The following is a 55,732-nucleotide window of genomic DNA, read 5'->3' as shown; positions in this document are numbered from 1 at the left end:
AAAAGTTAGCGCTGTGACAAAAGCCACCCATTTTTTCAACATGCTGTTCCCCTCTTCACTGTAAGTTCATAGATTTGTCCCCACTAAAGCTATCATTCTATCCAATCTAATAGTAGGTTCTCTTGAACTTATTATATGAACTAAATTTTGAAAAAGCAAGAAAAATGTTGCCGGCATACAACGGCGCATTGACTTTCTCCGAAGAGCAACATATGATAGGTTCATTAGAACTCAAATGGATGGTGAAGGCATGCAAACCTTTCAATTAACTCGAAAAGAGATGGCAGACCTGCTGCTCTCACTGAAGGGCTGGAGCGATAAAAAGCCGTTGGCCGTTTTACAGGGAGCATGGATGAAGCAGCATCATGCGGATGTTGCGAGCGGAGAAACAGCAGCCGCTTTAACGGCAACTGCTCTTCCGCCGATTTTTGAAAAGATTATGAAATCCACGCATACAGATATGGGCTTCTCTTTAAATGAGATTGTGGCGCTCGGCAACCAGGTTGAGAACACCGCATTTTCCGTCACAGCCGTGCAAAATTGGGTCAAACGCGATATTAAAGATATCATCGGCTCCCCGCAGCGCGGCAAGAAATACTCCATTGAGCAAACCGCTCTCTTATTTATGGTGGAGGATTTGAAAACAGCGCTGGATTTTGAATCCATCCGCAAGCTGCTGCAGCTGATCGTCAATGACCCATCGACAACCCACGATGATTTGATCAGCCCGGTCCGGCTGTACGCTTGTTATTCCTTCCTGTTTGAGGAAGTAAATCAAAACGGCCCGGCTTATATTACACAGGCAGATACAGTCCAGTCCATTGAAACGGTTGTAAAAGCAAAAGCGGCAGAGCTTGCGGCAACCTTCACGGAAGCCAACGACGACCAACGGGAAGCCATCCGCAACGCGATCATCATTGCCGCGCTTTCCGTCCATACCTCCTACTTCCAGATGCTGGCGCGCCGCTACGTTTCTGCAACCTTGTTCCTGCAAAATCTGCATGTGTAATAAGGAGGCATATATGACAAAAGTCGCCATTGTCACGGGTGCCAACAGCGGATTTGGCCTGCTGACTGCCGTAGAGCTTGCAAAGCGCGGCTTTCATGTAGTCGCCGCCATGCGCGCGCCTGCCAAGCAGGATCATTTGATGGCGGCGGCAGCTGCCGCCGGTGTGCAGCTGCTGCTTCAGGTAGAACAGCTGGATGTTACCGAAGAAGAATCTGTTGCCCGCTTTTCCTCTATTCTGCCGGAGTTGGGCCGGGTGGATGTGCTGGTGAATAACGCCGGCTACGCCGTTGGCGGATTTGCAGAAGAAGTTATGCTCGCCGAATACCGCCAGCAATTTGAGACGAATGTATTTGGTGTGATTGCAATGACGCAAGCTGTTCTCCCCTTCATGCGGCGGCAGCGGAGCGGCACCATTGTGAATGTCAGCAGCATCAGCGGATTAACCGGCTTTCCCGGTCTTTCCCCTTATGTTGCCTCCAAGCATGCATTGGAGGGCTGGAGCGAGTGCCTGCGGCTGGAGGTCAAGCCGTTTGGTGTTCAGGTTGCTCTTGTGGAGCCTGGATCCTACCAAACGAACATTTGGACATCCGGCAAACAGGTGGCTGCCGCTTCCCTGCAGCCTGCTTCTCCCTACTATGAATCTATGAACAAGATCGAGGCCCATCTTGACCGCGGCCGCTCTTCCTTCGGCAACCCGCTCGAGGTCGCACTGAAGATTGCCGATTTGGCAACAGCAAAGCGCACATCCTTACGCAACCCGATTGGAAGCGGACTGCAATTGTTCCTGTTCGCGAAAGCGCTGCTCCCTTGGTCCTGGTGGGAGCGGCTTGTGCTGAGTCGTCTGAAGTAGAGGAAATAATAGGGGCCACATCACGAAACGGAAAAAATCGTACGTTAACAAAAAATGACCATTGTACCAGGAATTCTGGTCGTCATAATGTTGGTGTATTCTTCAACTTCAACTAACGCACTATTTAGTTGAAGTGAGTCTATTCACAAGCCTTTTATAAAACAAGCCATTTCCATAAGGAAACGGCTTGTTTATTGTTAAATCTTTAATTTTTCGGTTTTTGTTTTCTCTTTTCGAGGTCCTGACGCATGCCCATCAAGTTAACAATTTGGAACCACCCCAAAACGAAGATTTAGGACAATTTACTCGATTTTATCGTTTTGGAGCATTGTATTTCTGTTAAGTTGATAGCTATGTGGCGGAACCCCATACAGAACAAAATAAGCAAAACCTTGGTAAGCCACGCCGTGGAGTTTCGCCTCTCTGAGTTCATCTCCCCGGATCTTCTCATTTTATAATCCCAAATTTAATCATGCTATTTAACGAATCAAGAATAGCTTCTTCGTTATTTGCAATTGGTTCCCCACCCAAAACTTTTTTTGCTTTTGTATTACTCACATTGCGGTTCATCCTTAACAATAGAGATGCCTCTTTTGCTTGTTTATTAAATAAGGCTGCTAAATAAATGACCCAACTAGGCAAAGTTTTTGTAGATACTTTTTTCGCTATGTCAGGTTGTTTATTTTTTAGCAATGCTGCTATTTCAGGCATTGATATTTGACCATCTGCCGATGCTATGAAGCGTTGTCCATTTGCATTAGGATTTGTCATTGCACGAATGTGTAGATCAGCCACGTCCCGAACATCAACAATATTTAAAGAAACATTGGGAACAGCTTTCATAGTGCCGTCTAATAAATGTTGTAAAATCCCAAAACTCCCTGAGATGTGAGCACTTAAAGAAGATCCCAAAATAGCAACAGGGTTGATGGTTGTAAATTCCAGATTGCCGCCTTCTCTCTGAATGAAATCCCAAGCGGCGCGTTCCGCCAATAGTTTTGATTTTTCATAAACCGATAACCCTTTTTCATTTGGGTCTGTCCAATCTGCCTCCGTTGTTACATGATTCGAATCTTTTTTGCTAAATCCAACCGCACCGAAATTGGAAGTCATGACAACACGTTTCACATTTGCATTTCGGGCAGCTTTTAGCACACGAATGATTCCCTCCACTGCGGGGAGCATCGCTTCATTTTCATTTTTTGGTATTTCAAAAAAGACAGGCGATGCCACGCTTAATACGTAATTACAATCTTTCATGGCCGATTGTTAAAAGAAAATAATGACGATTGTTCAGCTAAACTGCCTGTTTTTGACACAACGAACTGAATGATTTGTCAGAATAAAATATACCCTAAAATGTGTTAGACGGCTTATTGTATCATGAGTCTGAGTTGCAAATTAAGGAGCATTACACTGATACGGCAGGCTTTACTGACCATGTATTCCTATGTGGAACGTGGCGCATTCAGACCGCTTCGTTCAGATAAATAACCATTCATAAAAAATACAGCCAGCCCACATAATACACGATTTTTTCGTTACGGTACGTGAAACATAAATTCGTCTGAAGCAATACGGAAAAGCCACACCCTAAGGGATGTGGCTTTCAGCAATTTATTTGACAAATTTCTTTTCCAAATGATTTTCCTTCGTCAGCTGCCCGCGTGTCACGCCGAGCTGGTTCGTCGCCTTCAGGGCGCGCCATACGCTCGTGCCTGTCCGCTTGCCTTCCAGCGCCTCGCGATACAGCTTTAATACCTCCTGCACCTTCGCACCGCTTTCCTCAAGGAACTCCACACGATAATGGCGGACGCCATGGTTCAGGAAATGCGGCAGGTATTCCGCGCCGGACTGGTCAATCGCATTGTATACGGTATTGCGGCAGCCAACGTCCACGCGCACAGGGTGTGACATGCCGATCCGGTCCTGCAGGGAAATGCGGTGCTCTTCGCAAGGGCGGCCGCAGTTTGTAAAATCAGTGCCTTCGCTGAGGAACGTGCAATAGACGCAGTGTTCTGTATGGAACATCGGCAGGTGCTGGTGGATGACAAGTTCCATATTCTCTGTGTCCGCCATTCCCAGCATATCCATCATCTGTTGAATGTTCAAATCGTAGGACGGCGTCACCCGGTCCAGCCCGCGCTGCAGGAACAAATCCACCGCCTTGTGATTGGCAATGTTCAAGGAGAAGTCTCCAATCAGCGGAATGTCCAACTGCTGTGCTGTATAGTACTGCACGGCCCCTAAACTTCTTACCAAAATAGCATCCGGGTTGGCACGTACAATCCCATTCAGGATACCGTTCTCACCCGGCATGTGAATGCGTGGCGTTGCCAGCGCAATGCGCTTGCCGAGCTCATGTGCGAGCTTCACGGCCTTTGGATAATCTGTTGTAAATTCAAAATCAGCATAGATATAATCCACGTCTGTTTTTCCGGCTGCTTCAATCTGCTCCAGCGTGCGGCAAAGCGCAATGAGATTTGGTTCATCTGTCTTTGCATGCTGCTTTCGGACACCTGCTTTTGGTGCATGCTTCGTATATTGCCGCGGCGCCTGACGCAGTGCGAGCAGCTGTTCTGCCGCGTCCCGGCGCATCCGGTTCAATTCCTTGACAGGTACAATGACATCGCCGGCAAAGTCAGTCTGCACATTGGCCAGTTCAAATACCGTGCCGCCCAAACGGCCCCACTGCTCAAACAGATATTCTGCAGTCAACGGGCGCTTCTGCGCTTCCTGCAGCAGCTCTTCCGACTCGATTGTCACCATGTTGCCTGTTGCTTCATCGCGCCATACGGATACAAGCGGCTTGCCTGCCTTGCCATATGCCTGGATCGTCACCGGGAACAGCTTGTAGGCTTGCTCAGCTTCAAAGGTTTTGCGCAGGCGGCTTGCCAGCTCCTGGTCGCTTGTTTTCCAAATCTTATCGCCGACGTGCACCTTTGTCAGATTCACATCATGGCGGCCCGGCACGATTTCAACGATGCCCTGCTGCACTTCGCCTTCCACCTTTTGTCCGCGCTTGCGCAGGTCATATACGCGTCCGCCCTCTTCCTTTGTCTCCGGGCGTCCCGCATCAAACACAATTCCGTCGCCGCGCTTGAGCGGTGCTTCCAGTTCGCACACGACCGCATCCTTCATCACCTGTTTCACAGTACCGAGATATACGCCCCGGCTTTTCGGGAAGGTGCCGTCAAGCAGTTCTTTATTGTTTGTTCCCCGCAAAAAACCGTAGGTGAAGCCACGGCTGAAGCTTTGCTGCAATTCGCGTATCTCTTCCTTCGACGGGGTGTATTCTCTCCCAGCCAAATACTCATCAATGGCTTTGCGATACTTGCTCACCACGTTCGCCACATACTCAGGAGACTTCAAACGGCCTTCAATCTTAAAGGTGGAAACACCCGCTTCAATCAGCTCCGGCACGAGTTCGATGGCCGCCAGGTCCTTTGGCGATAACACATATGCGATATTGCCCATTTCCTTTCTTTCACCGTCGACCATCAGGTCATACGGCAGACGGCAGGCTTGCGCACATTCCCCTCGGTTTGCCGATCTTCCGCCGAATACTTCCGACGTCAGACACTGGCCCGAATAGGACACGCAAAGCGCGCCGTGCACGAATACCTCAAGCGGAGTGTCTGTTTTATCAGCAATGGTTTGGATCTGCTTCAAGTTGTTCTCACGCCCCAGCACTACAACCTCCAGGTCATATGGGTCCAAGAATGCCACCGCTTCCGGAGACGTGACGGTCATCTGTGTAGAGCCATGAATCGGGAAGTCCGGGGAAATCTCGCGGATCAGCTGCACAAGTCCCATATCCTGCACGATCAGGGCATCCACGCCTGCATCCATGCATGCTTCCACCAGGGAACGCGCATCTTCCATTTCATCTTCAAACACTAAAATATTAAACGTGACATAGCCCTTCACGTTATACTTGTGCAAATATTTCATCACTTCCGGCAACTCTTGCATCGTGAAGTTTTTTGCTCTGACGCGGGCATTAAATTTTTCCACTCCAAAGAACACGGAGTCCGCCCCGTTAGCCACCGCAGCGCGCAAGCACTCCCAGTTGCCGACAGGCGCCAATAATTCCACTGTATGTTTGCCCTTCAACTCTCTCAATCCTTCCAAAATAAACTCATGCACTTAATATTACTTCATAACCACTTCGTTTACAAATGCCTTTGCATAGCAATTGCAGGAATTGCATAAACTAACGGTTCTTTTATTACGGTAAGTGAAATCATAAAGCGTAAAAAAGAAAAAACCGGCTCTTCGCCGGCATCCCCAGCTATATTTGAATGAAATCCCTGGCATTCTCTGCTTGAATCCGCTTCGTCAGTACGTTCACCTCTTCCCGCAGCATGTCCCGCACCTCCCGCTCCGCTTCCCGCAAGTCCCGGCGGCATTGCTCCAAAAGCCGTTCTATTTCCTTCAGCATTTCCGTCCGATTCATTTCCATTCCCCCTCTTTTTCTATCAAACATATGAGAGAGTGCTAGAAGATATACCGGATCAGCAAAAAAGATGAAAAGGATGCTGCAGCCGCTGAAAACTGGTGCAGTACAGCAAAAGCGGAGCCGGCCGGCTCCGCTGACATTATTTGCGTTCGTTTAAAAAGAACAACGCCAATGTGCCAGGTCCGGCATGGGCGCCGACCGCGGCACCAATCGTATGGATGACAAACGTTTGGCAGCCAAACCGTTCCGCAAGCATATGCCGAAGCTCCTCCGCGCTCTCCAAGTCATCCCCGTGGCTGATGCCTATTGTTTGCGCAGCAATGTTTGTGCCCCGCTCCTCCACCAGCTCCAAGATGCGCTGCAGCACCTTCTTTCTGCCGCGCAGCTTTTCAAGCGGAACAAGCTTGCCGTCCTCCACGTGCAGAACAGGCTTAATGTTCAGCAGCCCGCCGACAAAGCCGGCCACCTTGCTGATACGTCCGCCCCTTACAAGGTACTGCAAATCCGCCACTGTGAAAATGTGCTCCATTTGTCTTGCTGTCACAGCTGCCCGTTCCGCAATTTCCCCGGCAGAGGCACCGTTTGCCGCCAGCTTGGCCGCTTCCAGCACAACAAGCCCCTGTCCCAGGGAAGCGCACTTTGTATCCACGATATGCAATTCAAAGTCCGGATACTGCTCCAGTACATCCTCCTTGACCAACAGGGAAGACTGATAGGTCCCCGAAAGCTCAGAAGAGAATGCCAAATAGACGCACGGCGCCCCTTTTTCCGCACACGAGGCAAATGCAGCATATGTCGCTTCATAAGCTGGCAGCGACGTCTTATACACCGCTCCCTCCCGCATGCGCTGCAGCAGCTGCTCCGGCTGCAGGGTGCCACCGTCCGTGTATTCTGTTTCCTCTTCGTATACCCGCAACGGAATGACTTCAATTCCGTATGTATGTGTCATATCTTTTGCCAAATCCGCGGCACTATCTGTTATGATGGCAACCGTCATACGTATCCCGCCCTTACTATATTTGTGTATGCTTCTTCAATAAGCGCTTTTCCATTATAGCGTCAACCCCGCTGTTTGTGAATGCTCCAGCCAGCCCCGCTCCCGCAGCAATTCCCCCAGCTCTGCAAACTTCTCCAGCCGCTCCTCCCTGGAAAACCCGGCATTGGCCCCGCTTGTGGATGGAATGAGAAACACCTCGGCCCCTTCCCATGCCTCCGTTTCAAAATACCGCTTTTCCTGCAATCCCAATGGAACGCTCCCTTTTAGCAAACCTGTCGCGTAACGAAAGGCCGTTACGCCGTTAAAGCAGACAAATCGCGGCTGATAGGTCTGCACCAGCCCGACAAACTGTTCTCTGCCCGCTTCAAAGTCTTTGGCGGTTAAGTCGCCGGATGAACGTGTCGGCCGGGCCACCAGATCTGTGATGCCATAGCCGTATTCGAGAAGTTCTGCCGTCTCCTCGGGAAGCAGCTGCCGCGGCGTCAAGCCCCCTTCATATAAACCGCGCCAAAATAAATTAGCCGGATTTGCATAATGATAGCCCTTTATGGCGGAAATGCGCCCAGGATTGATCCCGCAAAATAATACCTTCAATCCGCGCCGGATATAGGTCGGCAGTCCCCGTTGCTCAAATTCTTCCACGCCTTGTCCCCCTCATGCTCCGCACATCGTATACAAAAAGTGTTGCCATCCTGGACAATCCCATTCAGAAATCCTCCTGTACAATACACCTCCGTTCCGCACGCATGGCACGTCCCAACCAGTTCCCTCATCGGCTCACTCCCTTCTGTATATATATTTCGGCTTGTCTGCCATATTTCCTATTTCCCAGGCAAGCGCAAAATGTGACAGCTTTACCAACAGAAAAGCCGCTGCTTCCGACGAAAGAGCGGCTTTTCCGATAAAAACCTACAACGATTCCGGTTGTTATACACGCAGGAAATCCGCACGCCATTTCTGTACGGCACGCTTCACTTCGTCCGGCTTCAAGCCCTCAGCCGCCGCACGCTCACACAGGGCGGGAAATTCCTCGTCACCCGCAAAGCGCAGGGCTATGATTTGCTCCATTGTCAAACGCGCATCCAGCTGCTTGCCTGTCAACATGTAATGCCGGAAATTTTCCTCCGCGCGGACAACACGGTCCTGCACCTTCATGGCGTACAGACGGACGAGCGCAAAGGTGACAAATAAGCCGAGCATGCCAGTAAGCATACATACCGCCAGCACAATATTTTCCCCGTGCAGAATGGCCAAGATTAGATTTACCATTGCCGCAATCGTTGTTCCCAACACCAGCAGCGAGCCGACAAAATGGTATGGCGGGTGCACACGCACGTGGTTGCTGTAGTTTTGTTCCTTCATTATTTTCCCTCTCTTTCCGTAACCGCCTTATTATACCGGCATGCAAGCAGACTGCCCACTCATTTGCCTACAGGCCAATCTTCACCCACAGCTTCCCGTTTTGAATCCGAAATTCCTGAATGGTTCCGATCGGCACACGCTCCACCTGCTCCCAAGCATTCAAATCCACAATGACCAATCCGTCCTCATAGGACACCTCCGGCTGCTTCGTAAACAGCTTCTTCTTCAGCCAGCTGTAATTCAGCGGCTTCATCTGCTGGATTTGAAAATACAGCAATCGCTGCTCCGCCCGGACCGGCCGGATTTCCACCTCAAAATACACCTGCAGCCCAAGCTTCGTTGTCAGCCCGCTTACGGTCACCGTCTCTTCTCCGATGGCTATATCGACATGATGAATCCCGCTCTCCCGCTGGCGGCGGAAGGCCCAGAGAAGCATATCAGCAGTGATGGGAATGGAAATTCCGGCTTTGCCGAGCCTGCTGCGTGCCTTCGCCAGCAACTGTCCCTGGTGCAGGGCGGCGGCCTGCTCCTTCAGCTTCCGGAGAAACCTCTTCATGTTGCATCCCTCCCATAGCCTCTGCCTCAATGTATGCCGCTGTAAGGGGATGTATACTGAAGCTTGCATCCCGGCGGCAGATTCGCTAAAGTGAAGAGAGGCTAATTGAGGAGGAATACATACATGCACGTACGCGTTTACCAGCCAAAAGAAGAAGCACTGCAAGAGGTGCACCGCATTATTGAGGAAGAAGGACAGAACCCGACAGACGAGTTGCTCGGGGCACAGTACACTCTCGTGTTTGAAACAGATGAAATGAATGTGCCAAACGCCTTTGCAGACGAGGATGTGCTGCTGGATTCTGTAGAAGCGATGGTCAATCTGTCCCAGCAGAAGCTGCGTCCCCTGGGCCGCTATGATGTCATCGACTTGTCTCATAAAGGACAGCGCAGGCAAATCCTGATGTTTGAGGACGGCGAATACGAAGTTATTGAGGTGTAACTAAAAAAAGAAGGCGAGTGCCTTCTTTTTTTATGTCTTCTGCCTCCGCCTGCGCCAAATCAGCAAGGCGGACAACAAGATGGCCGCGCCCGCCAGCGTCATGCCGATACATACAGTGCCGTAATCGGCACCATGGCCAAAAATGTACATATACTAAACACCCAAACATTCATCCAGTCAACTAATCATGCAAGCGATGCCCAGCTGTCTTTAGGCCTCGCTCATGACCTTCACCCGGATGCTTTTCACGCCCCAGTCCATCATTCTGCCTTTATCCGAAATAAATACATCAATCCGGTTTCCTTTGATGGCACTGCCCGTATCCAAAGCCTTGGCGTAGCCGTACCCTTCCACCCATACCGTACTGCCCAATGGAATGATAGAGGGGTCAACAGCGATGACCTTCGCATGTGGATTGTCCGTCAAGCTGAATCCTGTTCTCGTTACCACCTTGCCATTATAGGTCCCGCCATTTTCAGCCGGATCAGCTGAATACGCGGTTGCTTTCATTTGAATAGTTTTTGCTGCGGTTGCCAGCCCTGCCTCATCAGGAGCCACAATCCCGCTTGTAACAAGCTTTTGGTTGGCAGCTTCCAGACTTTGCTTTGTCTGCTCGAGCTCCTGCTCCTTCTGCTGCACAAGCTGCTTGCGCTGCTCCAGCGCCGCCTCAAGACTCTCCCTTTGCTCCTTCAGCAGCTGTGTCTGCGCGTACAGCTTCTTCTTCTCCTGCAGCAGCTTTGTATGCGCCGTCTGCTTGTCTTCGTATCTATGCTTTATGTCTGCTGCCATGGCCCACATGCCACATACAGCAAGCAATGCAGTAATTGTACTTGCAATCAACCATTTTTTTATATTCATCACAGTCACCATCCTGTTTTGGTTTTTGTAATGCCAATGTATACAAGGATAGTGACTGTAATGATTGCCATCAAGAAAAGTAACGGAACCGTTGTCCAACTGTAAATGAAGATACAATTCTGTAATATAAAACCACTCCATTCACCAAAAATGCAGCGCACCTTCCTGCTGTCCCTTTTACATGGAGGGCTTATGCTGTACGTTCCCATCCACAAAACGTATAATATATGTATAACCTTTGTAGAATAGGAGAATGTGATATGGCTTTGCCTTATGGTCTCGCTTTAACTGATGATAAATATCAATCTATTCTGCTTCTTCCTTTGGGCCGAAAAAACAAATCCGTTCGCTCCTTTGGCCATAAGCAGATGCGGGGAATGCTGGCGCGGCTGGACAGTGCAGTCGGAGAGGTGCTGCTGCAGATGCCGGAGGCTGAATTGGCCGCTTACTCCGCTTTTACCGGCGGCCGCCTTCCTGTGCCGGTAACCAGGGAAGAAGAGCTGGCGTCCTTTCTTTGGAAACCCGATGCTTTTTTGTGGAAATCCTTCAGCCTCCAACGCGGGGTTCCGCAAAAGCAAGAACAATTTTACACGAAGGAGCTGCTCCATCTTTCTAAGCAGGAGCTGCTGCTGCATGTCCAAACCGTAATTCAAGATTACGTACTATGCGCCCATATTTCCAAGCGCTCACCAGAGAAGTTTCTAAGTCATATCCGGGAGCTCCACAGCCGGCACCCATTAATCCAGCTGTATCGGGCACATGAGAGCGAGCTGGTTGCCTTGTCCTCTCTGCAAAAGGCATCCTTCCTCTTTGCCATGAAGCCGCAGGAGCGTGTGGCCTTTTGGCGGGAGCGCCGGGACGTCATGATGCGTCCGTTTCATGACGTGCCGCTGGACCTGCAGCAGCTGCAGCTGGAAGATATGAAAATAGAATTCCAGTACCCTTACGTGAAATTACAATTTTCAAAGCCGCAAATTACCCTGCTGTACCAGCCGTTTCAGGAGTATCTCACCTTTGTACAAGAGATTAATGTGCCGCTTGCCGAAAAGCGGGTGCGCTCTGTCATTGCCCTGTTTCGGGAGCTGCTGCAGGAAAACGATTGGCTGAAAAAAAGGTTGGGGCATATCCGGAGCCGGCAGCAGTACTTGCAGGAGCATACGGCTGCCGTCCAAGAGCTGCGTGCTTTGGGAAGAGAGGCCTGCGAGAGGGGCAGGGAAATGCCACTGCCTTTGCTGCACATGGTTGAACAGTTGGAGCAAGCTGTTGTCCCCTCTTTGGACAACGGAAACCAGCTCGTACAGCTGTCACAGGTCCATTTGCCTGATATTACGCTGCTGACACGCTGGGACAGCTTTGCGGTCTCCTTTGAAGCAGAATGGGAGAAGCTTCCGCAGACAAGGGACGCTCTCCGGCGCTTGGCATCACAGCCCATGCAGATTCCTTTATCCTGTGATTCTCGCACAGCGGCTGCCATTCTTGCTTTTCTTGCAGCGGCCTCCCCTGCTCTGACTTCTCTGCTGTCTGTCCTGCAAGGAAGGGCTTCCCGGATGAACCGGCTGCATGGATATACAGACCAGCAGGCTTTCGGCTGCCTGCAGGACTGGAATGAAAAACAACAGCTTGATTTGGTGAAGGAGCTGGGGCAGCAAAACCTTGCCATCAAGCGGGGCGGCCGTGTAGAACTGACAGAGAAAGGAATACAGTATCTCGGACAACTGCAAGACAGCGTGTGAAAGCATGCTGTCTTCTTTGCTGCTGTTACATACATAACGAACACAAATTTCATTTTTCATTCACAATGGCAGTATGATACACTATGAAAGACTGAAAATAAGAAACATATTGAATAGTAGAAAGAACGTATGGAGGTTGTAATGACATGCAAATTCAGCTTTCAAAGCGCATGGAGGCCTTTCAGCCATCCATTTTCAGCGAGTTGGCGGCCTACAAGCAACAAAAAATCACTTCCGGACATCATATGATCGATTTAAGCATTGGAAGCCCGGATCTGCCGCCGCCTCCATTTGTCATGGCCGCTTTAGCACAGTCTGCATCTGAAGAGCGGAGCTACGGCTATACCTTATCGGGAACGGCGGAGTTCCATGAGGCTGTCGCCTTTTACTATGAACAGCAGCAGGGCGTGGCATTGGATACAAAGCATGAAATTCTTATGCTGATGGGATCACAGGACGGACTGGTCCATCTCCCCATGGCATTCGCGGATCCGGGTGATCTCATCCTGGTGCCGGATCCGGGCTATACGGCTTATGCGACGGGGATTGCCATGGCTGGCGCGGAGCCTTATTTCATGCCGCTCCGGAAGGAAAACGGCTTCCTGCCGGACTTGGACGCCATTCCGGCAGATATTGCCGACAAGGCGAAGCTCATGATTCTCAGCTTCCCGGGCAACCCGGTGCCGGCCATGGCAACGGAAGCCTTTTTTGCCGAGGTGGTCGCTTTTGCCAAAAAGCATCATATCATCGTGCTGCACGATTTTGCTTACTCTGAGCTGTATTATGACGGCAACAAGCCGCTGAGCTTCCTGTCAGTGCCCGGCGCAAAAGAAGTGGGTGCCGAAATGAACTCCCTCTCCAAAAGCTTCAACCTGGCAGGATGCCGCATCGGTTATTTGGTCGGCAATCCGGCAATCGTGAAGGCCGTAGGACAAATGAAATCTAATTTGGATTACGGTGTTTTCCTGCCCATTCAAAAGGCAGCGGCGCTGGCTCTCCGGGAGGGTGCCCAGTTCAGCGAGGAAAGCAGACGCACCTACCAAAGCAGACGCGATTTGTTTGTTGATGGACTGGCCGCTCTTGGCTGGCAGGTCGACAAGCCGGCCGGCAGCATGTTCGTCTGGGCCGAGGTGCCGCAGGGCTGGACCTCCACCGCGTTCGCCTACGCGCTCATGGACCGTGCCCATGTCGTAGTCACACCAGGTGTTGCGTTTGGCCCGGCTGGAGAAGGCTATGTACGCATGGCGCTTGTGCAGGACGAGACCGGCATCTCCCGTGTGCTGGAGAACCTGAAAAACAGCGGCATTTTCGCCACAGAAACACAAGAATGCCTGTAACAGGAGGGTGCCTTCGCGCACCCTCCTGTTTGTTATTCCCGTTCAATCGTCAGCCCTTCCACATGCCGGCGCTCCATCGCCCGGTCCTTCTTGCGGTTCTCCTTTGTCTCAAAGATCACGTCAAAATCATAATCTGCTGGATACAGATCCGCTGCTGCGATATACAGCTTCATGCGCTTATGGTTATACGTGCGTTTTTCCCCTTTGACCTGTACCACATAATCGCCCCGCTCATCCGGGCCGGTATACACAATGCCAAACTCCCCTGTCTGGATGATTTGGACATTATCCCCTTGCGAAAAGAGCGCCGCCGGCTTCTCTGCCCGCACCGCTTGTTTTTCACGCTTGGCATACCGGTTGACGGCCAACTGCTTCTCCAGTTCGCGGCGTTCTGCCGCATCTCCTGCAAACGGATATGATTTTTCCTCCCGGTATGTGATACTGTGGGCGCGCTCAATAATTTTTGGATGCATGCCGAGCCGCAGCGCAATCGCAAATGCCTGGCTTTCTCCGCCGCTTCCAATGATGAGCCGGTGCGTCGGCTGCAGCGTAGCCACATCAAATTCCATAGAGCCGTTAATAAAGCCTTCATGCGCCTCCGCAAAGTCTTTAATTTCGCTGTAATGCGTGGTTGCCAGCAGCGTGGCGCCTTTGTCATACAGCTCTGTCAAAATGGCCGTCGCCAAGCCCATTCCTTCCTTCGGATCGGTGCCGGAGCCCAGTTCATCGAGCAGCACAAGACTGCGGTCATTGGTTGTTTTTAAAATTTCGACGATATTGGTGATTCGTGAGCTGAAGGTACTCAAATTCTGATCCATGCTCTGTCCGTCGCCGATGTCAAGCAGCACGTGCTGGAATATACTGAGATGGCTGTCCGGAGCCGCTGGCACATGCAGGCCGGATTGCATCATCAGCGTCAGAAGCCCGACTGTTTTGATTGCAACTGTTTTTCCGCCGGTGTTCGGTCCGGTGATGACAAGCGCATGACGGCCGTGCCCCAGCTCGAGATGGAGCGGAACGGCTTTGCTCCCGAGCAGCGGATGCCGCGCCTCCTTGAGCAAGATATGATGGGATTCGTTCACCTCTACACTGCAGCCGCCAATTGCCAGGCTGTGCTTCGCTTTGGCAAACAAAGCATCATAGTGCACCATCGTTTCCACCGCCAGACGAAGCTGATCCTCATGTGCTTCTACAAGCCCGGTCAGATAGCCGAGGATACGCTGCACCTCTATTTCTTCCTCCACCTGCAGCAAAACCAGCTGCTCCTGGGCGCGGGCGATTTCCTCCGGCTCCACATACACCGTGGAGCCGGATGCGGAAACATCCAGCACCGCTCCTTTAATCTTGCCTTTATAATCCTTTTTGACCGGGATCACATAGCGCCCATCGCGCTGGCTGACGATTCCCTCCTGCAAATACGGCTTATACTTGCTTGATTTCAGTATTTGGTTCAGCTTCTCCTTCAGCCGTTCCTCCTGAATGCGCACCTGCTTGCGGATTTTCTCAAGCTCCCTGCTGGCGTAGTCATCCACTGCTCCGTTACGGATGCAGCGGAAAATTTCAGCAGCAAGCTCCGGCAGATCTTCCAAGGCGTATACATAGGCAGACACACGGGACGCCGCATATTCCTTCTCCTTCATAAACCGCTTCAGCCGGCGGCAGCAATCCAAAAAGTCATGTAAGCCCGCCAGTTGGCCAGCCCGCAGCGCCATGCCTTTGTTCAAGAGACCGAGCAGCCCCTGCATGCCGGCCAGCCCATGAATGGGGACACTGCTGCTGATGGCAAGAATTCGTTTGGCTTCTGTCACTTCCTCCAGCCAGGCACGAATTTGCTTGACATGCACGGACGGCTGCAGCTGCCGTACCGCTTGCTTTCCTTCCTCCGTCACCGCATAGTGGGCGACATCTTCCTTGATTCGTTCCAATTCCAGCACATGAAGTGTTTGCTGATGCAATGCTTCTTCCTCCCTTATTTTCACATACAAAAAGCCGCCATGAACACATCGTTCATGGCGGCTATAAGCAATACGCAGACAGATTGCTGCGCATTTGTCCATATACAAAAAAAAAGCGTGCACTATGCACAGCCCCTATAGACAAGAATGCTCTATATGCTATGATCGTTTGTTCTTAACAACGCATCCTTCAGGCATAGTGAAATAAACCTTCTTGAAACCTACATTTTCAAGAGGCGCTTGAAGTGATACATCCGTATGAAATTACGGTTAGTCAAGAACAACACCTAACATCTACATTCTCCTCTACATCGGGTTACCTTTACTATACGCAACGAGCAGGATTTTTGTCAAACAGAATTTGGAAGGATAGGAAAATTTGCCTTTGCCCCGACAGGGAAATACGCTATGCTAGAAGAAAAAAAGGAGAGAGATCCATGGAGGAACGAACAAAAGAGGAATGGCTGAAGAAACAGCCGATGCTGCAGGAGGTCAGCCAGGCCCGCGAGGTGTTTTGGGAGAACCCGCGTTACGGGGAGCCCCATTTTGCATTGGACGAAAGTGACATACAGGACGCGGCCGGGCGCCTCGAGCGCTTTGCCCCCTATATTGCCCGTGTATTCCCCGGCACAAATGGGCTGATTGAGTCCCCCATCCGCGAAATCCCGGCTATGCAGCAGGCACTAAGTGAGCCGTACGCCACCATCCCCGGCAGGCTGTTGCTGAAGCTGGACAGCCATCTGCCCATCTCCGGGTCTATTAAAGCGCGGGGCGGAATTTATGAGGTGCTGAAATACGCAGAGCAGCTGGCTTTGCAGCACGGACTGCTGAAGCAGGGCGATTCCTACGCCAAACTCGCCGAACCGGAGGCGACGGCCTTCTTTTCCCGGTACCGGATTGCAGTCGGCTCAACCGGCAATCTTGGCCTCAGCATCGGCATCATGGGCGCGCAGCTAGGGTTTGGGGTCACCGTACATATGTCGGCTGATGCCGCTTCCTGGAAAAAGAATTTACTCCGGCAAAAAGGCGTCACAGTAAAGGAGTACGCGGATGATTACAGCAAGGCCGTGGAAACCGGGCGACTGGAAGCAGCGGCGGACCCTCACTGCCATTTTGTCGATGACGAAAATTCGAAGGATTTGTTCCTTGGATATGCAGTGGCGGCTTACCGGCTGCAAAAGCAATTGGCCGGGGCCGGCATTCCGGTCGATGCCGAGCACCCGTTGTTCGTCTATTTGCCATGCGGTGTCGGAGGCGGCCCTGGCGGGGTGACATTCGGCCTGAAAACGGTATACGGGTCTCATGCCCATTGCTTTTTTGCAGAGCCGGTGCAATCTCCCTGCATGCTGATTGGGATGATGACGGGGCTGCATGACGAAGTATCTGTACGCGATTTCGGCTTGCGGAATGAGACTGCTGCCGACGGACTGGCCGTCGGTCGTCCCTCCCGTTTTGTCGGCAGGGAAATGGAATCGTCCTTAAGCGGTATCTATACAGTTGAGGACACCCAGCTGTTCAGGCTGCTCCGTATGCTCGCGGAGCGGGAAGGGCTTTTTCTGGAGCCGTCCGCCCTGGCCGGCATGTACGGTCCGGTGCAGCTGCTACGCACAGCATCAGGGCAAGCGTACACCTCCCGTCTGCCGTTGGAGCAGGCCACTCATCTTGTGTGGGCAACCGGAGGGAGCATGGTGCCGGATGATGTGATGCAGACATATTATCAACGCCTGTGGTGAAATTTCGCTTCTAGACTTTTCCCCGTCCGCTGCGCTATGATAAATAAGATTAAGTTTCCAGTAAAGAAGGAATGTCTGTGCTTCGCTCATATGCTTTGTTAGTTGCATGTGTCACTCTATGGGGCAGCAATTTTGTATTTGGTTCCATGTTGATTCAAGAATTTTCTCCTATCCCGCTGGCAGCGGTCCGGCTGATCTGCACCTCGCTCTTTTTGCTCGCGTATGCATGGTTTGCCAAGAAGTTTACGAGAATAAGAGCCAGAGAGGGCATGCTGCTGCTGGCGCTTGGCATGGTCGGTACGCTGATGAATCAGACGGCCTTCTTTAGCGGGCTCCGGACAACGGATGCAACCACGGCGGCTCTCATTCTTTCCCTGTCGCCGCTGGTGACCGGCTTGCTCGCAGCTGTGTTTTTGAAGGAGACCTTTACCTTGAAAATGCTGGCCGGCTCTATCGTCGCATTAATCGGTGTGTTTTTTGTCGTCGGCAAAGGGACTGTCGCTCTCTCCGGCGGAGTTGGCTTCATGTTCCTGGCCATGCTTACCTTCTCTTCGTCCATGATTTTCATGCGCAAGCTGACGGAAAAGCTGGATTCCTTTATTACCACAGTGTATGCCACAACGGTCGGCACCATCATGCTGGCGCCCGTGTCGCTGCTTCAGGGCCCGATCCACTTAAGCCATCACATGTGGGCTTGGCTGCTGCTTGTCGGCAGCGCGATTGTCATGCAGGGCATTTGCGGTTTAATTTGGAACCGCCAGCTGCAGGTGGTGGGGGCCGGCAACGCCGCCATGTTTTTGAATCTGCAGCCGTTTGTCACGATGCTGGTGGGCTTCGCCTTGCTGGGCACAAAGGTGACCTTGCCGCAAACAGCCGGTGCCGCCCTCATTATCGGCGGCGTGCTCGTCTCGCAATGGAAAACAAGAAGAAAGCCGCTGGAAGCAAAGCTGCCGGCGCAAATTTCGTGAAGCTGCGTACCACTTGTGCGCAGTTTTTTGACATTCGGGCATACTGAGAATATCTTCCACTTATAACAAGGAGGGATTGTTTGATGGAACCAATGCTTTGCCCCGGCTGTAAAACAAACCGGACACGCTTTAATCTCATTGAGCAGCAGCCCCGTTCGGTCAAACTGCATCCGCAAACCGGACAAATTGAAGAGGAATATGCAACCGAAAACCTGAGTCCCTTCCATATGCCCTACCGCGGCCCGGCTTATAAAGTGCAATGCGCAGTCTGCGGACTTGTTGAGGATGCGGATATGTTCGTACAGTTTGCCAAGCACCGTATGTAACGCAAAAAGGCTCCCGATACGGAGCCTTTTTGCTTATGCTTCGAGATCCTTGCCGTCCTCCACGATATGAAACAGCAGGTGCGCCAGATGATGAACCGGGCCATACTCTTCATCATCCTGCTCGTCATCCTCCACCTCATCGGCAAACTCCAAATCGTTTAAGTACAGGGCCGTGAACTCGTAAAATGTTTTTAAATCAAAGCCGTAACAGGCAGTCGGGTCTTCATTTTCTTCTTCATAATGCAAGGCCATGTAGGACTCGTTCCCTTCCTCATCCTCAGCATCAAAAAACACAAAAAAGCCCATGCTGGTATCGAGTTCAAAGAGATGGCGCGTCCCGCCGGCCGTAGTCCGATTATAGTCTTCTTCATTCAGCTTTTGCACGGTAATACCCTGCAGCGCGTCACCTTCATGGAACGTCACTGTAAAGGATTTCATCTGCCTCACCTCCAAATTTGTCCCCATTAGTATGGACAAAAACAGAAGGCACAAGTCGGAACACGGAAGAGAGCGTTCTTCACCCCTTCCCCAAAAACCCCTCCAGCAGCGCACGCTTTGCTCGCACCTGCGGATTGTCGTCACTTAGCGACTGAATGTAGAGCTCCAGTGCATCCCGCGATGATTTCCTCGTTTTGGCATCGATGGCAAGGTTTTTCAAGTCCTTCGGCAGAAAGGACAGCTGCTCCTTCACCTTCCCTTCCAGTTCGTCTCCCCGAAAGCCCTGCCTTTGCAAATCGCCTCGCAGCCATTCCACGAACAAATCTTGTTCCATTTGCATCTCCTCCTTCCCATCAGCATGCAAAAACAGAAGGAGGCTCCCCTCCTTCTGTCCTGTCAATCACGCTGTTCTCTTCGCGCGGCATCAATGGTGCCGCCCATATAGCTGTCGCCCACCTGATTGTACGTTTCCATGAACGCCTGCTCCACAAAAGATTCGCCGCGGCTCTCGAGCGGATTGAAGCAATACTCGGCCATATGCGGATCCTGCCGTTTCTTTGTCATCCTTGCACGCCTCCTTTTCTTGTCCCCCCTAGTTTCTATTGTTTCAAGAAAATTATCAGAGGAAGAAAAAGGAAAAATTCAACCCAGCACAGGCGGTTTACGGTGCCTGGTTGCCTGTTCAAAGGCATATGCGGCTTCAATCAGCACCGATTCCGTAAATGCGCCCGCTGTAAAGGTGATGCCAAGCGGCTCGCCTTCTGACGTATAGCCCGCAGGCACTGTCACAGACGGATATCCAGCTTTCGCCGGCAGTGCACTGCCATAATAGTGCGGCGAGACGAGAAGATCCAGCTGATGAGCTGCCAACGCCGCGTCAATACCGTTCTCTTGGGACAGATACAGATCACGCTCCCTGTTTTCCATATAGGACGGCTCTGTCAGCGTGCCGCTCGTCAGCTCGGATTGGGCAAGCAGTGTTTGTCCATGCTTCAGCGCATCCTTGCGGTTTTGCTCATTAAACACCAGAACATCCCGCAAAGAATGGACAGGAATCCGCGGCCCGACTGTCCGCAGATACGCATTCAGTGCCGCTTTGAATTCATAGATGAGCACCTCGTAGTTGCTTTCCTCAGTCTCGGACGGAATGACAACATCCTCGATGACTGTCGCGCCTTGCTCGTCCAGAACCCGGATGGCCGCCTCCATTAAGGCAAGCTGTTCTTCATTCAAGTACTGGAAGGTATGGCGGCTGATGCCGATTCGCTTTCCTTGCAGCCCATCCTGCTTTAAGAATGTGGTATAGTCCAGACCAGGCTCTGGATTTTTCAAGGTAGCCGGATCCTTCCCATCCTGCTTCGTCAAGGCGGAAAGCACCACCGCGGCATCGCTGACGGTGCGGGCCATCGGGCCTGCAGTGTCCTGGCTGTGTGCGATTGGAATAATGCCGCTCCGGCTGACCAGGCCGACTGTCGGTTTGATGCCGACAATCGAGTTTGAGCTTGCCGGGCTCAGAATGGAGCCTGATGTTTCCGTGCCGATTGCCGCTGCCGCGAGATTCGCCGCAATGGAAGCGCCGGAGCCGCTGCTCGATCCGCCGACATCAAACGGACCGTACGGATTTTTCACCTGGCCGCCGCGGGAGCTGTAGCCGTTTGGCATATTCTCCGTCATGAAATTGGCCCACTCTGTCATATTCACCTTGCCAAGCAAAACCGCGCCTGCCTCGCGCAGCTGCTCCGCCACGAAGGAATCCGCTGCCGCCACATGCTCCGCCAGCGCCAGAGAACCTGCGCTTGTATGCATACGGTCTCCTGTATCGATATTATCCTTTAATAAAAGCGGGATGCCATGAAGCGGCCCCCGCACCCCTCTTTGTTTGCGCTCAGCGTCCAGTGCTTCGGCGATATGAAGGGCATCCGGGTTCAATTCGAGCACGGAGTTGATGCCGTTCTCTCCCTTATCATAGGTGCTGATGCGGCTCATGTACATCAGAACAAGGTCACGTGATGTAACCTTTCCAGCCTCCAATGCCTCCTGTAAATCGGCAATGGTCGTTTCCACAAGCCACTCTTCTGCCAGAGCTTGCAATTTTGGATTATGCATATTGGTAGTTCCCCCTCAACAAATAGTGCCACACTACCAATAGTACAAATGTTTGCACCATTCGTAAAGAAAGAAGGCCACAACATACAGATTTTTCTGACAGGGCAGCCAGTCTGGGAGAGGCCCAGCAGTTCCGTTCTGTTTTCAGCAGAAGCCAGAGCCCGGATTTGAACACCCGCCGCTCCATCATGTAAAATAAAGCTTGTGAGCAAATATGCCTAAGGAGGAACCCGAGTGAACGTTACAGTCACAGAAAGAGCGGAGCGGCAGCTCAAGTCTCTTGCACCGCAAGGGATTGTGCTCCGCATCGCCATTACGCCGGGCGGCGGCTGAAGCGCCGTCATTGATACGCAGCTCGTTCAGGCTGAACGGCTTCCGGATGATGTAATATATGAAGAAAATGGGGTTTGTCTATTGGCAGATTCCTATGCGCGAACACATTTAGAGAACCGCATCAAGCTGGATTATCTCTCCGGCTTCCGCATTGACACGCCGAATGAGACATTGGCATACGGATTATCCGTCTGCCGCAGGAAAGAAAACGCATGATGAATCAGCTCCGACGCTGGGCCAAAGCGCTGAAAAGCCAGCTGTATATCTTATACTTGGCTTACCGTGACCCTCGCGTGCCGCTGCATGCAAAGGTGTTCACCCTTTGTGTGGTAGCCTATGCATGCAGCCCCATTGACCTGATTCCCGATTTCATCCCAGTGCTTGGGTACCTCGATGATATCATTCTTGTCCCGTTTGGTGTGTACCTGGCATTAAAGATGATCCCTCCGGCTGTGCTTTCGGACTGCCGGCAGCAGGCAGAGCGGCAGCCGCCTGCCCGAAAGCCAAACAGCTGGGCTGGGGCCGCCGTCATTCTGGCTGTGTGGGCCACCGGGCTTTTTATGGCCGGGCTGTGGCTGGCGAAACGCTTATAACCGGACAAACGTGAAAAGAGAGACTTCGCCAAAGTCTCTCTTTCCTTGTTATTGAATCAAACGGGCGTTTACGACACCTTCAATGCTGCGGATCTTATCCACAATGGCTTGCTTTGTTTCCTCTGCAATGCCGTTGTCAATATCAATAATGGTGTAGGCCCATGGACCTTTGCTTCGATTGATCATGTCGGCGATGTTGATGCCATAATCCGCCAGACATCCTGTCATCTGTCCGACCATGTTCGGTACGTTTTTGTGCGCAATAGTCAAGCGCTTCTTGCCGATGTACGGAATTTCTACATTTGGATAGTTGACGGAGTTGCGGATATTTCCCGTCTCCAGATACTCACGCAGCTGGCGCGCCGCCATTTTTGCGCAGTTCTCCTCGGATTCCTGGCTGGAAGCGCCAAGGTGGGGAATCGGAATGACATTCTTCATGCCGAGCACGTTCTCGTTCGGGAAATCTGTGACGTATGCTCCTACAATCCCTTCTTCGAGCGCCGCCCGCAAGTCTGTTTCGTTGACAAGTTCGCCGCGGGAGAAATTCAGAATGCGGACGCCGCGCTTCATGGAACGGAAGGCAGCGGCATTGAGCATTTCTCTTGTTTGCTCCAACAGCGGCACGTGAATGGTGATATAGTCACATTCAGCATAAATCTGCTCCAAATTCATGGCGCGCTGCACTTGGCGGGAGAGGCGCCATGCTGTTTCCACGGATACATAAGGGTCATACCCCATGACATCCATATCCAATGCCAGTGCATCATTCGCCACCAGGGCCCCGATGGCGCCCAAACCGATAATACCGAGCTTCTTGCCCTTGATTTCTGTTCCGGCAAACTCTTTTTTTCCTGCCTCGACAAGCTGCGGCACGGCATCTCCCTGCCCTTGCAGAGATTTGGCCCACTGAATGCCGTCAACCAGGTTGCGGGCAGACAGCAGCATGCTTGCGAGCACCATTTCCTTTACGGCGTTGGCATTGGCGCCCGGTGTATTGAATACCACAACGCCTCTTTCTGTCATGTCCGCCACCGGAATATTGTTGACTCCGGCGCCGGCACGGGCAATTGCCTTTACATTTTCAGGCAGCTCCATGCTGTGCATGGAAGCACTGCGGACCAGAATCCCATCGGGGTTCTCCTGGGTTGTGCCAATTTCATAGCGTTCTTCAGGAAATACCATCAGGCCGCTGGCAGCAATGTTATTTAGCGTTTGTATACGAAACATGGTCTCCGCTCCTATCACTTATCGGTTTCTTCTTTCGAACTCTTGCATAAATGCAACCAGCTTTTGGACACCCTCCAATGGCATCGCATTATAGATGCTGGCCCGCATGCCGCCGACAGAGCGGTGGCCCTTCAAGGTTTCCAATCCCGCTGCCTTCGCTTCGCGGATAAACTGCGCTTCCAGCTCAGGAGTCGGTGCCGTAAACGGGATATTCATCAGGGAACGGTCCGCAGGTGCCACCGGAGATTGGAAAAAGTCCGATTCATCAAGCGTGTTGTACAGCAGTTGCGCCTTTTCCCGGTTGATTTGCTCAATAGCCGGCACACCGCCCAAATCGCGCAGCCACTCAAACACGAGCTTCGCCATATAAATGCCGTATGTCGGCGGCGTATTGTACATAGAGCCGTTGGCTGTATGTGTCTCATAGTTCAGCATCGTCGGGCAGGATGCTTCCGCATGGCCGATCAAATCGTCACGGATGATGACCACCGTCAAACCGGCCGGGCCAATATTCTTTTGCGCCCCGGCATAAATCAGGCCGAATTGCGACACATCATACTGCTCTGACAAAATATTGGAGGACATATCAGCCACGAGCGGGATGCTGCCTGTATCCGGAATGGCCGGGAATTTTGTCCCCTCAATCGTGTTGTTTGTGGTGATGTGAATATAATCAGCATCCGGGCTGAACATATCCCGCCGTAAAGCCGGGATGGAGGTGAACTTTTGCGTTTCACTGGAGGCTGCCACTGTCACTTCGCCATATTTCCTGGCTTCCGCAATAGCGCGCTTGGACCAGGAGCCTGTATGCACATAGTCCGCCTTCTTGTTGCGGAACAGGTTCAGCGGCACCATCGCAAATTGCAGCGACGCCCCGCCCTGCAGAAACAGCACCTGATAGCCGGACGGAATGTTCATTAATTCACGTAAAAGGCTCTCAGCTTCCGTCGCAATTTCTTGAAACGCCCCCGACCGGTGGCTCATTTCCATGACAGACATGCCGGTGCCCCGGTAGTTCAGCAGCTCGCGCTGTGCCCGTTCCAGCACAGGAAGCGGCAATGCCGACGGACCTGCAGAAAAGTTATACACTCGTTCCATTTCTCTCTCTCCCGTCTTCTTTTAAATATTCTGAATTATAACCTGTTTTAAGAGAAGCGGTCAATCTATTCTCCTCCTTTGCGCCAACAAGCCATGGAATCGTTTGCAATTACGAAATCTTCAGAACAAATTGACACTTCTTTCCTCCCTGCTTATGCTAGAAACAGAAGGGAGAGATGCAGGAATGCAAACCACAAAGGAATACGCGCAATTGTTAGATTCACAGGATCCATTGGCCTCCTTCCGGCAGGAGTTTTATATACAGCCGGGTGTAGTCTATATGGACGGCAACTCGCTCGGCCTGCTGTCGAAGCGGGCCGAGCAGGCGCTGCTTGACATGCTTGAGAGCTGGAAGCAGCTTGGCATTGATGGCTGGCTGGACGGCAAACACCCCTGGTTTTATGTCTCCGAACAGATCGGCGCTCTGCTTGCCCCGCTCGCGGGCGCTGCTCCGGAGGAAGTCATTGCAGCCGGTTCGACCACCGTCAATCTGCACCAGCTGGCAGCCACCTTTTATGAACCACAAGAGACACGGACGAAGATTCTTGCTTCGTCACTGGACTTTCCGACCGATATTTACGCCCTGCAAAGCCAGCTGCGGCTGAAAGGCTATAACCCGGATGAGCATCTGCTGCTTATTGAAAGCCGGGATGGACGCACCATCTGGGAGGAGGATATCATTGCGGCAATGAACGAAGAGGTGGCATTGGCAATTCTGCCCTGTATCCTGTATCGCAGCGGGCAGGTGCTCGACATGCAGCGGCTGACGGCCGCGGCCCATGAGCGCGGCATTCTGATTGGGTTTGATGCCTGCCATTCCATCGGCGCCATTCCGCACCGATTTTCCGAATGGGGCACGGATTTTGCCTTTTGGTGCAACTACAAATACATAAATGGCGGTCCCGGCAGCACAGCCGGCCTGTATGTCAACCGCCGGCACTTCGGCCGCCTGCCCGGGCTGACGGGCTGGTTCGGTTCAGATAAAGAAAAGCAGTTTAATATGGAGCACACCTTTTCCAAGGCGGAAGGAGCCGGGGCCTATCAGCTCGGCACGCCGCATATTCTAAGCAGCGCCCCGCTCTTGGGATCCTTGGAGCTGTTCCGGGAAGCCGGCATGGACCGGGTCCGCCAAAAATCACTGCTGCTGACTTCCTATATGCTGCAGCTGATCCGCAGCGAATTGCATTCGTATGGCTTTACCGTCGGCACGCCGGAAGAGGAGGAGCGCCGCGGCGGCCATGTCGCGCTGGAGCATCCAGAGGCTGCCCGCATTTGCAAGGCGCTGAAGCAAGCCGGCGTTGTGCCGGATTACCGCGCCCCGGACATCATCCGTCTGGCGCCTGCCGCCCTTTACACTTCCTTTGCCGATGTCTGGGCCGCTGTTGCGGCACTGAAGGAGATTATGGAGAAGAAGCAATACGAAGCCTTTCCGAACGAACGAAATGTCGTAGCATAAGGAGACATCTGATGAAAAAATGGATTGATATCTCACAGCCGTTACACAATAGGATTGCCGTATGGCCGGGCGATACCCCGTTTCACTACGAGGTTTCCTGGAGTAAAGCGGACAGCGGCTCTGTCAATGTCGGCAAGCTGACCATGAGCACCCATACCGGCACACATGCCGATGCCCCGTTTCATTTCACTGATGACGGGCAGCGGATTCTTGATTTGGATTTGGAGCGGTTTATCGGGCCTGCCCGGGTGGTGGATGTGACCGCTTTCTCCGTTCTGACAGCTGCGGATTTGGCCGGTGTTCCACTTGAGGGAGTCACCCGTCTCCTGCTGAAAACCCGGCACTCCTGTAACCCGCAGGAGTTTCCGTCCCGCATTCTGCAGTTGGATCCGGATGTTGCCCCGTTTCTGGCCGAAAAAGGCATTCTGCTTCTGGGAGTTGATATCCCTTCTGTCGACCTGCTCGACAGCAAGGAGCTTCCGGTGCATCACGCGCTGCTCGCAAGCCATGTTCAGATTGTTGAGAATCTTGTGCTGGATGCCGTCGAGCCGGGGGATTACGAATTCATCGGTTTGCCGCTGCCATTGCAGGACAGCGACGGCAGTCCGATTCGAGCGGTTTTGCGGCCGCTGTAATACGCAAAAAGGAGACCGGAACGGGTCTCCTTTTTAGATGCTTCCGAGCTGGATGGTGCGGAGCAAATGAATGGTGAAAAAGAATGCCTGGGACTGCTTTGGCCACAGCGACGGCAGCTCTTCTTCGTTTATGTAGCCTTCAAAATCTTCAACATCCAGGAAATGGCGGCGGCCGGCAAACAATGGCGGCACAGTCGGCTCCGTGAGCTGCCCTTCAGGCGTCACACACGCTGCAAGCGGATACAATGAACTCTGCATGGAGAAGTCATTCTGCCCAACCATCAATGCCAGTTCAAAATCACGCAAGCCGATAATCACCGGCTGTCCCGTGCGCAGCACGTGCATGCACCCATCACCCACGGTTTTCATCAGCATTTCCATTTCTTCGTTGGAAAGCACTTCTTCGTGTTGCTCAAATGTTTCTGTCATGATTGCTGTTTCCTCCCATACTCCCTGTCCCGGAAACGTCGAATCTGACATTTCCCGACAATATCTCCGGTTCATTATACAAGCATCGTATCACTAATCACCCGGAATTGCATCAACTTTTTTGCAGGATGCACCACTCTCCGGATGCGGTCTCACCCTTGTGCTTTTTGCTGTGCCACAGTCTTCCCGAACACCGGCTTGTCTCTCAAAAATACTTTCAGATACGGCTGTCCAAAGCTGTCCAGAGAAACAAGATAAAATAAGAACAGCATCATACAGGCGATGAGGCCCACCAGGCCCCCGACAGTCGCGACTCCCAGGAAGACATATTTGATGACACGCATAGAAAAGCTCATTTCATTGATCGGGATGACGAAGTTGGAGATCGCAACAGCTGATACAATGACGATCATAATATTGCTTGCCAGCGCCGCCTCTGTGGCTGCCTGTCCCAAAATCAAACCGCCGACCGTTGTGGCGGTGGAGCCAATCGATTTTGGCAGACGAATGGAGGCTTCAATCAGCAGCTCCATCATGAGCAGCATGAAGATGACCTCAAGGTAAGATGGATACGGCACTCCGACACGGCTTCCTGCGATCGAAAGGGCCAGCTGGACCCGGAAAATTTCCGGATTATAAGAGGTAATGCCAATGTAAGCAGCCGGCAGAATCAGGCTGACTGCCAGCCCCAGATAGCGGAGCGTCACGAGAAAGTGGGCTACCCAATAAGGCTGGTACATATCCTCCATGGAAGACATAAAGTCATAAAATATGGCCGGCGCAATCAGGGCAAAGGGTGTGCCATCCATCAAAATGATAATCTTCCCCTGTGACAAGTTCAGTACAACGCGGTCCGGCCGCTCTGTCACAATCATGGTCGGAATCAGCCGGCGCTTTTTCTTGGTAATAATCCGCTCCAGCTGCCCCAGTGCTTGCACCACGTCCTCTTCCGCTTCCTCCAAGCTCTTTTGAATTCTTGCCAAAACCTCGGCTGATGCCAGCTCTTCATCATAGATCACCGCCACATTCTGTTTGCCGACCTTGCCCACCACCCCAGGCTCAATCCGCAGCGACGCCTGATGGTAACGCGAGCGAATAAGATTTATATTTGTCGACAAGGCCTCACTGAAGCCTGTCTGCGGCCCTTGAATCGTCGTTTCCACTGTAGCGTCCATGGCGGATGGATTCTGTATATTTTTAATTTCAAACGCCAGAAGATTGCCTTCAATGCCCACCAACGCATTGCCTCTCAGCAGCAACCCGCGCAGCTCATCCTCTGTTTCGAAGGTTTTCCTGACCGGTATGGAATACAGATAAGAAATATATTGCGCTTGATCCGCGATTTGAAAAAAGGCGCCAACCAGATATTGCTGTATTTTTGCCGAATCGCACAAGCTGCCGATATATAAAAGCTGCATCTCTTTTTCGTTTGCAGTCAGCTTTCGCAGCACCACATCTACAGCCGGCAGCAATTCCTGCTCCAACTGCTTCAGCTGCTTTTCTACATGCCCGTGCATTTCTTCACATCCTTTACCGGCATTTGTGTTAGTTATGGCTCACCGGCCCCCTTTTTATGCCGGGGCTGCACCGGGCATAAAAAAGCACCGGGCAAACGCCCGGCGCTCCAGATAAGAAAGAATGATTGCTAATTCTTTGCGAAGAACCGATCGAACAGATGATACAGCGCTGACAATCCGACAAGCCAATATACTGTGTCCACCAAGGCCGGCACGGACCCGAACACTTCCTCCACCAGATTAAAATCGAACGCTGTAAACCACCAATTTAACCCGCCGACAATCAACAGAATGCTCGCCAATACGGACAGAAACTTCATGTTGTCACCTCCAGGCGGAATATGAAAGGCCTTTCACTAAAGTATATGTGACAATATCATGAACTTTCCTTCTTTTTCTTGACGTTCAACTATTTTCTCCACTATTATTCTTATTTTTACTTTTTTTCATCTCCTGCTCCAGTGTTTGGCAAGCCTGCATCGCCTGGCCGAAGAAGTATTGCAGCGGCTGGGTGCGGGATGGCTCCTGCATCGCCAAGGCCGCATTTTTCATTTCATTATGGGCGAACTCCAAAGCATAGGGTGCCGCCTCTTCTCCCTCCAAGCAACGCCACAACGCCTGCACTGCGGCATCCAGCTGCCCCGAGGCATGCTCCGGGCTTCTCTCTGCCTGCATGAGCGCAAACTTCGCCTGCTTCACCGCTTCCTGTACATCCTGCATGACGCCAACTCCTTTAAGCCGCCATTGGCAGCAAAATATGGTATAGTAAAGCTGTACATATTTTTTGCAAGGGAGAGTTGTTTTATGTTCTTACCAGCCTTTGATCTGCAAGGGAAAACAGCGCTCGTTACCGGCGCAGGGCGCGGCATCGGCCGGGCATTGGCCATTGGTTTGGCGGAAGCGGGAGCTGATGTCATCCTGCTGTCACGGACAAGGGAGCAGCTTGAGGAGGTTGCTTCCATCATCAGGGAAATTGGCCGGCAGGCATACGTACTGACATGTGATGTAACAAAACGCGAAGATGTGGCACGCGCCGTACAGGAAGCGAAGGAAGCAGCCGGGGGCATTGATGTTCTCATCAACAACGCCGGAATGAATATCCGGACACCTGCGCTCGAAGTGACAGATGCGGACTGGCAGACCATCATGGATACAAACCTGAAATCCGCCTTCATGCTGTCACAGGAGGTCGGGGCGCTCATGAAGGAGCAGGGCCGCGGCGGAAGCATCATCAGCATTACCTCGGTTGCAGGCCAGGTCGCGCTCCGCACCGGTGTCGTGTATGCCGCCACAAAGGCAGCCCTGATTCAGATGACGAAGGTACTGGCATTTGAATGGGGCAAGTATAACATCAATGTCAACGCCATAGGGCCATGGTACTTCAAAACACCGCTGACGGAAAAGCTGCTGCAGGATGAAGCGTATGTGCAGGATATCCTGTCCGTCACACCGCTCAAGCGCATCGGCGAACTGCCTGAACTGGTTGGCCCGGTCGTGTTCCTGGCATCAGATGCCGCAAGCTATGTCACCGGACAAACACTGTTTGTCGACGGCGGCATGACCATCCACGGATTTTAAAAAGCTAGGCGGGCGCCTAGCTTTTTCGCTTTCCTTCAAAAATGATTTTGCGCCCGAATGGCTCTACCACCACTTCGCCGTCGCGCTCCACCTCATGAAAAATCGGCTCCTCCATCCGGCGGGATGGCGCGTAGCCCTCCTGCTCCATCCGCTGCAGGCATTGGTCGATGCTTTCGTGTTCCAGCACTTCAAACCGCTTTTTCTGCGACATATCCTGTCCTCCTTTTTCTCATAGCTTGTCCCGATTTGCACCTTTCCTATATTCCAACATTTTCTCATCCCATGCAAGAAAAGAGTGAAGCTGTTGCGGTATGCACAAAAGGAAAAACTGGCCCGGCCCATGAAAAAAGCCGGCTCCAGCCGGCTTAAAAACTCTCCGCTTTCGCAGGGACAGCTTCCTCCTGTCTTTTCAGCTTCACCGCATACACGGCGGCCACCAGTCCAAGCAGGATGGTGATGCAGATGAAAAAGCTGATCTGCCGCACGTTTTCAATGAAGAGCCCGCCGAAAATCGGGCCGGTGATGCTGCCGCAGCTGAACGCGATGCCGCATAAGATATTGCCTGCCGGCAGCAAGTACCTCGGCAGCAGGTCGGTCATGTAGCCAAGCCCAAGCGAGAAACAGGAGCCCACGATCATGCCGGCCAGGAGGATCAGGCCAAACAGCACCCAGTAGTAATGATCCAGGAAGGCCGCCAACAGGAACACAACCGCACTGCAGCTGAAGATCCATGTCAGCAGGCGGCCCCGGCCGAAGCGGTCACTCAGCACGCCGAGCGGCACCTGTGTAATCAGGCTGCCGATGGCAAAGGCCGGCAGCAGGAAGGATATTTGCTCCACGGACAGCCCCGTTCGAAGTGCATATACAGGAAGATTACTGTTGAGCATCGCCTCCAGCAAGCCATATACGAACGGCGCCAGCAGGGCAATCCAGCCATAGGAGAGCACACTCTTATAGCGGGACGCAGAGGATGTTTCCTTCACCGCGCCTTCCTGCTCCGGGAAAGCGTTTCGCGCCGGCAGCACAAGCAGCCATCCGATCAAACAAAGAATGGAAGATACAAGGAAAGGTGTTGATAAACCGTACTTTACTGTACTCGCCAAATACGGCCCCAAAGCAAAGCCGATGCCGAAGGAAGCTCCGTACAGGGCAACATTCTTGCCCACCCGTTCCGGTTGCGCCGTCGTGGTAATCCATGTCTGCGTGCCGACATGCAGCATATGGTCTCCGACACCAATCGCAAGGCGAAGGGCGAACCAAATCCAGAACGAAGAGAGTTGGGTGAACAAAAACAGCGAGATGACGACCATTAGTCCGCCAATGACAATAAGCGGCTTCATCCCGAAACGCTGCATCGGCTTTTCCAGAAACGGCGAAATGAGCAGAATGCCAATATACATGCCTGTTGCATGCATGCCGTTAAAGCTGGAGCTGATGCCCTGCTGTTCAAAAATCATGGCGATGGCCGGCAGCAGCATGCCTTGGGATATGCCTGAAATCGCTACAATACTGACCATGATCCAAAAGGTATAGTTTTTCAATTGCCTTCACTCCTGCATTTTGAGTCAACTGTTCTATTATACATGCAGGACGGCTCACCGTGATAGAAAAAAGAAAACCAGCACACGGCTGGTTGTTATCCCTTCAGGAAAGAGTTTATCGTGTTGACAAGCGCATCGAGACAATCGACAAGCGGAGAATGCCCGCAATCCGGCAGCAGGACATACTCGGCCTGCGGCACGGCTTTGGCGATGCCTTCCCCCATTGCTGGCGGCACAACGTAATCCCGCGCTCCCTGAATCACAAGAGTCGGCGCATTCAGCTTCCGCACTTCTCCCGTTCCCGCAACCACACCGTTATGCTCTTCAGAAATGTTGAAGGTCGCAAGGGCGTAGTCCACATCCACCAGGTTGCGCTGCGTCAGCATGTCCTCCAGATATTCCTCATAGTGGTCCGGCTCCGGTTGCTTATGCGTATAAATCACGAGGTTCCAAAGAGCGCGGTAAAATTCCTTGTCGCGGTTTTGCAGCGCCTGCAGCACGGGCGCCACCTGCACCGGGTCTGCAGCAATCTCTTCCTTTGTTGTCAAGAATTCGCCCAAGACCGGCTGGCCGGCCGCATCCTTTTTCAGAATCGGATATCCTTGAATGCCGACAGATTCGATGAGAACAAGCTTCTCGACCCGTTCCGGATAATCGATTGCAAATTGCATGCCAATTCCGCCGCCGGTGGACCAGCCGGCAATAGAAAAGCGCTGCAGCCCCAAAGCGTCCGCGAACTGCTTTACATCCTCGGAGAACTCCTTCAGCGAGCTGATCGGCTGCTGATAGGTGGAAGCCCCAAAGCCGCGCAAATCCGGCGCGTAGATGGTGTATTCATCCTGCAGACGTTCCATCAGCACATCCCAGTGCTTGGACGACGTCATATTGCCGTGCACGAGCATTACTATCTGTTCCCCAGAACCGGCTTTCCGGTATGCAATCGTCTCCCCATTTGGAAGCACCACAGCAGAAATTCCTGATTCGAGCTTCATCATGCTCTCCCCCTTTTTGTGTAAGCGTTTCAAAATATATTGTACTACCATATGGTATATAATTCCATTTAAATTTTCAGACTTTTTCCTGTCTTTTTGTCTTTCTGTATATTTCATGCTATCGTAAAACAAAGAGCGCCAAGCGAAAGAAAGGAAGGACAACAGGTGAAAAAGAAGCGTCTCATACTCCTCTCCGCCATGCTGGCCGTCTGCACGTCCTGCAGCCAGTTGCCAGGGTCTTCGTCCTCCAGTGCCGAAATTTCAAAAAGCAGCACTTCTGCAGCAGGTATCAATTGGCTGCAGCCCAATCAGATGAGGCCGGCGATGCTGCACATGAAGGATATGACAACAACAAAAGAAGTAAAACGCGGAGCTGCACTCACGGTTCCTTTCCTATATCAGCCATTATCGCTGCAGCGGCTGCCGGTGCAGGATGAACAGGGAAACACCGTTCCCTTGGAAGAGCTGCTGCGTTCAGCTGACACAGACGGCTTTCTTGTTTTGCATGAAGGAAAAATTGTATATGAAACGTACTTTCACGATATGAAGTCTTCAGATTTGCATGGAATGGCCTCTGTCAGCAAGGTGTTCACCGGGCTTCTCGTTTCCCTGCTGACCGGGGAGAAGAAGCTGAGCCTGTCCGCTTCTGCTGCCGAGTATGTCCCGGAATTACGCGGTACCCCTTTTGGCAAAGCGACGCTCCAGCAGCTGCTCGACATGCAGGTGAGTGCCATGTACCCTACCCACGGCTTCCAGCAGGAAGGATTGGCCAATCAGGATGCCCAGCTGTACTTGGCCTCCCATCAGCTGCCCCGCCCCTTCGGCTACGAAGGGCCGGATTCGATCCTGGGCATGCTGCGCGAGGCCCGGGAAACAGACTCGCCCGGTGCAGCCTTTGCCTATAACAATGGGTCCACAGAGACATTGGCCGCCGTGCTGCGCCGGGTGACCGGCCGCTCTCTTTCCGACTTGGTCAGCACACGCATTTGGAGGAAGCTGGGAGCTGAACAGGACGCGATGTATGTGACAGACCCAACAGGCGCCGAACAGGCAAGCGCCGGCTTCAATGCCACCCTGCGCGACATGGGGCGCTTTGGCCAAATGATGCTGCGAAACGGCTCCTATCACAGCAAACGGGTGATTCCTGCTGCGGTTGTGCAAGAGATTCGGCAGCACGGGGATCAAGAGATATTTTCCCGCAGCACAGCTGCCGCCAAACGCCCGGACTATTCCTACCACAATCAATGGTGGCTGACAAACAATGAGCACGGGGCATTTGAAGTGATGGGAAGCTATGGCCAGCGGCTCTATATCGACCCGGCTGCAGAAATGGTCATTGTCCAGTTCTCCTCCCGCGCCATCGAACGGGCGGAAACAGATGCTGCTATGGTAGAAGCATACCGCCAAATTACCGGGGCCTTGCTGAAGTCATAACCCACTGATTTCCTTTTGACACGCTGACAGCAGCCGTGTTACGCTATCGTTTGTTCTAGCTGGGACATTCCTTTAACACCCAAGCAGGCACCTGGTGATGGAGGTGTTTGCTCCGCTTTTGCAGAGACAGCGCCGCGCTGTTTCTGATGACAAAGGACATGCGAATCTGCATGTCCTTTTTTCGCCACAACTTTCCGCATAAACCCTTCATATTTTTCCAATTTCTGACCCATACTACAAGGGTAAACCAACAAAGGAGGGATGTTGTATGCAACAAAAAAATGCCCGAGGCCATGTGCAGGATTCTTGCTCTGCGCTGAATGAAGCGGTATCCTGCCTGCAAAGCGCACTGGATACTGTAGAAAAATCAGATAACCGCCAACGTATCGAGCAGTCGCTGCAGGCTGTCCAAAATGCACTGCATCAGTGCGACAGCACTGCCCAAGTTTTATCACAGGAATAAAAAAGCAGCATCCTCCGGGATGCTGCTTTTCTTATGAAACTGACTTCATAAACACGGTAAGGGTCAGCGTGAAATAAACAGAGTTTGCAATTTCCCAAACGCCGACCTTTAAAGCTGGCATGTTTTTGCCGTAGAAAAACAAAGCCCGCAGCAGACTTGGCAAAAAGGCCAATGCCAGATAAGGCGAAAGGAACAAGGCGCCCGCAGTCAACGCAAGGTGATATCCCCAAGACACGTACCGATACGCCGGACTGTTTTTCTCACGAATCATTGTCTTCACGTAGAAGGTGCTTCCCATGAAGAAGCAAAAGCAAGATAACAGAATCCACCAAGCTGCTTCATCCATGTACCCGGTTCCGAATAAGTAGCTCATCATGCCGCCGATGCAGAAGGTCAAAATCGCTGCAGCATCGTTGAGCAGGGCCCGTTCCTGCTTCTTTTTCGCAAAGTACATATTCACGAAAAACAACGGCAGCATGGCCAACGCCGCATACACAATCCGCCACTCGTGAAGGAGCGCAAGAATCCCAAACGGGGTTGCTGCCCCCATATAAAATACGGCCCAGTGCAGAAAATGCTTCTTGCGCCGCTGCTTCAGATACATCAGAAACGGATATGTTCCGAGATACATAAACAGCCAGGCAAAGAACAAAGCGATGTGGTGCCAGGACGGATTCCCTGCAATCACACCGAACAAAAATGGCATCACCAGCATGCTCCACGCCCCGTGCTGGTTCGGAATCAACAGCTTCATTTATACGTCACCTCAAAGAGAGAAAAGTCTATATGTGTTACTATTATAGCACCCGGTGTTCTTTCCTCTTTGGCGAGATATGAAGATTTCTTGTCAAAATTCCCGCAGCAGCTGCAGGGCAATATAGACAGCCACACCCCAGATGATGCAGGCAGACAGCTTATTGAGCAGGACAATCCATTTTCCTGTTGTATCCCTCGCCCCCAACACACGTCCTCCCAGGGCCAGCCCGAAAAACCAGAGCCAGGATACACAGATGCATGCAAGCGTAAACAGCGCTTTTTCTCCCCCTGTGTATGCAAGCGAGCTTGTCCCGATGACGCCGACTGTGTCAAGTATGGCATGCGGATTCAACAGAGACACAGACATTGCAAAGGCAATTTGCTTGCGGGGCCCCAGCGGCTCCTGTTTCCCGCTTAGAGAAGCAGGAGCACTGCGCCACACGCTCCAGCCCATGTACAGCAAGAAGAACAGACCAATAGTAAACAACAACAGCTTCAGCCATTGAAGCGTCAAAATGAGAACTGACACCCCAAGAACGGCCAGCAAAATCAAACAGGTATCACACAGACCCGCTGTAATAATGACCGGCAGCGCCCGCCGGAAGCGCGGCTGGCCGGCTCCCTGATGAAACACAAATACATTTTGCGCCCCGAGCGGCAAGATGAGCCCGAACGCCAGTACAAATCCATGTGCAATAGCTGCAAACAATTCCAATCTCTCCTCTCCACAAAAAAGGCACTTCTTATCATAAGAAGTGCAACGGAGGCAAACTAATATGTAGTCGCGACTCTACACCCTATATCTCTATGCCTCCCATGGCGGGCTTATTCCTCATACATCATTTTCTTCGTCATCCCGCCGTCAATCACGATGTTCTCCCCGTTGATGAAGTCGTTTCTTTCATCTGTCAGGAATAGGCAAGCTGCAGCAATATCCTCCGGCTTTCCCACGCGCCGCGATGGATGCTGCAGATGATCCTGTACCCGCAGTTCTTCATAATCCGTTGTCTGAATCCAGCCCGGGCTGATGGAGTTTACGGTAATCTGCTCCTCCTGCAGCGACAATGCCAACGCATGCGTCAGCGCTACAATGCCTCCCTTTGAGGCAGCGTACGCTTCTGAGGAGGGCTCAGACATCAAGGCCCGCGTGGAAGCAATATTGATAATCCGGCCATAGGACGTTCCGATGTTTTGCTTGGCGAACTCCTGCGCTGCAAAGACAAAGCTGCGCAGGTTCACACTCAGCACTTCGTCCCACTCCGCCTCTGTCAGCTCCAGCAACGGCCGGAACTTGCTTAAGCCGGCATTGTTGACCAGGATGCGCACTGGCCCGTAAGTCTCTCCGACTGCCCGGAACATTTCCCGGATGGCTGACACGTGCTGCAGGTCAATTTCATAAAAGTAAGCACGCTTTTCCTTTTCACGCAAGGCGGCTGCAATTTGCTCCCCGTTCTGTGCGTCCTGATCTGCTATGATGACCACGGCACCCTGCTCCGCATAGGCCCCGGCAATTGCTTTTCCGATGCCATTTGCGGCGCCGGTTACGACTACAACCAAATTTGTATAATCCATGGTTCATCTCCCCTTACGGTAATTGATATTTAAATCGGGTTATGGACTGAAAGACGTGGTAGCCGCTGACTGAAACACCGATTGTGCCGGCGCCCGGGAATACGGTATCTCCGCACAGCCAAAGTCCCGGCAGTGAAGTGCGATGTGATACACTCTGAAACAAAGCGTTCTGCAGTGTCTGCGGCAAGCCCCCCACACCGCCGAGCGGACGCGATGTATACCGTTCCCAAGCCCGCGGCGCCCCCGGAATGAGGTGCACCAGCCCTTCATCCAGCCTTGGCATGACTGTGCGCACCCCCCGCAGCATTTTTTCCGTCAGCTGCTCCTTCAGCTCATCATAGGTGCTCCGCTCCTGCCACGGCTGCAAATCGATATGAGTCGAAACTGTCAAGGTCCGATATCCCTCCGGCGCCCGCAGCCGGTCCTCAGAATGGGAAAGCGACAAAAACAAATGCTCTCCTTCCGCCATCTCTCCCTCCTCCGACAACAGCACCTGCTGAAACAGCGGTGCGTCTTCCGGCACAACTGACTCCTCTAGAGACATATACAGTGTAAAGGCACCCCACTGCGGCAGCTCTGTCTTGTTGCGCAGGCGCCGCGGCAGCTTGTCATACAGCTCCTGCGGAAGCAGCTGCGGCAAAGCGGCAATCGGCACATTGCAAACGACATGGTCCGCCTTATATGTATTCCCGCGATGGTCGCGCACCTGCCAACCCTTTCCGCTCCCTGCAACCTCAGTAACCCGGCGCCCCAATGTTGTCGTTCCGCCTGCTGCGGCAATGCTTCCCTGGAGCAATTCAGCAACTGTATACAGCCCGCCTTGTACATAAAATGCACCCTCGTGGTAAATGTCCAGTGCCAAACAGCCAAGCAAAAGGGAGCAATGCCCGCTCGTCGCCTGCATACTGTCAATAATCTGGCCATCAATGAAATGGACGAATTCCTCCTCCTGCAGCCCGTGCTTTTCCAGGAGATATGACAGTGTCCGCGGAAAATACGGCAGCAGGGTCAGTGACGTTGGCTTCAGCGAGAGCAGCAGCTTCTGCCACTCTCTTGGTGTCGATGGAGGCAAAATGGGCAGCGGCTGCATCAGCTTCCGAATTTCTGCTGCAATCCTGTACACCTCCTGATAAAAGGCTGCAATTTCCCGGCTGAAGGCCGGAAATGCTTCCTGCAGTGCCGCCACGTGCCGCTTTCGGTCCCGGTAAAAGTGAAGCGTACGCTTTGGGGTTTGAATACGCATAACTGTTGGCAGGGGCAGCACATCCGCCTGCAGGGACAAATCCTGTAAAATCCGCTGATGGATGCCGCCGGGCTCAAAACCCATGCCAAGCGTAGCCCCGACCGGAAAGGTGTAAGCGCCGCGGCGGAACTTCCCGGCACAGCCGCCCCATTCCCGCGATGCCTCCAGCACTGTGACGGGATGCCCCGCTTTGGCTAATAGAGCCCCTGCGGTCAGACCGCCGATCCCGCCGCCCACAATGAGAACTGATTCTTTCATGCTTGTCACCGCCTACATTCATTTTGCTCTATTATAGCAAAGAAGCGGGATATCTTTCCTTTTTCCTGCTTCATGACGAAAAACAGACGGAGAGGGTCTCCGTCTGTTATCTTGGCAGGGGCTTCTCCAGTGTATACAGTTCGTCCTCCATCGCCTGCATGCGCTCCATCAGCAGCGTACGCGCATCTGTAATGGCGGCGTTATACAGATATGGTCCCAGCTGCTGCACCATAAAGTGCAGCAGCTGCTCTGCCTGCAGATTACCGATTTCCTCCAGCCCCTCGTCACGAAAGTACAGCCGCAGCTGCTCTGTCAATTCTTCCACTTGTGTGCGGGAAAGCTTATTCATGAAATTTTTCTCCTCTCCTGCACCTGCAACAGACCATATTTCTGCTGAAAGCGCGTCATAATTTTCATCCAGTTCGCCGAAAACAAAGCAAGAAACACCGCATTGGAGCAAGCGTGCGCCAGGTCAAAATAAAAGCTCATGGCATAGGTGCTGACAATAGATGGCCATGTCAGCCCTTCCAAAAAGCCGAGCAGCACCCAGCCATTCATAATCCAGCCGTAGAGGAAGCCCCAGAGGAACCCGAACAGCACCCGCCCGGCTGTACGGCGCAGCAGCCACGTATTCCCAAGCAGACCGGATGTCAGCCCCATCATCCCCCAAGAAAACATTTGCCACGGTGTCCACGGACCTTGCCCCAGAAATAGATTGGATACAAGCGCGGCCGTTGCCCCGATGAGGAAGCCGGACTCTCCGCCCAGCACAATACCGGATATGATAATGACAAAGGAGGTCGGCTGAATGCTCGGAAGCACTGCAAACGGCACGCGGCTCACCGCTGCAATCGCAGCCAGCACGGCAATCAGCACGATTTCCCGTGAAGAAAACGCCTTGCGCTCAAAGCGGACATAAAAGGGCAGCATCGCCACAGCCAGAAACAAGAAGCTCATCCAAAGGAAATACCGGTCTGTCACAACCGCGGAACAGATGAGCATGCCAAGCAAGAGAACCGGCAGCGCAATCAGGATGGAACGATAATATTTGGACATTCCTGCGTCACATCCTCCCACGTAATGCTGTACGGCTGCCGGCGGCGGACAAGTCGATTGATTGCTGTCGTATAAAAAAAGTTTTCGCTGAAGAAGCGCTGCGGTGTATCCGCCATCACTGTCTGCCCATCAAACAACATCACACACCGGGTCGCAAAACGTGCGGCAAACTCAATATCATGCGTTGCCATGATGATAGTGGCCCCTTCCCGCTGCAGCCCCTGCAGCAGCCGGCCGAACTCCTCCTTCTTCTCCGGATCCAGCCCCTTCGTTGGCTCATCAAGCACGAGCAGCTGCGGCTTGGACAAAAGCGCCGTGCAAATCGCCACAAGCTGCTGCTCGCCGCCGCTGCAATCGTGCGGGTGGCGGCGGCGGATGCCATCAATGCCAAACCGCTTCAGCATGTCCTCAGCCGCCTTCCCAGGGTCCTCGTAATCAAGCTCCTGAGCCCTGCTCGTCAGCTCCGCCCAAACGGTATCGTGCGTAAAATGATAGTATGGGTGCTGTGATACATAGGCAAGGCGGCTGTAGCGTTCCTGTACCGGTATTTTACCCAGCGGGCGGCCGCCAAACACAACCTTGCCCCGGCGCTGCTTTTGCAGACCCGCCAACACCGTGAGCAGCGTCGATTTTCCGGTGCCGTTTTTTCCGACGAGCGCCACACACTCCTGTTCCCGCACAGCCAAGGAAAGGTGCTGCAGAATCGGGGTGCCATTTTTCTCATATTGAAACAGAATGTCACTTGCCCGCAGCAGCTCCCGGCCTTCTGCCGCTACCGGGGCAGCCGGTTTGCCTGGGGGAAGAGGCGGCAAGCTCCGCTGCCCTTCCCGTACAGTGAACGGAATATCTGTGTATCCCCACTCCAAGAATAAGCGCGGAATTTGCGGAATATAAAAACGGTGCTGCGGCTGCTGCCAAAGCTGCTGTACAACAGCCTGCGGCGCCCCCTCATAAACAATCTGCCCCTGCTCCAAAAAAACAAGTCGGTCCGCCAACGGCAAAACATCGTCCAGCCGGTGCTCACTGAGCACAATGGTCATGCCCAGCTCTTCATGAATCCGCTTCAGCAGCGTTAAGAATTCCTTTGCCGCCACCGGGTCCAGCTGCGCCGTCGGCTCATCCAGCAGCAGCAGCTTCGGCTGCAGCACCAAAACGGCTGCCAGGTTCACAAGCTGCTTCTGGCCGCCGGACAGCTGATGGATCGGCCGGTGCAGCAAATCCTGAAACCCAAGGAAGCTGACCATCTCCGCAATTCGCTTTTGCATCACAACCGGCTCACAGCCGACATTCTCAAGGGAGAAAGCCAGCTCCTGCAGCACGGTATCCATCACCAATTGGTTTTCCGGATTTTGAAACACCATGCCAATTTCTTGTGCTGACATGAGCTCCGGCAAATCCGCAAGCGGTTTTCCCTCGTATAGAAGTTCGCCGCTTCTTTGGCCGACTGGCTGCAGTTCCTTCTTCAGATGCTTCAGCAATGTCGTCTTTCCGCAGCCGGAACGTCCTGCCAGCACAACAAATTCCCCATGCGCAATTTGCAGCGACAAATCCTGCAAGGCGCTCTGCCACTCGTTCGGATAGGAAAAGCTCAGCTGTTTTACTTCTGCATGCGCCACCACACCCACTCCCTTCCTTCGATTAATATCGGTATACTCATATACAGCATGAATGCGGCCACAACAGGCCATTCCGCCGGGCGAGGCCAAACAGACTGCAGCTTTGGATAAATCGCCAATATGCCAAGACCGCCGGCCGCTCCTGCTGCGCAAGCAGCAAACAATACAAGCAAGCAGCTAAGAATCAGCCAGTCACGTCCTGTCATCCGATAGGCTACATATGTGCTTCGCTTCACCGCCCCAAACCCCCTTGCCTGCATGGAATCAGCTGTCTGCAGTGCCTCCTCTAAGGAGCATACGAGCAAGACAGACAAGATTTGCATGCCATGCCGGATTCGCAGCCGCACAGAGCCATGCTCCATTTGCACACCCTTCGTTTGCTGTACAAGGGCAATGTGCGACAGCCGCTGCAGCAGCAACGGAACGAAACGGATGGCAATCATCGTCAGCAATGCCGCCTTTGGTGAAAAGCGGGCAAATAAATATAGAAATTGATGGCTCGAAATGGTTTGCTGGTACGAAATAAAAACAGCTGCAAGCAGCAGGAAGGAGCATGCCATCGTCAGACCGTATATGATGGCTTCCATTGTAACGGGATTTTGGAACAAATACCAGACAATGGTGCGGCCGCGATGCGTGAATAACGGATTGATGATGACGATAAACAAGGCCACCATGAAAGAAGCACGCAGCATCCGGCCGGACACACCGGCATTTCCCTGCAGCCGGTTCAGAAGCAGGAGCAGCAAGGTGCCGAGCCCCAGAAAAACAGGATGCAGCAGCGTCATAGCCAACACTGCCGCACCAATATAATAGAAGAAACTGACTGCAGGGTGAACAAAGGAAAATGCTGTTTTCATCAGCCCCCCACATCCTTTCCCAAATCCAGGGTATAGAGCCATTCCACCTGATCCCCGCTCTTCAGCTTATAGGAGGCAGCCCCAACCTTGGCGGACACGCCATTTACCCGGTATACCCAGCCGCTTTTTGGCCCACGGTCAAACTCATACAAATTATCGATGCCCTTTACATACCCCCCGGCTCCCACTTCCATCTGTATGCCTTTCTCCCGGGTCATGCGGGTTAATACATCCAGGACTGTATCGCCATTTTTCCAAGCGCTCTCCGTCGCCTTTAAAATCGTACCTTGGTCACCGCGAATAGAAAGCGTAACTGTTTCCATCTTCTTCGGAGCCGGTGGCGGTGTTGGAGCCGGTGTTGGAGCCGGTGTTGGAGCCGGTGTTGGAGCCGGTGTTGGAGCCGGTTTCGGCGTTGGAGCCGGTGCGGCTGTGCTTCCCGGTGACGAAGCAGAAGCTGCCGGCTGTTTTGCAGGCGCCGGTGTGGCAGCCGTTTCCGTGCCAGCCGCCGGAGCCGGACCGGCTGTGGCCTGCTGTTCTGAAGCCGCTGGTGCAGGCTGCTCCTTCTGGCCAGATTCAGCGGCTTCTGTCTTTGTCTCCTTTTTCTTTTCAACCGAAGCAGGCGAACCGCAGCCTGCCAACGAAAGCGACAGGGCTCCAGCCGCCAGCATCCATTTAAACTGCTTCATACTTTCACTCCTCCTTTTACAGAAGATGAGGAGCAAGCCTGCTCCTCATTCCTGACATTCCCTTATGCTGCCTTTCTTCTCCAAAGCGTGGCGCCTGCAAGAATGAGAACCAACCCTCCTGCTGCCGCTGCTGTCTCACTTGCTCCAAACATAGCTGTATCGGGCAGTGTTTGTCCGGACGCGGCGGACGTGCCAGTTTGCCCGGAAGCCGTTTGGGCTGGCGCTGTTGTATTTGATACTGGCGGAACCGTGCTTGGCTGCGCCGGTGTTGGCACCTGGACTGGAGCCGGAGCCGGTTTTGGCGCGGCAGTCAAAGTCCAGCGGAAAATGGAACCCTTTCCTTCCTTAAAATAGGCGTATTGTGCCAACGTGTAAAGTGCCTGTTCTGTCGCCATGCCGTCAGCTGCTGTATACTTCTCCACATACTTAAAGCCGCCGTTGTCGAGTTGGAAGGATGCAAGGCTTTGCAGCGGATTATGGCCATTCTTGGTGAATTCTGCACCCGCAGGGTCAATGCCAAGCGCCAATAGTCCCATAATAGCTTGTGCAGTGGTATTGGTGTTTGCCGCACCATCATACCCATAGCCGCCGTTGTCAAGCTGGCTGCTTTGCAGGAACTTCCGTGCTTTTTCCAGGGCTGCCGGAACCTGCGGCTGGTCCTTCTGTACAGCCAGTGATGTCAGTACCATGCCGGTCACATCCGCATCACTTGGAGCTGTCAGTTCGCTGGAATATGCCCATCCGCCATCCTGATGCTGCAGCTGCAAGAGGTGCTGCACCAGCTTTTCACGCGTCCATTTCGCACTGCTTGGAATTTCATAGTCACGGCTTGTCAATGCCAGCAGCGCATATGTATAACCCGTGGCAGCATTCATGTTTTCAGTGGCAGTGTCATTGTACATCTTTTCCACGAGGTTTTTGCCCGCAAACTGCTCAGCATACCCGCCGGCAGCTGTCACCGCCAAGATGGTGCGTGCCAAATCCGTGCCCTGTAAACGCTTGGATGTATCGTTCACACGCTCTTCTAAAATCATAAGATACTTTTCTTTCAAATCCTTTGGCAGTTCCACTCCGGCCCGCGCCAGGCCAATCAGCTGCCAGTCTGACTTCACCCCTTGCTGCAGCACATAAGCAGCAGCACTGTTTTTCATCTTTGCCGCATCCGCCTGAGGCACTGTTTCCTTCGGTGTATCCGGCGGAGTCTGTCCCGGATTGGGCAGTACCACACCTGTGCCGCAACTGCCAAGCGCTGTTAACACCTCATTCACAGGTCTTTCATCCGTGTTCGCCCAATCCAACACATAACGGAATTCAATAACATCCCCAGCCTTCACTGTATAAGTGTCAGATCCTTCCGATGCATCAACATCGTTAATTCGAAAGCCCCAATAGCTGTTTGGTCCGCCATCGCCTTGCTTTAAATCCTTAATTGCAGTTAAATAGCCCTCTACAGTAACATTTTCCGCTCCAACGGCCTCTTTTAGCACATCAAGAGCCTTTGTATCAGCTTTCAACTCCACTTGCTTCGGACACACCATCACTTTATGGCTTGCATCCCCAATTACCACAAGTGTTGCTGTTGGCGTCTGAGCAAATGCCACACTTCTCCCTTGTCCAAATGGCAGCACCAGCACAGCCAGTGCCAGCACGAAGGCTGCCGCCCATTTCGTCCACTTTTTCATTTCTCCTGCTCCCCCTCATCTGAAAATTCGCATAAAAAAACACCCTTTGAGGGCGTGCGAAATGTCGGCGGCCAAATACCGCAAGCATTTTTGTGCACAACACCTCCTATACCGCGTAGGATATTGGCGTTCAAGCATAGGCAGGTCTCCTGGCTTATGAATCCACAAAAATCTGCGCCTTCCCTGGCAGGTGGCATGCTGCAGATTTTCTCCTCATTTACAGTGGCGGGACCGCGTTGGACTTTCACCAACCTTCCCTTTTCACATGATGAAGCATTCATCATGACCTATGTTCGTCACAATATTCTAAATTTCGTTCTCATTCTACTATAGTTTCCCAAACTTGTCGATGCTTTTTTCACATTCCCTGGAAATTTTAGGTTCCTATACCGGGACAAGAAGCAGTTATACCTATTACAAGGTGCTGTTGAGCATCATACATTTAGGCGTAAAAAACATGGGAGCTTCCATGGGGCTTCCTTCGCATGCTTCAGGAATTACAATGTTTGTGAAGCATAATAATCAGCGGCTCCCACTTTCTTACGAATGTTTCTTTGTATAACCATTCCGCCAATGACTGCTATCTCTAATCGCGGCATCACTGTGCCGGCACGATGTGAAACAGCAAGCAGCACTAGAGTAAGTACTGTTGCAGATGAGACGAATGCTGGATTCCTGTCAGCGTGGACACTCTGCCCCTCTTCGCGCTGATGAGAATGTTGAGTTTTGCTCCGCCAAAACCTTATGGCTATGTTCCACCAAAAAAGGGATTAACTTTCAGTTAACGCCACATAATGCGCCACAAACGGGCACGGTTAATACGGTATTGAAAACACCGCATAGAGAGCTGTATATTGCTTGTCCACGGCCTTTTCACCTTTTCCATGAAACCAAAGGAACAGCATCAGAAGAATGGCAACGTAAGGCACCGTCTTTGTTATCATAATCATTGTGTAATCCAAGAATGGGCTGTGTCCTGCCCATCTGTTCATCCATTGAAAGATTGTATAGTTCATATGTTCACTTCCTTTATTCATGGTAACGTTCATTTCACTTGTAATTCCTTGTTCGAAAACGGACATTGTAAGAGTATTAAGCAAGGCTAAAGAAAACCTAAACCTAACATGAAGAATCCATTAACAAAGAAAATATTTATAGGGGAAGTGATACACTATGTTGTAAAGAAAGTAACAGGTCCGGGGAAAGCAGTATGAACAGAACGAGGGCTTGGAGGAAAGACTATGACACATTGGATTTCTATTTTCGAACAGCATACATATCTGATCTTATTTGCAGTCATTGTCTTAGAGCTGATTGCCATTCCCATTTCAGGTGAATTTTTTATGGGGTATGCCGGCTATTTGGCATTCAAAGGGCAAGCAAGCTACCCATTATCAGTTTTAACTGCAATTGCCGCTGCCGGAACAGGCATTACCATCACCTTTTGGTTGGGACGTGTCAGCGGATATACCATTATCAAAAGGTATGGGCGCTATATTCATCTGGGGCCGGAGAGATATGATAAAATAGCCGCTTGGATTGAACGGTCGGGCAAAAAGCTTTTCGTGTTTGCTTATTTCATTCCTGGAATTCGCCATTTCACAGGGTATGTATCCGGCATTTCCAAAATGCCGTACCGGTCATTCTTAGTTCCGGCTTACATCGGGGCAGGCTTATGGGGATTCTCCTTTATTACGTTAGGAAAAGCGTTAGGCCCCCGCTGGGACGAGCTTCACAAAGCAGCCGGCAAATATCTCATTCTGGTCATTGCCGCGTTCGCCGTATTTCTCCTTGGATTACTGCTTTACAAATTATATAAGAATCAGATTAAGCACTATTTCATAAAATTTTTGAAATATGTGACCTTCCGATTTCAGAGCATACAGGCAGTAGAACTATTTCTAAGTATTCTTGCGCTTGTGCTGCTCAGTCTCATCCTATGGACAATGGGACTGGCGCAGGATTATTTATTCAATGAGTTTACAGAGTTCAATGAGGTGGCATCATATATCATCCGGGCAAATGTCCCTGCAGCATGGACTCGCGCAGGGCAGAGACTGCTTCTTTTACAGTCCGGGTATATGCATGGTATTGTGATTGCCGCAGCTGCCTTCGCAATTTGGAGAAAGCGGAAAAATCCATGGCTGGAATCTGTCCTGCTGGCAGTCTCTTTGCTGGGGGCCCCCTTATACCGGACTGTCACCGTACATACACTCTCGTATTTACACTCTTTTTGGCATCCGGGCATCAAGCTGTCTTCTCATTTTCCTGATGAGAGTGCCCTTCTGTTGATTGTGGTGTATGGAATGTTTGTGTTTCTATTTGTCCGCCACATGAAAAATGCGTATATACAAACTATCCTGCCAATTTGTGCTGTCATTCTTGTATTGCTCCTTGCTGCTGCACGTATCGCGTTCATGCCTGTTCTTCCAAGTGATATCGCGGGCGGATATGTATACGGAGCTCTATGGCTCTTTCTAAATTTGCTTCTGTTCGAAACGCTGCGCCTTGTCGTCCATAAACAGACAATTTGAGAATGGAGATGGAAGGCATACATATGCCGATTCGTAGCAGATTGACAGTACTTCGGCCGGCAGAGGACGGCTTTCCTGGAAACTCCTTGTTGTGTTGGAGCTTGCAAGAAAGCCGTCGGGTTTTATATAAGGCTGCTATTCTACAGTGAGCTTCTGCTTGGCAAGAATGATGCCATCCTCATCTGCATACACATAGCAGCCCGGTTCCCATTGCACGCCGCCAAATTGCAGGTGCACATCCCTCTCTCCCTTTCCCTCCTTCCGGCTCTTTCTTGGCACTGCCGCCAACGCCATAATGCCAAGATCCATGTCACGCAATTGGCCGGAATCCCGGACACAGCCATGGATAATGATGCCTCCCAGCCGGCGATTGACTGCGATAGCCGCCAAATTGTCGCCAAGCAGCGCACAGCGGGTGGATGCCTGCCCATCCACGACAAGCACGGTTCCCTCTGGCAACGTCTCCAGTGCTTCCCGTACCAGTGTATTATCATCCTGCACCTTTAAAGTGGCAATGGGACCAGAAAACCGAACCTGTCCCCCAAACGAACGGAGCAATGGCTCGCACACCTGCACTTGCTCTCCATAAGCATCACATAAATCAGCTGTCTGGAATTTCATGGAACTCCACCTTTTGTTTACATAATATAATTATCTAAACCTAATGCTGTCTGTTCCTAAGCTGTCCTTCTGCTTCTAGTCTATGACAAAACCCCATAAAATGTAAGAAAAAGCCGGCTGTGCCGGCTTAGACTGTCAATTTTTTCTCCTTGCGAAGCGCCTGCGGAACATACACGCAGTACGGTTCGCTCTCCATATAATCGCCTGTTACGGCATAAGCCCGGGAACGGGAGCCGCCGCAAACATGCCGGAATTCACAGACGCCGCACTTTCCCTTGTATTTGTCCGGATTGCGCAAATCCTGGAACACAGAGGAATTCCGATAAATCTCTGCAAGCGGCGTTTCCTTGATATTTCCCGCCTTAATCGGCAGGAGCCCGCTTGGATACACATCACCTGTATGCGAGATAAACACAAAGCCGTTGCCATCATTTACACCTTTTGGCGCACGGCCAAGGCCATCCACCTGCCCGGTGGTGCCATTCCGCAGAACAGTTGCATATTGAATCGGCCCGTTCGCGCCCTGTTCACGCATTTTCTCCTGAATCACAACACGGCGGTAGTGCTGCGCGGCTGTTGTTTTGATATCAAACGGCACTGTCTTGCTGACACGGTACAGCCAACGCAGCACCTTTTCATGCTCTGCCGGTGAAATCATATCATCTGTCTGCCCGCGGCCGGTCGGCACAAGAAAGAAGACACTCCACAATACACACTTCAGACTTTTAATGACCTCAACCATTTCATCAAGCACATGCATGTTATAACGGGAGATGACGGTGTTGATTTGCACTGGAATCCCCAATTCATGCAAATATTGAATGCGTTCGACGGTTAAATCAAAGGAGCCGCTTGTACCGCGAAAATGGTCGTGAATGGCAGCTGTCGGCCCGTCCAGACTGAAGGCCCAGCGCGCCAAGCCCACTTCCTTTGCCTTTTGGATGGCCTCCTTTGTCACATTCGGCGTCGCGCTTGGTGTCATGGACACACGCACGCCCTTTTGGACAGCGTAAGCCGCAATATCAAACACATCCTCACGCATCAATGGGTCACCGCCGGTAAATACAAGCATGGGATTATCCATTTCATAAATTTGGTCAATCAGCTGCTTTCCTTCTGCAAAGCTCAATTCCCGCGGGTCGCGGCGATACTGCGCCTCGGCCCGGCAATGCAGGCATTTCAGCTGACAAGCCCGGGTCAGCTCCCAGATGACGATAAATGGATTTTCGTGAAAGTCTCTTTCCTTCATGCAGACTGCCTCCTCGGTTCTCTCTATTTACAGGGTACTCCTTCCAGCAGGCAGTTAATATGACTCCTGTCACAGTTTATTTGACAGTTTTGTAGCAATTCCTCCTATAACAAATGAGACTAGTCTGGCCCCAGACTAGTCTCACTGTGCTTATTTCCCTTCAAAATACTTTTCCAGGGCGTCCTTGTTACTTCCCTTCCGGTAGTACGGATTCTCTTCCGAACTATCCTTTGGGTCCAGATTTGTTTTGATCACAAGCTGCGGCGCATCTGTTGGTTCAGCAATGACGCGGTCATGCAGCTCCCGGAAATCCGGCATGCTTGTATTTCCTGGCTGTCTCGGCTCCATCTCTACACCTCCAGCCATTAGGATGCTTCCTGATGGAGCAGAATATGTACTTCCTACAGCAGAAACGGTCCAAACAGACAGGAAATAAACAGAATATTGATGCCCGCATAATAGAAAAATGCAGCCAACGGCCCCCATTCCTCATGCCGCACATACCGCAGCAGCACAAAGCAGACCGCCGCCAGCAGCAATGGCAGCACAACAAAGCTGCCGGAGAAGGTTAAGTAAGCCGGGGCAAACAAGAGCCGGGCCTGGTCCAGTGAGAACATAAAGAAAGCAAGCTGTGTAGCTGCATACAATGCCAGCAGCACATACTCCACCCAATTCATTTTGCCGTTCTCAAGATCGTCCACACGGAAAAAGTACACGATGACATAGAAAATCACAGGCACCGTCAGCCAGAGCATCGCCATAATCGGCATCATGATGCCGCCAAATAAGGCTGACATTGTTGCGTACAGAGCGCCTTTCCAATCCTCTCCTTGTATTTCTCTGCTTTTCGCCACAACGGAGAGATCTTGTGTTGCCCCATACAGCTTGTATGTATTGTCAGCAAAGTGGGTCCACGCCACACTGTCGCCAATCCAAAACGGCTGGGATGGAATGCCGCTTGTTGTGCTTCTTCTTTCCGCCACCCATGCTCCGTCTTCCTTCTTTGCCTCGTACACGTTATAGCCTTCATTTTTCCCGCCCCGGGAGCCGTTTGCAATGAACAGCAGCGCTGCATGGTCCCCGCGCTGTACTGCCTGCAGGTCATACGGGTTTTCGAACACCGTGCCGTACATGCGGTCTTTCACCCGCATGAGCTGGGGCTTCTGCTCCTCATCCGGCTTGTCCGGCTTGACCTGCCACTCATAGGCCCGGTACGTTTTAATTCCCTGCGCATTGCTGAAGGTGCCGTAAAAGACCACCGGCCCTTCCTTTGTTTGTACAAGTTGGAGCTCATCAAGCGCCTCTGTTCCCACAAAGCTCAGAGACGGCCATTTTGTTTGTGTATAGGCACCGTCAGCTGCTTTTTTGAACAACGTGAACGCTGCTGTCGTTTGATCCGGCTGGTGCACCGCCACAAAGCTCCCTGATGCTTCATCGGCAGCCGCTCCAAAGATTTTACCGGAAAAAGCCGCAAGACGTTCCCTTTTTCCGGAGTCCGCCCGCCAGAGATACAGCTCTGCATCCTTCCAATATACAAGCTGCCCCGCGCTTGGCAAAAAGCCGCGGACCTCTGTATCCATGACCTTTTGCTCCCCGCCATTGGATTCTGTCAGGCTGCCGTTTTGCAAATACACAACCCGTTTGCCGTCTGCCCAAAGCGGTGAATGTTCCGGAACTGCGGCCGGCAGCTTTTCGGACTGCTGCACATGCAGCGCCCCATCATACACAGCATGCACAACCTGCTGTCCAGTCGTATACACATGATACGCATTCTGCCCCTTTTGAACAAAGGTGTTCAGCTTCAGCGGCGCTTCTGCCTCCAATGGGACAGATCGGCTCCAGCCGGACGCCGGCAGCGCAATCTGCAGCTTCATATGTTCATAGAATACAAGCGTAAGCAATGCCAAAACAACCAGGAGCGGAAGCCAAATTTGCCGATTCCTCATCTCCCATCCTCCTTTTCCCCAAAATCAGTCAGACTCCCATTATAAGGCAAATATTAGGAAATAGGAAGGGGCGCATCAGAGACCGGCTGCTTCTTGGATCAACCTTGTGAAGATGCGCTGCATACATGGATCAGAGACAGCCATTGATTCAGGATGCCACTGCAGGCCCAGCAAAAATGCCGATGCGTCCGTATGCTCTACCGCCTCAATGATGCCATCTGATGCCGCAGCCACAACCCGCAGCCCCTGTCCCAAGCTGTCAATTGCCTGATGATGGAGGCTGTTGACCCGAATGCGCTTCTCCCCGACGATTTCATACAGCCGGCTGGCGGGATCAACTGTCACCCAATGGCTGTCAAGGGAGCGGTCAATGACCTGTGTATGCTGCATCGCCCCATGTACTTGGCTTGGAATATCTTGAATCAATGTACCACCCAGTGCTACGTTTAAAATTTGAATGCCTCGGCAAATGGCCAAAAGGGGGATCCCCTTCTCGATTGCATACTTGGCAATTGCGATTTCTGCCTCATCGCGTTCCCGTACCGTCGCACCCAGCTGTTGGTGCGGATCCTGCCCATAATAACGCGGATCCACATCCTCTCCGCCGCTTAAAATGATGCCTTGACACAGCGGCAGCGTTTCAAGCGACAGCTCCGGGCTGACAAACGGCAGAACAATCGGAATACCGCCATGCGCCGCCACGCACCGGTGATAATCGTGATGGACATACACCCCCTCCATATAGGAATTATGCTTTACATAGGCGCCTGTAATGCCGATAATCGGTTTCTTCATTCTTCTCTCCCCCACTATTCTCCAGATGCTTTACGTTCCTTCTTATCCTGTAACTCCCGCCAGGTGGCAAAGGCAATTGCCGCCAGGGCAAGAAACGGCAGCAGCTTCCGGTACTGCAGCCACTCCATGCGGAGCCAGAGATGCAGTCCCTCTGCCAAAAGCGCAAGCGGAATAAACACAAACGAAAAGTACTTGATATAGGTGAACAATTCCTGTAAAAAGCCTTGTTGCTTCAATGTCCCGAATCTCCTCTTACTATGAAATGTATAAAGATATCTTCAGTATACTGAAAACAAGACCTTGCTTCCAGTAGTTACAGAGCCTGCCCCCACGCTTCGTATGGCCATCTGTAGAAATTGCTGCCTACATAAAAATCTTTCATTCTTTTTATGGGCTACTTATGTTAAGATGTATATATTATTTTATATAGTTATCTTTCGTATATGATCGGTACAGGATGAGCCTATGGTTCATTAGATGAAATATTACATCTTGCTTTCAAAAATGCTACATAAGGTGATAACAATGTTTGAAAAGCGATTACTGCGCAGCCAAAATCAAATTTTAAGGATGGTCGCCCAAGGTGCTAATTGTTTAGAAGCCCTGCAGGCCCTTACTTGTTCCGTTGAAGAGTTATGCCCGCATCTGCATTGCTCCATTTTATTGTTTGACCAAGAGAAAGGCATTCTCCACAGTCCAATTGGCGCCAGTCTTCCCCTTGGCTACAGAAAAGCCATTGACGGCATAAAGGCGGGCATTATGGAAGGCTCTTGCGGACGCGCATGCTACTTAAAACAGAGTATCATCGTCCCGGATATCCAAACGAGCCCCTTTTGGAGCAAATACCGTGATGCTGCCTTATCCCATGGCTACCGTGCATGCTGGTCTGCTCCCATTTTTGCTTCTGAAGGCCGGGTGCTCGGCACCTTCGCCCTGTATTACTCCGAGACCGGTTCTCCCGGTAACGAGGAACTGGAGGCTATGGATGTGTTTTCCAGCCTTGCTGGTGTTATTCTCGAGAAATGGTACAACGAGGCCCAATACAAAATAGTTTCTGAAAGCCTGCAGGCAAGTGAAGAAAAATACAGGCTGATGGCGGAGCATATGACAGATTGTCTTGCCATCATCAATATGGAAGGGGATATCTTATATGCCTCCCCTTCCCACGAACTGCTGATAGGTGTTCCTGCACACATATTGGAAAAAAGCAATGTTTTCGACTGGATTGCTGCAGACGACGTGTTGTTTGTAACAAACAGCCTGCGCAACATCATGAAGGGCAAGGCGCAAAGCATGGAATACCGGGTGCGCCACCGCGATGGCCACATGCTTTATGTAGAAACCCGTGCCACCTTGATGCAGGATGGGCGCGGCAGGCCGGACGGCATTTTGTCTGTAACCCGCGATATTACAGAACGGAAACAGTTCGAACAGAAAATTGAACAACTGGCCTATCAGGATGCCCTCACACGTTTGCCAAACCGGCACTGCTTTATGCAGCGCATGCCTGAGATGATGAAGCAGGCCCAGGAAAGCCGAACCTCCCTCGCTGTTATGTTCCTGGATTTCGACCGGATGAAGTGGGTGAATGATTTTCTCGGGCATGCAGCGGGAGATCAAGTCATTTCCCATATTGCCAAGCGCATCCGGGATGCTTTGCCGGATTCCTGCCTATTATCCCGCTGGGGCGGGGACGAGTTTGTACTCGTTTATCCAAATGCCGCCCTGCCGCAGGCGAAGCAATTGGCAGAGCGGCTGCTTGAGGCGATTGCACAGCCCGTTCACTATCTGGATTTGGAGCTTATTTTAACTGCCTCCATCGGGATTGCACTGTATGAAGGCAACAGCTGCGCCGCAGATGATCTGATTCATCAAGCAGACCTTGCCATGTACGCGGCAAAAGAGAATGGAAAGCATACGTATATCGTCTATTCAACGGACCTCGAACAATCCGGCATGAAAAAAATTGTGCTGGAAGGCGAACTGAGAAAAGCCATTGAGCGGGAAGAATTCGTCATGCATTACCAGCCGCAGGTGGATGCAAGCGGGAAGCCTATCGGTTTGGAGGCGCTCATCCGCTGGAACCATCCCTTGCATGGTTTTATCTCTCCCGCGGAGTTCATTCCTCTCGCGGAAGAGACCGGCCTGATCATCCCTCTCGGAAATTGGGTGATTGAGCACGTATGCGGGCAGTTGCAGCAATGGCAGCCGCAAAACATTCATGTGTCACTCAACCTGTCAACAAAACAACTGCAGGACCCGGAATTGCCGCGCACCGTACAGAAGGCATTGCAAACCTGCGGCATTCCCCCCGCTCTCTTGGAGCTTGAGATTACAGAAAGTGCCATCATGCGGAACGTAACAGAGTCGATGGCCATTCTCGAGCAGCTCAAGCAGCTGGGTGTTCAGCTTTCCATTGATGATTTTGGTGTCTCTTATTCGTCGCTGAATTACTTGAAGCAATTCCCAATCGATAAAATTAAAATCGACCGCGCCTTCATCCGCGAAATTCATACGGATCGCAAGGACTACGAAATTGTCAGCACCATCATTCATTTGGCGCACAACTTAAACCTGCAGGTACTCGCGGAAGGAGTAGAGGTGCAGGAGCAGTACCATACGCTACAGCGCATGGATTGCAACGAATATCAGGGCTATTATTTTTCAAAGCCGCTGCCGCCTGAAGAACTGGATGCATTTCTGTCCGCCCGTACCCCCATATGATGAAGTGAAGAAGCAGCCGTTTTGGCTGCTTTTCCACTTCATCATAACTTCTCCTTATTCCTTTTCAAAAGAAATCGCGAATTTCCTTATGGAGCTATACAGCTTATGATACAAACAGAAGCATTGAAGGAGGGGAATAGAAATGGATGTAAAAAAGCAAGTGCAAACACAGTTCGGCAAACATGCCCAGAATTACGTAACCAGTCCGGGACATGCAAAAGGAAACGATTTGGCTGCTTTAGCAGCGATGGCTGATGCGGTACAGGAGGATGTTCTGCTTGATATTGCGACAGGAGGAGGGCATGTCGCCAATGCCTTCGCCCCTCTTGTCAAAGAAGTGACCGCTCTCGACCTGACACCTGACATGCTGAACACCGCCGAGCGCTTTATTCAGGGCAACGGGCATACAAATGTCACCTTTGTACAGGGAGATGCCGAGCAGCTTCCTTTTGCAGCAAACACGTTTACAAAGGTGACATGCCGGATTGCACCGCATCATTTCCCGGATATCACCGCATTTGTCCAGGAGAGCTTTCGGGTGCTGCAGCCGGGCGGGATGTTTCTCATGATTGATAATGTCGCCCCGGAAGCAGACGATTTAGATATCTTCTATAATACGGTGGAACAAAAGCGGGATCCAAGCCATGTTCGGGCCTGCAAGAAGTCGGAATGGCTCCGGTATACGGAAACAGCCGGATTTGCGATACGGCACCTGACAACCTTCTCCAAAACCTTTGTATTTGAAGCATGGTGCCGAATGATGAGCGTGCCGCCTGCCGTACAGGAGGAGCTGCAGTCCTTCATGCTCACTGCGCCGGCGCACATACAACAGCACTTTCAGCTTCAGATGCAGAACGGCAGCCTGTACAGCTTTCAGGGGCAGTCCATGCTGCTCATATGCCAAAAACCGGAATGAATATAGAGCGGGCAGGCCATCCTGACTTGGCTTACCCGCCTTTTGCCTGCCCGCAGATAGAGAATGAGCCTGCTCCCTTACAACAATGTGGTCCAGCGTTGACATCCCTTATGCTCCGCACTGTCTCCGTCAGCACATATGGGCCCATATAAGATACAGCTGCAGCATTCGTCATCCCCCTACTCTTGTATGCAGGAATATATACAGCAAGGCTTGTTTCTCACCAAGCAATCCGTCCCATTTTCAACAGCCGCAGCTGGATGGCCCGCGGCGTGCGTTCGTGCATCCTGGCAATATCGGAGAGCGCTGTTCCTTCGTCGAAATGCCGTGCAATCTCTTGCTCCTCCGCCTCCGTCCAAGCCCGTCCGGCCAGGCGCGGAAGCTGCCGCTTACGGCGCTCCGCCTGCTCCAGCTTTTCACACCCTTTGACAGCAACCTGCAGAGCCCGAATGACATCTGCGCGCTGATAGGGGCTGCCAACAGCAAATTCCTCCCCAGTCAATGGATCTATCCCCTCTGCCAGCCTCTCAAGCACTTGCTTTGCCTGCTCCACATTCATGCCTATTCCCTCCGTTTTTCCTACAGTATCGCAGGAAGAGAGGCTGCCGGCAAATATGCATTTTGTTCAAAGCACAAGAGGATATATACCAATTAAATCTTAAAATAATGATGAACGATACAAGTGAAAATGCAAAAAAGACACCCGGCTGGGTGCATTGCCATCAACTTAAGAACATGCATAAAATCATAAAAGTAGGACACCCTTTCATGCAGTACTGCATGAAAGGGTG

General features: G+C 52.0%; 59 protein-coding genes, 2 pseudogenes and 1 riboswitch (1 of these 62 cut by a window edge). Of the genes and pseudogenes, 19 read left to right on the top strand and 42 right to left on the bottom strand.

The features are described 5' to 3' along the window. Positions 1-42 carry the 5' end (the start) of a hypothetical protein gene (locus NK662_RS19755; RefSeq protein ID WP_254760680.1) on the bottom strand. It extends 378 nt beyond the left edge of the window, so the window shows 42 of its 420 coding nt (coding positions 1-42); the start codon lies at positions 40-42; the stop codon falls past the left edge of the window. A 208-nt stretch (positions 43-250) separates the two neighbouring features. On the opposite strand from NK662_RS19755, the gene NK662_RS19750 reads away from it, so the two are divergent. Both NK662_RS19750 and NK662_RS19745 read left to right on the top strand, forming a co-directional pair. After that, on the top strand, positions 251-1,009 hold the full coding sequence (locus NK662_RS19750; protein ID WP_254760679.1) for a DUF1836 domain-containing protein: 759 nt from the start codon (positions 251-253) through the stop codon (positions 1,007-1,009). A gap of 13 nt (positions 1,010-1,022) precedes the next feature. Further along, positions 1,023-1,859 carry an oxidoreductase gene (locus NK662_RS19745; protein WP_254760678.1) on the top strand — a complete coding sequence of 279 codons (837 nt, stop codon included), beginning with the start codon at positions 1,023-1,025 and terminating at the stop codon, positions 1,857-1,859. A gap of 447 nt (positions 1,860-2,306) precedes the next feature. On the opposite strand, the pseudogene NK662_RS19740 reads toward NK662_RS19745, so the two are convergent. Continuing rightward, a pseudogene (locus NK662_RS19740) lies at positions 2,307-3,122 on the bottom strand (NAD-dependent epimerase/dehydratase family protein); the annotation flags it as partial. 98 nt (positions 3,123-3,220) lie between these two features. On the opposite strand from NK662_RS19740, the pseudogene NK662_RS19735 reads away from it, so the two are divergent. Then, a pseudogene (locus tag NK662_RS19735) lies at positions 3,221-3,307 on the top strand (Tn3 family transposase); the annotation flags it as partial. A gap of 169 nt (positions 3,308-3,476) precedes the next feature. Here the strand turns inward: NK662_RS19735 and NK662_RS19730 are convergent. The 6 genes from NK662_RS19730 to NK662_RS19700 form a co-directional block, all read right to left on the bottom strand. Continuing rightward, on the bottom strand, positions 3,477-5,984 hold the full coding sequence (locus tag NK662_RS19730; protein WP_254760727.1) for a U32 family peptidase: 2,508 nt from the start codon (positions 5,982-5,984) through the stop codon (positions 3,477-3,479). A gap of 169 nt (positions 5,985-6,153) precedes the next feature. Then, positions 6,154-6,318 carry a hypothetical protein gene (locus tag NK662_RS19725; protein ID WP_254760676.1) on the bottom strand — a complete coding sequence of 55 codons (165 nt, stop codon included), beginning with the start codon at positions 6,316-6,318 and terminating at the stop codon, positions 6,154-6,156. 142 nt (positions 6,319-6,460) lie between these two features. Further along, a complete protein-coding gene (locus tag NK662_RS19720; protein WP_254760675.1) occupies positions 6,461-7,318 on the bottom strand; it encodes a DegV family protein in 858 nt (285 codons plus the stop codon). A gap of 54 nt (positions 7,319-7,372) precedes the next feature. Then, the gene (locus NK662_RS19715; protein WP_254760674.1) at positions 7,373-7,960 is read right to left on the bottom strand and encodes a mismatch-specific DNA-glycosylase; all 588 of its coding nucleotides are present in this window, start codon (positions 7,958-7,960) and stop codon (positions 7,373-7,375) included. A 285-nt stretch (positions 7,961-8,245) separates the two neighbouring features. Beyond that, positions 8,246-8,680, bottom strand: coding sequence for a DUF6526 family protein (locus tag NK662_RS19705; RefSeq protein ID WP_254760672.1), 435 nt, complete (start codon positions 8,678-8,680; stop codon positions 8,246-8,248). A 67-nt stretch (positions 8,681-8,747) separates the two neighbouring features. Next, the gene (locus NK662_RS19700; protein WP_254760671.1) at positions 8,748-9,236 is read right to left on the bottom strand and encodes a hypothetical protein; all 489 of its coding nucleotides are present in this window, start codon (positions 9,234-9,236) and stop codon (positions 8,748-8,750) included. A 123-nt stretch (positions 9,237-9,359) separates the two neighbouring features. Here NK662_RS19700 and NK662_RS19695 point away from each other — a divergent pair, with 123 nt between their 5' ends. Continuing rightward, positions 9,360-9,677, top strand: coding sequence for a hypothetical protein (locus NK662_RS19695; RefSeq protein ID WP_254760670.1), 318 nt, complete (start codon positions 9,360-9,362; stop codon positions 9,675-9,677). Positions 9,678-9,707: 30 nt separating this feature from the next. Here the strand turns inward: NK662_RS19695 and NK662_RS19690 are convergent, their stop codons facing one another. Both NK662_RS19690 and NK662_RS19685 read right to left on the bottom strand, forming a co-directional pair. Further along, a complete protein-coding gene (locus NK662_RS19690; RefSeq protein WP_254760669.1) occupies positions 9,708-9,827 on the bottom strand; it encodes an LPXTG cell wall anchor domain-containing protein in 120 nt (39 codons plus the stop codon). 60 nt (positions 9,828-9,887) lie between these two features. Beyond that, entirely contained in the window at positions 9,888-10,535 is a 648-nt protein-coding gene (locus NK662_RS19685; protein WP_254760668.1) for a 3D domain-containing protein, read from the bottom strand. 260 nt (positions 10,536-10,795) lie between these two features. Between NK662_RS19685 and NK662_RS19680 the strand changes: the two genes are divergently transcribed. Both NK662_RS19680 and NK662_RS19675 read left to right on the top strand, forming a co-directional pair. Beyond that, a complete protein-coding gene (locus tag NK662_RS19680) occupies positions 10,796-12,268 on the top strand; it encodes an RQC-minor-2 family DNA-binding protein (protein WP_254760667.1) in 1,473 nt (490 codons plus the stop codon). Between the two features lie 146 nt (positions 12,269-12,414). Further along, a complete protein-coding gene (locus tag NK662_RS19675; RefSeq protein ID WP_254760666.1) occupies positions 12,415-13,605 on the top strand; it encodes an LL-diaminopimelate aminotransferase in 1,191 nt (396 codons plus the stop codon). A gap of 32 nt (positions 13,606-13,637) precedes the next feature. Here the strand turns inward: NK662_RS19675 and NK662_RS19670 are convergent, their stop codons facing one another. Then, a complete protein-coding gene (locus NK662_RS19670; RefSeq protein ID WP_254760665.1) occupies positions 13,638-15,560 on the bottom strand; it encodes an endonuclease MutS2 in 1,923 nt (640 codons plus the stop codon). Positions 15,561-15,997: 437 nt separating this feature from the next. On the opposite strand from NK662_RS19670, the gene dsdA reads away from it, so the two are divergent. The 3 genes from dsdA (at position 15,998) to NK662_RS19655 (ending at position 18,587) form a co-directional block, all read left to right on the top strand. Beyond that, complete coding sequence (gene dsdA / locus NK662_RS19665; protein WP_254760664.1) at positions 15,998-17,293, top strand: D-serine ammonia-lyase; 1,296 nt, start codon at positions 15,998-16,000, stop codon at positions 17,291-17,293. Positions 17,294-17,370: 77 nt separating this feature from the next. Beyond that, the gene (locus tag NK662_RS19660; RefSeq protein ID WP_254760663.1) at positions 17,371-18,261 is read left to right on the top strand and encodes a DMT family transporter; all 891 of its coding nucleotides are present in this window, start codon (positions 17,371-17,373) and stop codon (positions 18,259-18,261) included. Positions 18,262-18,344: 83 nt separating this feature from the next. Beyond that, on the top strand, positions 18,345-18,587 hold the full coding sequence (locus tag NK662_RS19655) for a DNA alkylation repair protein (protein WP_254760726.1): 243 nt from the start codon (positions 18,345-18,347) through the stop codon (positions 18,585-18,587). A 33-nt stretch (positions 18,588-18,620) separates the two neighbouring features. On the opposite strand, the gene NK662_RS19650 is transcribed toward NK662_RS19655, so the two are convergent. The 4 genes from NK662_RS19650 to NK662_RS19635 all read right to left on the bottom strand — a co-directional run bounded on the left by NK662_RS19650 (position 18,621) and on the right by NK662_RS19635 (position 21,131). Further along, on the bottom strand, positions 18,621-19,025 hold the full coding sequence (locus tag NK662_RS19650; RefSeq protein ID WP_254760662.1) for a cytosolic protein: 405 nt from the start codon (positions 19,023-19,025) through the stop codon (positions 18,621-18,623). A gap of 79 nt (positions 19,026-19,104) precedes the next feature. After that, positions 19,105-19,359: a hypothetical protein gene (locus tag NK662_RS19645; RefSeq protein WP_254760661.1), complete on the bottom strand. Its 255-nt coding sequence runs from the start codon at positions 19,357-19,359 to the stop codon at positions 19,105-19,107. 62 nt (positions 19,360-19,421) lie between these two features. Beyond that, positions 19,422-19,589 carry a YozQ family protein gene (locus tag NK662_RS19640; protein WP_254760660.1) on the bottom strand — a complete coding sequence of 56 codons (168 nt, stop codon included), beginning with the start codon at positions 19,587-19,589 and terminating at the stop codon, positions 19,422-19,424. Between the two features lie 78 nt (positions 19,590-19,667). After that, on the bottom strand, positions 19,668-21,131 hold the full coding sequence (locus tag NK662_RS19635) for an amidase family protein (RefSeq protein WP_254760659.1): 1,464 nt from the start codon (positions 21,129-21,131) through the stop codon (positions 19,668-19,670). Positions 21,132-21,545: 414 nt separating this feature from the next. Here NK662_RS19635 and NK662_RS23650 point away from each other — a divergent pair, with 414 nt between their 5' ends. Together NK662_RS23650 and NK662_RS19630 are read left to right on the top strand one after the other, a co-directional pair. Next, complete coding sequence (locus tag NK662_RS23650; protein WP_279665285.1) at positions 21,546-21,680, top strand: hypothetical protein; 135 nt, start codon at positions 21,546-21,548, stop codon at positions 21,678-21,680. Next, a complete protein-coding gene (locus tag NK662_RS19630) occupies positions 21,677-22,057 on the top strand; it encodes a YkvA family protein (protein ID WP_254760658.1) in 381 nt (126 codons plus the stop codon). Before NK662_RS23650 ends, NK662_RS19630 begins: the two co-directional genes overlap by 4 nt. A 48-nt stretch (positions 22,058-22,105) precedes the next feature. Here the strand turns inward: NK662_RS19630 and NK662_RS19625 are convergent, their stop codons facing one another. Together NK662_RS19625 and serC are read right to left on the bottom strand one after the other, a co-directional pair. Further along, on the bottom strand, positions 22,106-23,284 hold the full coding sequence (locus NK662_RS19625; protein WP_254760657.1) for a phosphoglycerate dehydrogenase: 1,179 nt from the start codon (positions 23,282-23,284) through the stop codon (positions 22,106-22,108). Between the two features lie 18 nt (positions 23,285-23,302). Then, a complete protein-coding gene (gene serC, locus NK662_RS19620) occupies positions 23,303-24,382 on the bottom strand; it encodes a 3-phosphoserine/phosphohydroxythreonine transaminase (RefSeq protein WP_254760656.1) in 1,080 nt (359 codons plus the stop codon). Between the two features lie 184 nt (positions 24,383-24,566). Between serC and kynU the strand changes: the two genes are divergently transcribed. After that, complete coding sequence (gene kynU / locus NK662_RS19615; RefSeq protein ID WP_254760655.1) at positions 24,567-25,838, top strand: kynureninase; 1,272 nt, start codon at positions 24,567-24,569, stop codon at positions 25,836-25,838. Positions 25,839-25,849: 11 nt separating this feature from the next. Then, positions 25,850-26,473, top strand: a complete 624-nt coding sequence (gene kynB, locus NK662_RS19610; RefSeq protein WP_254760654.1) for an arylformamidase — start codon at positions 25,850-25,852, stop codon at positions 26,471-26,473. 33 nt (positions 26,474-26,506) lie between these two features. On the opposite strand, the gene NK662_RS19605 is transcribed toward kynB, so the two are convergent. The 4 genes from NK662_RS19605 to NK662_RS19590 form a co-directional block, all read right to left on the bottom strand. Continuing rightward, the gene (locus NK662_RS19605; RefSeq protein ID WP_254760653.1) at positions 26,507-26,902 is read right to left on the bottom strand and encodes a hypothetical protein; all 396 of its coding nucleotides are present in this window, start codon (positions 26,900-26,902) and stop codon (positions 26,507-26,509) included. Positions 26,903-27,054: 152 nt separating this feature from the next. Further along, entirely contained in the window at positions 27,055-28,419 is a 1,365-nt protein-coding gene (locus NK662_RS19600) for a spore germination protein (protein ID WP_254760652.1), read from the bottom strand. A gap of 128 nt (positions 28,420-28,547) precedes the next feature. Then, the gene (locus tag NK662_RS19595; RefSeq protein WP_254760651.1) at positions 28,548-28,739 is read right to left on the bottom strand and encodes a DUF378 domain-containing protein; all 192 of its coding nucleotides are present in this window, start codon (positions 28,737-28,739) and stop codon (positions 28,548-28,550) included. An 85-nt stretch (positions 28,740-28,824) separates the two neighbouring features. After that, the gene (locus tag NK662_RS19590; RefSeq protein ID WP_254760650.1) at positions 28,825-29,139 is read right to left on the bottom strand and encodes a hypothetical protein; all 315 of its coding nucleotides are present in this window, start codon (positions 29,137-29,139) and stop codon (positions 28,825-28,827) included. A gap of 84 nt (positions 29,140-29,223) precedes the next feature. On the opposite strand from NK662_RS19590, the gene NK662_RS19585 reads away from it, so the two are divergent. Then, a complete protein-coding gene (locus NK662_RS19585; protein ID WP_254760649.1) occupies positions 29,224-29,997 on the top strand; it encodes an SDR family NAD(P)-dependent oxidoreductase in 774 nt (257 codons plus the stop codon). Positions 29,998-30,013: 16 nt separating this feature from the next. On the opposite strand, the gene NK662_RS19580 is transcribed toward NK662_RS19585, so the two are convergent. From NK662_RS19580 to phaZ, 3 genes are all read right to left on the bottom strand, one after another. Further along, positions 30,014-30,208, bottom strand: a complete 195-nt coding sequence (locus NK662_RS19580) for an NETI motif-containing protein (RefSeq protein ID WP_254760648.1) — start codon at positions 30,206-30,208, stop codon at positions 30,014-30,016. A 154-nt stretch (positions 30,209-30,362) separates the two neighbouring features. Continuing rightward, positions 30,363-31,514, bottom strand: coding sequence for an MFS transporter (locus tag NK662_RS19575; protein ID WP_254760725.1), 1,152 nt, complete (start codon positions 31,512-31,514; stop codon positions 30,363-30,365). A gap of 119 nt (positions 31,515-31,633) precedes the next feature. Continuing rightward, positions 31,634-32,530 carry an intracellular short-chain-length polyhydroxyalkanoate depolymerase gene (phaZ, locus tag NK662_RS19570; RefSeq protein WP_438503643.1) on the bottom strand — a complete coding sequence of 299 codons (897 nt, stop codon included), beginning with the start codon at positions 32,528-32,530 and terminating at the stop codon, positions 31,634-31,636. 165 nt (positions 32,531-32,695) lie between these two features. Here phaZ and NK662_RS19565 point away from each other — a divergent pair, with 165 nt between their 5' ends. Together NK662_RS19565 and NK662_RS19560 are read left to right on the top strand one after the other, a co-directional pair. Beyond that, positions 32,696-33,964, top strand: a complete 1,269-nt coding sequence (locus NK662_RS19565) for a serine hydrolase domain-containing protein (protein WP_254760646.1) — start codon at positions 32,696-32,698, stop codon at positions 33,962-33,964. Positions 33,965-34,232: 268 nt separating this feature from the next. Further along, on the top strand, positions 34,233-34,427 hold the full coding sequence (locus NK662_RS19560) for a hypothetical protein (RefSeq protein WP_254760645.1): 195 nt from the start codon (positions 34,233-34,235) through the stop codon (positions 34,425-34,427). Between the two features lie 31 nt (positions 34,428-34,458). Here NK662_RS19560 and NK662_RS19555 read toward each other — a convergent pair whose 3' ends face one another. The 11 genes from NK662_RS19555 to NK662_RS19505 form a co-directional block, all read right to left on the bottom strand. Next, a complete protein-coding gene (locus NK662_RS19555) occupies positions 34,459-35,181 on the bottom strand; it encodes a YwiC-like family protein (protein WP_254760644.1) in 723 nt (240 codons plus the stop codon). A gap of 93 nt (positions 35,182-35,274) precedes the next feature. Beyond that, on the bottom strand, positions 35,275-35,892 hold the full coding sequence (locus NK662_RS19550) for a LysE/ArgO family amino acid transporter (protein WP_254760643.1): 618 nt from the start codon (positions 35,890-35,892) through the stop codon (positions 35,275-35,277). A gap of 116 nt (positions 35,893-36,008) precedes the next feature. Further along, the gene (locus NK662_RS19545; protein WP_254760642.1) at positions 36,009-36,755 is read right to left on the bottom strand and encodes an SDR family NAD(P)-dependent oxidoreductase; all 747 of its coding nucleotides are present in this window, start codon (positions 36,753-36,755) and stop codon (positions 36,009-36,011) included. Between the two features lie 13 nt (positions 36,756-36,768). Next, positions 36,769-38,256, bottom strand: coding sequence for an FAD-dependent oxidoreductase (locus NK662_RS19540; protein WP_254760641.1), 1,488 nt, complete (start codon positions 38,254-38,256; stop codon positions 36,769-36,771). Between the two features lie 106 nt (positions 38,257-38,362). Further along, positions 38,363-38,605 (bottom strand): DUF2164 domain-containing protein, encoded by a 243-nt coding sequence (locus NK662_RS19535; RefSeq protein WP_254760640.1) that lies wholly within the window; start codon positions 38,603-38,605, stop codon positions 38,363-38,365. Further along, positions 38,602-39,312: an ECF transporter S component gene (locus tag NK662_RS19530; RefSeq protein WP_254760639.1), complete on the bottom strand. Its 711-nt coding sequence runs from the start codon at positions 39,310-39,312 to the stop codon at positions 38,602-38,604. The genes NK662_RS19535 and NK662_RS19530 overlap by 4 nt, the downstream gene beginning before the upstream one ends. Continuing rightward, a complete protein-coding gene (locus NK662_RS19525) occupies positions 39,285-40,937 on the bottom strand; it encodes an ABC transporter ATP-binding protein (RefSeq protein WP_254760638.1) in 1,653 nt (550 codons plus the stop codon). The genes NK662_RS19530 and NK662_RS19525 overlap by 28 nt, the downstream gene beginning before the upstream one ends. Further along, complete coding sequence (locus NK662_RS19520; protein WP_254760637.1) at positions 40,910-41,788, bottom strand: energy-coupling factor transporter transmembrane component T; 879 nt, start codon at positions 41,786-41,788, stop codon at positions 40,910-40,912. Before NK662_RS19520 ends, NK662_RS19525 begins: the two co-directional genes overlap by 28 nt. Next, complete coding sequence (locus NK662_RS19515) at positions 41,788-42,474, bottom strand: DUF4430 domain-containing protein (RefSeq protein ID WP_254760636.1); 687 nt, start codon at positions 42,472-42,474, stop codon at positions 41,788-41,790. Before NK662_RS19515 ends, NK662_RS19520 begins: the two co-directional genes overlap by 1 nt. A gap of 62 nt (positions 42,475-42,536) precedes the next feature. Then, positions 42,537-44,156, bottom strand: coding sequence for a DUF4430 domain-containing protein (locus NK662_RS19510; RefSeq protein WP_254760635.1), 1,620 nt, complete (start codon positions 44,154-44,156; stop codon positions 42,537-42,539). A 122-nt stretch (positions 44,157-44,278) separates the two neighbouring features. Next, positions 44,279-44,462, bottom strand: a riboswitch (cobalamin riboswitch). Between the two features lie 509 nt (positions 44,463-44,971). Continuing rightward, positions 44,972-45,172, bottom strand: a complete 201-nt coding sequence (locus NK662_RS19505; RefSeq protein ID WP_254760634.1) for a hypothetical protein — start codon at positions 45,170-45,172, stop codon at positions 44,972-44,974. 225 nt (positions 45,173-45,397) lie between these two features. Between NK662_RS19505 and NK662_RS19500 the strand changes: the two genes are divergently transcribed. Continuing rightward, positions 45,398-46,690: a DedA family protein gene (locus tag NK662_RS19500; protein ID WP_254760633.1), complete on the top strand. Its 1,293-nt coding sequence runs from the start codon at positions 45,398-45,400 to the stop codon at positions 46,688-46,690. A 135-nt stretch (positions 46,691-46,825) separates the two neighbouring features. Here the strand turns inward: NK662_RS19500 and rraA are convergent, their stop codons facing one another. The 6 genes from rraA to NK662_RS19470 all read right to left on the bottom strand — a co-directional run bounded on the left by rraA (position 46,826) and on the right by NK662_RS19470 (position 51,537). Next, positions 46,826-47,311, bottom strand: coding sequence for a ribonuclease E activity regulator RraA (gene rraA / locus NK662_RS19495; protein WP_254760632.1), 486 nt, complete (start codon positions 47,309-47,311; stop codon positions 46,826-46,828). 127 nt (positions 47,312-47,438) lie between these two features. After that, complete coding sequence (locus tag NK662_RS19490; protein WP_254760631.1) at positions 47,439-48,560, bottom strand: TIGR04053 family radical SAM/SPASM domain-containing protein; 1,122 nt, start codon at positions 48,558-48,560, stop codon at positions 47,439-47,441. A gap of 150 nt (positions 48,561-48,710) precedes the next feature. Then, positions 48,711-48,926, bottom strand: a complete 216-nt coding sequence (locus tag NK662_RS19485; RefSeq protein ID WP_254760630.1) for a hypothetical protein — start codon at positions 48,924-48,926, stop codon at positions 48,711-48,713. Between the two features lie 35 nt (positions 48,927-48,961). Further along, the gene (locus NK662_RS19480; protein WP_254760629.1) at positions 48,962-50,506 is read right to left on the bottom strand and encodes a hypothetical protein; all 1,545 of its coding nucleotides are present in this window, start codon (positions 50,504-50,506) and stop codon (positions 48,962-48,964) included. A gap of 75 nt (positions 50,507-50,581) precedes the next feature. Further along, a complete protein-coding gene (locus NK662_RS19475; RefSeq protein WP_254760628.1) occupies positions 50,582-51,301 on the bottom strand; it encodes a gamma-glutamyl-gamma-aminobutyrate hydrolase family protein in 720 nt (239 codons plus the stop codon). Between the two features lie 14 nt (positions 51,302-51,315). Next, positions 51,316-51,537: a hypothetical protein gene (locus tag NK662_RS19470; RefSeq protein ID WP_254760627.1), complete on the bottom strand. Its 222-nt coding sequence runs from the start codon at positions 51,535-51,537 to the stop codon at positions 51,316-51,318. A 289-nt stretch (positions 51,538-51,826) separates the two neighbouring features. On the opposite strand from NK662_RS19470, the gene NK662_RS19465 reads away from it, so the two are divergent. Both NK662_RS19465 and NK662_RS19460 read left to right on the top strand, forming a co-directional pair. Continuing rightward, entirely contained in the window at positions 51,827-54,025 is a 2,199-nt protein-coding gene (locus NK662_RS19465; protein WP_254760626.1) for a putative bifunctional diguanylate cyclase/phosphodiesterase, read from the top strand. A 142-nt stretch (positions 54,026-54,167) separates the two neighbouring features. Beyond that, complete coding sequence (locus tag NK662_RS19460) at positions 54,168-54,941, top strand: class I SAM-dependent methyltransferase (RefSeq protein ID WP_254760625.1); 774 nt, start codon at positions 54,168-54,170, stop codon at positions 54,939-54,941. Positions 54,942-55,161: 220 nt separating this feature from the next. Here NK662_RS19460 and NK662_RS19455 read toward each other — a convergent pair whose 3' ends face one another. Beyond that, positions 55,162-55,500, bottom strand: a complete 339-nt coding sequence (locus tag NK662_RS19455) for a hypothetical protein (protein WP_254760624.1) — start codon at positions 55,498-55,500, stop codon at positions 55,162-55,164. Positions 55,501-55,732: the final 232 nt, after the last annotated feature.

It is taken from the genome of Ectobacillus ponti, assembly GCF_024294785.1.
GTDB classification, from domain to species: Bacteria; Bacillota; Bacilli; order Bacillales; family Bacillaceae_G; genus Ectobacillus; species Ectobacillus ponti.
This window is presented reverse-complemented; position numbering and strand designations above follow the sequence as displayed.

What these genes read in the sequence shown, in the direction of transcription:
- NK662_RS19750 (WP_254760679.1), top strand. Translation starts at nt 251, where the DNA reads ATGCAAACCTTTCAATTAACTCGAAAAGAGATGGCAGACCTGCTGCTC.
- NK662_RS19745 (WP_254760678.1), top strand. Translation starts at nt 1,023, where the DNA reads ATGACAAAAGTCGCCATTGTCACGGGTGCCAACAGCGGATTTGGCCTG.
- NK662_RS19725 (WP_254760676.1), bottom strand. Translation starts at nt 6,318, where the DNA reads ATGAATCGGACGGAAATGCTGAAGGAAATAGAACGGCTTTTGGAGCAA.
- NK662_RS19720 (WP_254760675.1), bottom strand. Translation starts at nt 7,318, where the DNA reads ATGACGGTTGCCATCATAACAGATAGTGCCGCGGATTTGGCAAAAGAT.
- NK662_RS19705 (WP_254760672.1), bottom strand. Translation starts at nt 8,680, where the DNA reads ATGAAGGAACAAAACTACAGCAACCACGTGCGTGTGCACCCGCCATAC.
- NK662_RS19700 (WP_254760671.1), bottom strand. Translation starts at nt 9,236, where the DNA reads ATGAAGAGGTTTCTCCGGAAGCTGAAGGAGCAGGCCGCCGCCCTGCAC.
- NK662_RS19695 (WP_254760670.1), top strand. Translation starts at nt 9,360, where the DNA reads ATGCACGTACGCGTTTACCAGCCAAAAGAAGAAGCACTGCAAGAGGTG.
- NK662_RS19690 (WP_254760669.1), bottom strand. Translation starts at nt 9,827, where the DNA reads ATGTACATTTTTGGCCATGGTGCCGATTACGGCACTGTATGTATCGGC.
- NK662_RS19685 (WP_254760668.1), bottom strand. Translation starts at nt 10,535, where the DNA reads ATGAATATAAAAAAATGGTTGATTGCAAGTACAATTACTGCATTGCTT.
- NK662_RS19680 (WP_254760667.1), top strand. Translation starts at nt 10,796, where the DNA reads ATGGCTTTGCCTTATGGTCTCGCTTTAACTGATGATAAATATCAATCT.
- NK662_RS19675 (WP_254760666.1), top strand. Translation starts at nt 12,415, where the DNA reads ATGCAAATTCAGCTTTCAAAGCGCATGGAGGCCTTTCAGCCATCCATT.
- dsdA (WP_254760664.1), top strand. Translation starts at nt 15,998, where the DNA reads ATGGAGGAACGAACAAAAGAGGAATGGCTGAAGAAACAGCCGATGCTG.
- NK662_RS19655 (WP_254760726.1), top strand. Translation starts at nt 18,345, where the DNA reads ATGGAACCAATGCTTTGCCCCGGCTGTAAAACAAACCGGACACGCTTT.
- NK662_RS19650 (WP_254760662.1), bottom strand. Translation starts at nt 19,025, where the DNA reads ATGAAATCCTTTACAGTGACGTTCCATGAAGGTGACGCGCTGCAGGGT.
- NK662_RS19645 (WP_254760661.1), bottom strand. Translation starts at nt 19,359, where the DNA reads ATGGAACAAGATTTGTTCGTGGAATGGCTGCGAGGCGATTTGCAAAGG.
- NK662_RS19640 (WP_254760660.1), bottom strand. Translation starts at nt 19,589, where the DNA reads ATGACAAAGAAACGGCAGGATCCGCATATGGCCGAGTATTGCTTCAAT.
- NK662_RS19635 (WP_254760659.1), bottom strand. Translation starts at nt 21,131, where the DNA reads ATGCATAATCCAAAATTGCAAGCTCTGGCAGAAGAGTGGCTTGTGGAA.
- NK662_RS19630 (WP_254760658.1), top strand. Translation starts at nt 21,677, where the DNA reads ATGATGAATCAGCTCCGACGCTGGGCCAAAGCGCTGAAAAGCCAGCTG.
- NK662_RS19625 (WP_254760657.1), bottom strand. Translation starts at nt 23,284, where the DNA reads ATGTTTCGTATACAAACGCTAAATAACATTGCTGCCAGCGGCCTGATG.
- serC (WP_254760656.1), bottom strand. Translation starts at nt 24,382, where the DNA reads ATGGAACGAGTGTATAACTTTTCTGCAGGTCCGTCGGCATTGCCGCTT.
- kynU (WP_254760655.1), top strand. Translation starts at nt 24,567, where the DNA reads ATGCAAACCACAAAGGAATACGCGCAATTGTTAGATTCACAGGATCCA.
- kynB (WP_254760654.1), top strand. Translation starts at nt 25,850, where the DNA reads ATGAAAAAATGGATTGATATCTCACAGCCGTTACACAATAGGATTGCC.
- NK662_RS19605 (WP_254760653.1), bottom strand. Translation starts at nt 26,902, where the DNA reads ATGACAGAAACATTTGAGCAACACGAAGAAGTGCTTTCCAACGAAGAA.
- NK662_RS19600 (WP_254760652.1), bottom strand. Translation starts at nt 28,419, where the DNA reads ATGCACGGGCATGTAGAAAAGCAGCTGAAGCAGTTGGAGCAGGAATTG.
- NK662_RS19595 (WP_254760651.1), bottom strand. Translation starts at nt 28,739, where the DNA reads ATGAAGTTTCTGTCCGTATTGGCGAGCATTCTGTTGATTGTCGGCGGG.
- NK662_RS19590 (WP_254760650.1), bottom strand. Translation starts at nt 29,139, where the DNA reads ATGCAGGATGTACAGGAAGCGGTGAAGCAGGCGAAGTTTGCGCTCATG.
- NK662_RS19585 (WP_254760649.1), top strand. Translation starts at nt 29,224, where the DNA reads ATGTTCTTACCAGCCTTTGATCTGCAAGGGAAAACAGCGCTCGTTACC.
- NK662_RS19580 (WP_254760648.1), bottom strand. Translation starts at nt 30,208, where the DNA reads ATGTCGCAGAAAAAGCGGTTTGAAGTGCTGGAACACGAAAGCATCGAC.
- NK662_RS19575 (WP_254760725.1), bottom strand. Translation starts at nt 31,514, where the DNA reads ATGGTCAGTATTGTAGCGATTTCAGGCATATCCCAAGGCATGCTGCTG.
- phaZ (WP_438503643.1), bottom strand. Translation starts at nt 32,530, where the DNA reads ATGAAGCTCGAATCAGGAATTTCTGCTGTGGTGCTTCCAAATGGGGAG.
- NK662_RS19560 (WP_254760645.1), top strand. Translation starts at nt 34,233, where the DNA reads ATGCAACAAAAAAATGCCCGAGGCCATGTGCAGGATTCTTGCTCTGCG.
- NK662_RS19555 (WP_254760644.1), bottom strand. Translation starts at nt 35,181, where the DNA reads ATGAAGCTGTTGATTCCGAACCAGCACGGGGCGTGGAGCATGCTGGTG.
- NK662_RS19545 (WP_254760642.1), bottom strand. Translation starts at nt 36,755, where the DNA reads ATGGATTATACAAATTTGGTTGTAGTCGTAACCGGCGCCGCAAATGGC.
- NK662_RS19540 (WP_254760641.1), bottom strand. Translation starts at nt 38,256, where the DNA reads ATGAAAGAATCAGTTCTCATTGTGGGCGGCGGGATCGGCGGTCTGACC.
- NK662_RS19535 (WP_254760640.1), bottom strand. Translation starts at nt 38,605, where the DNA reads ATGAATAAGCTTTCCCGCACACAAGTGGAAGAATTGACAGAGCAGCTG.
- NK662_RS19530 (WP_254760639.1), bottom strand. Translation starts at nt 39,312, where the DNA reads ATGTCCAAATATTATCGTTCCATCCTGATTGCGCTGCCGGTTCTCTTG.
- NK662_RS19520 (WP_254760637.1), bottom strand. Translation starts at nt 41,788, where the DNA reads ATGAAAACAGCATTTTCCTTTGTTCACCCTGCAGTCAGTTTCTTCTAT.
- NK662_RS19515 (WP_254760636.1), bottom strand. Translation starts at nt 42,474, where the DNA reads ATGAAGCAGTTTAAATGGATGCTGGCGGCTGGAGCCCTGTCGCTTTCG.
- NK662_RS19510 (WP_254760635.1), bottom strand. Translation starts at nt 44,156, where the DNA reads ATGAAAAAGTGGACGAAATGGGCGGCAGCCTTCGTGCTGGCACTGGCT.
- NK662_RS19505 (WP_254760634.1), bottom strand. Translation starts at nt 45,172, where the DNA reads ATGAACTATACAATCTTTCAATGGATGAACAGATGGGCAGGACACAGC.
- NK662_RS19500 (WP_254760633.1), top strand. Translation starts at nt 45,398, where the DNA reads ATGACACATTGGATTTCTATTTTCGAACAGCATACATATCTGATCTTA.
- rraA (WP_254760632.1), bottom strand. Translation starts at nt 47,311, where the DNA reads ATGAAATTCCAGACAGCTGATTTATGTGATGCTTATGGAGAGCAAGTG.
- NK662_RS19490 (WP_254760631.1), bottom strand. Translation starts at nt 48,560, where the DNA reads ATGAAGGAAAGAGACTTTCACGAAAATCCATTTATCGTCATCTGGGAG.
- NK662_RS19485 (WP_254760630.1), bottom strand. Translation starts at nt 48,926, where the DNA reads ATGGCTGGAGGTGTAGAGATGGAGCCGAGACAGCCAGGAAATACAAGC.
- NK662_RS19480 (WP_254760629.1), bottom strand. Translation starts at nt 50,506, where the DNA reads ATGAGGAATCGGCAAATTTGGCTTCCGCTCCTGGTTGTTTTGGCATTG.
- NK662_RS19475 (WP_254760628.1), bottom strand. Translation starts at nt 51,301, where the DNA reads ATGAAGAAACCGATTATCGGCATTACAGGCGCCTATGTAAAGCATAAT.
- NK662_RS19465 (WP_254760626.1), top strand. Translation starts at nt 51,827, where the DNA reads ATGTTTGAAAAGCGATTACTGCGCAGCCAAAATCAAATTTTAAGGATG.
- NK662_RS19460 (WP_254760625.1), top strand. Translation starts at nt 54,168, where the DNA reads ATGGATGTAAAAAAGCAAGTGCAAACACAGTTCGGCAAACATGCCCAG.
- NK662_RS19455 (WP_254760624.1), bottom strand. Translation starts at nt 55,500, where the DNA reads ATGAATGTGGAGCAGGCAAAGCAAGTGCTTGAGAGGCTGGCAGAGGGG.